The organism is Ruegeria sp. CF4 (genome assembly GCF_056537345.1).
Map to the genome: position 1 here is coordinate 1,239,045 of NZ_JBQFRJ010000001.1, position 54,364 is coordinate 1,293,408.

The following is a 54,364-nucleotide window of genomic DNA, read 5'->3' on the forward strand; positions in this document are numbered from 1 at the left end:
CGTTGGTGCCCAGGCGAACGTCGATACCATTCTGCCGCATCTCTTCGCAGATCAGGCCGCGCGCCTCCTCATCAAAGCCGCGCAAAATCTGCGCGCCGCGATAGAACTGAGTCGTCTTGACCCCAAGCCCATTCATGATCCCGGCAAATTCACTGGCGATATAGCCTCCGCCAACGATGAGAATGCTCTCGGGCAATTTCTCCAGGTGGAAAATCTCGTTCGACGTGATGGCCAGTTCCGATCCGGGAAACTCGGGCACAACTGGGCGACCACCTGTAGCGATCAGAATATGTTTGGCCGTCTTGCGGGTTCCATCGGCCAGTTCGACCGTATGGGGATCAACCACGCGCGCGCGCTGGTCGAAGCTTTCGACGCCGTTGTTTTTCAGGATGTTACGATAGATGCCTTCCAGCCGGTCCAGTTCGGCAACCAGTTTGCCGTGGAACGTGTCCCAGTTGAACGCGCCTGACTGAATATCCCAACCGTATTCCTGCGCATCGCCGACCATCCCGGAATACTCGCTGGCAAACACCATCAGCTTCTTGGGTACACAGCCCCGGATAACGCAGGTCCCGCCATACCGATCCTCTTCCGCCAGCGCCACCTTGGCCCCGTTTTCACCCGCCGCCACACGCGCCGCGCGAACCCCGCCCGAGCCGCCTCCGATGACGAACAGATCATAGTCAAAGCTCATGGGTGCGTTCCTTTTTTATTCCGCTTGGCCAAAATGCATTGGTTATCTGGGCCTGAATTCCGGGCTGCCAACCCCTTGGCAGCTGAAACTCTGGTTTTATTTCAGTGTCCACCAAATCGACATCCAGCACTCAATCCGCCAGATCCGAGAACAGATTATCCCCATTCTCACCCAGCATGTCAGTCTGAACAGTGCCTGCGTTGATATCACGCATCTCGACGCGGCCATCACCGTAACCGACTACGACCTTGTCGCAGATATCAATGAACAAGCCATTCTCAACCACGCCGGGGATCTGGTTCAGTACAAGCGCCAGTTGCCGCGCATTGCCGATGCGTTTCAAATGCAAGTCCAGAATGTGGTTGCCCTCATCCGTGATCTTCGGTGCTTCGCCATTCATGCGCAGGGTAACCGACGTGCCCAGCACATCCATCGTGTCCAGCGCCTCTTCGATCAGGGTGCGGGTGGTCTGCCAGCCAAACGGGATCACCTCGACCGGCAAGGGGAACGCACCCAGCGTTTCGACCTCTTTGCCCGCGTCGGCGATCACCACCATCTGATCGCTGGCCGTCGCCACGATCTTTTCCTGTAACAGCGCGGCACCGCCGCCCTTGATCAGGTTGAACTCATTATCGAACTCATCCGCGCCATCGATGGTCAGATCCAGCCACCCGGCCTGATCCAGCGAGACGACTTCGATCCCCACCTCAAGCGCCAACTGTGCCGTTGCGGTTGATGTGGGAACCCCCTTGATCTTAAGCCCTTCGTCTCGTACGCGTTCACCCAGGCGACGGACCAACCAGGCAGCTGTCGATCCGGTGCCGAGCCCCACGCGCATACCGTCTTCAACCAGATCTGCCGCACGATAGGCCGCAACATATTTAGCTTTGTCGATCGGCGACAAATCCTTGCTCATAACTTCATCCCCTAAGCCTTCTGTTCGCCTTATACGGAATGCCCCTATCGACTGCGAGAGGCAAATCGCCCTGCAACTGTGCTAACATGCCGCTGAAATACGCCTTTCTAATAGGAAAGGTCGCAATCAGGTCTGTGTAGGATCGACTTGCGACATAGATAGATGCCATGGAAACGCCGTACCGTCTGCATTACGCCCCTGACAATGCTTCGCTGGTGATCCGGCTGACGCTGGAAGAGATGGGGTTGCCCTATCACACCGTTCTGGTCGACCGCACCCAGAACGAACAGGATAGCGCGGCCTATCGCGCGCTGAACCCAAACGGGCTGATACCGGTACTGAACACGCCACAAGGACCGATCTTTGAGACCGCAGCAATTCTGCTGTGGCTGGCTGACACCCATGGCAAAATGGCACCAGGACCAAACAGCCCGGAGCGCGCGGCCTTTCTGAAATGGCTGTTCTTCGCCTCCAACACGGTGCATGCCGACCTGCGCATCCTGTTCTACGCCGAAAAGTACATTGCTGCCGCGCATGCCAACACACTGCGTGAGGGCATCCGCCCCAGGCTGCTTCAACACCTGAAGCTACTGGATACGCTCGCCCAGAACGCGCCCCAATGGTTTCGCGCCGACCACCCCTCGGTTCTCAGCTATTATGTGGCTTGCATGATGCGCTGGATGGCACTTTATCCCACACAGGCCGATCGCAGCTGGTATCAGCTGGCCGATACACCTTATCTGCAAAAAATCCTGATGCAGTTGGAGTTGCGACCAGCTACACGCGCAGCCAACACCGCCGAGGGGCTGGGAGCTACGCCCTTCACCTCACCTATCTATGCCAACCCGCCAGAAGGCTCAGCTATCTGATATGTTTCTTTCTGTCTTCGATATGTTCAAAGTGGGCATCGGCCCGTCCTCTTCACACACCATGGGACCGATGGTCGCCGCCGCACGGTTTCTGGACCTGATGCGCGCATCTCCGTTTGAATTCTCGGGCCTGCGCGGGTCGCTGCATGGATCACTGGCGTTTACCGGCGTCGGCCATGCGACTGATCGCGCCACGATTCTCGGCTTGGCAGGATTCGTGCTCGACACGTATGACAACGACAAGGCCGAGGCCGCACTGGCCCAGATCAATGAGACCCACACTGTCGCGCCCGAAGGGCTGCCGACACTCAAGTTCAACCCCAAGACCGATCTGGTCTTCGATTTCGAACACAATCTTCCCGGCCATGCCAACGGCATGATCCTGATGGCCACCGATGCGCAGGATGACGTTATCTTGCGGCAGGTTTATTACTCGGTGGGCGGCGGTTTCGTCCTGACCGAAGAAGAACTGGCTGAAGGCAAGGATACCGAAGAAGGCGCGCCCGTTCCCTTCCCGTTCAAAAGCGCCGCTGAAATGTTGCAGATGGCAAAGGACACCGGCAAATCGGTTGCTCAGATGAAACGCGAAAACGAAATCGCGCGTGGTTGCCCCGAAAGCTTTGCCAAGGGCTCTGCCCGGCTGTGGCAGGTGATGAATGACTGTATCGAGCGTGGACTGACCACGGATGGTGTCCTGCCCGGTGGTCTGAATGTGCGTCGGCGCGCCAAGGGCATCCACGATGCGCTGGTGGCTGAACGCGGCATGAACCTGAATGCTCCGCACACAATCAATGACTGGATGAGCGTTTACGCCATGGCCGTGAACGAGGAAAACGCCGCCGGCGGTCAGGTCGTCACTGCGCCCACCAACGGCGCGGCCGGTGTGTTGCCTTCGGTGTTGCGCTACTACCTTGATCACGTTCCGGGTGCCTCGGAAAGCCATATCGAAGATTTCCTTCTGACTGCCGCCGCCATTGGCGGGTTGGTAAAATACAATGCCTCGATCTCGGGTGCTGAAGCGGGCTGCCAGGCAGAGGTTGGAAGTGCATCGGCAATGGCGGCGGCAGGTCTTTGTGCTGTCATGGGTGGCACGCCTGAACAGGTGGAAAATGCCGCCGAGATTGCGCTGGAACATCATCTGGGCATGACCTGCGACCCTGTTGCCGGTCTGGTGCAGGTGCCATGTATCGAGCGCAACGGGCTGGGTGCGATCAAGGCGGTCTCAGCGGCCTCGCTTGCACTGCGCGGCGACGGCAAGCATTTCATGCCGCTGGATGCCGCGATCGAAACCATGCGCCAAACCGGACATGACATGCACGCCAAATACAAAGAGACCTCACTAGGAGGGCTCGCCGTCAACGTGCCGAACTGCTGAACCGATACAGGAGGCGATCAAGATGCGCGGACACTGCTTATGTGGCAGGATCGGTTTCGAAGTCGATCCTCCGGTTCTGTCCTGCGTCACCTGCCACTGCGACAGTTGCCGGCGTCAGTGTGCCGCCCCGATGACCACCTATTTCGGGGTGCGCGCCGGCCAGTGGCGCTGGACTGGTGAGGAGCCTAAGCGCTTCCATTCCTCCCCTGGGGTCGAGCGTAGCTTCTGCCCCCATTGCGGCACTCCGATCTCGTTTCGGTCAACAAAGATGTCGGATGTACTGCATCTCTATGTTGCGACGCTCGAGAATCCTGAAACCTTGGAACCCACCCTGCATGTTGCGCATGAGGAGAAGCTGCGGTGGCTGCACCTGGGCGACGGACTGCCCACCTGCATCGGCCCGGACTACACCAAAGCCCAGCCGCTGGCCAAGGCGTGATGACAGAGCTTCCCAGCGCGGAGCGAAACCGCTAGCGTCGCGCCATGACTCAGGATCGCCCCGTATTCGGCATCGTTTTGATGCTCGGTTTTTGCGTGCTCGCCCCGCTGGGCGATGCCATGGCGAAAGTGCTGGGAGAAATCACGCCAATCGGCCTGTTGGTTCTGGTGCGCTTCGCGGTTCAGGTCATGATTCTGGCCCCGCTGATTGCCGCAACCAACCGCTCATGGCGGATGCACGGGCGGGTTCTGCGGCTGACCGTAATCCGGACCCTGCTGCATATCGCCGGTATCTCGGCCATGTTCAGCGCATTGCTGTACCTGCCGCTGGCCGACGCGGTGGCCATCGCGTTTGTCATGCCCTTCATAATGCTGTTGCTCGGCAGGTTCGTTCTGGGCGAACAGGTTGGACCCCGACGTCTGATCGCCTGTGTCGTCGGGTTCATCGGCACGTTGCTGGTGATCCAGCCCAGCTTTGCCGAGGTCGGTGCCCCCGCCCTTCTCCCTCTGATCGTCGCGGTAGTATTCGCACTGTTCATGTTGGTGACACGACAGATCGCAAAAGAGACCGATCCGGTCTCGCTGCAAGCGGTGTCAGGCGCAATGGCGACAGTAATCCTGCTACCGACCCTGCTGCTCGGATCAAGCGCTGGCATCGATCAGCTATCATTCGTTATGCCAGACAGAGAAACACTCTGGCTGCTCTTCGCGATCGGAGCGCTTGGCACCGTTGCGCATCTGTTGATGACATGGTCGCTACGCTATGCGCCGTCGGCAACTCTGGCACCCATGCAATATCTCGAAATCCCGGTCGCAACTGTGATCGGCTGGATGATCTTCCATGATCTTCCCAACGGCATAGCCGCCATCGGCATCCTGATCACGATTGCCGCAGGGCTTTACGTCATTCTGCACGAGCGGGCCAACGCCCGGTCTGGCCCGACAGAAACGCCCGCATGACCTGATCCAGCGCCTCGCGCGGCACCATCATCAGCAACCCAGGCTGATCCAGTTCAAGCGTCAATTCTCCAACAGCGCGGTTTGACGTCCCGATCCGTCCGTCCGGTTCCAGCACAATATCGCCAATCGGCCATTCCAATCCTTGGCTCCGCCCGATTACACGCCGAAATGGAAACAATGACACAGTTGAGCCTGCGACAAGGTCTAGCGTGATCCGTGGAGGCACATGAAACACGATCTCATGCGCACCCAGCAGAAGACAGGCACGATCGGGCCAGCGCACAAGGCTGTTGAACACTGCTAACTGATGATCCACGCGCCCGCCAAGGAACCCTGCCGCCAACACCAGTGGTGCCTGAACACTGCGCAGTGCCTTGTCGAAATCCGTGCTGTCCTGTTCTCGAATCGGAAACAACCGATCCTCAGGAATCCGGGCGCGATAGGCGGCTTCAAGCGAGTCAAAATCACCGATCACCGCATCGGGTATGCGCCCCGAATCAATCAGCGCAGCGGCCCCGCCATCCGCCGCGACCGCAGAATCAACGCGATTCAGCACCAGATTCACATCACCGGGGCCGATTTCACCCCCTCCAAACAGCCCAATTGGCCCTTCAGACCGAACAATTGACTCATTTTTCGCAAGATTGACCATATTTCCCGGTTTTGGACATAATGAGACCACAAAATGATAGACTCATGGCTACAGTTTGAAGTCGATTGCCGAGATATGTGTTTGGCAATGTGACCTGGTAGTTTGTAGAGGACGTGCGTCTGATGGTACAGAACAACAAGGTGTTAACCGTTTCTTACGGAACCTTCTCGTGCACTTTGGAAGGCTTCGACGATTCATTCGAAACGATGAAAGCCATTGCCGAATATTTCCGGGATCTCGCAGCGGACGACCGTTATTTTGGATCGGAACCGCCTCAGCCCGACGCCGAGATGCTGACCCGCATCGCTCAGCGCGATGTCGCACGTAAAGTGGAAGCCAGTCAGAACGACACCGGTCTGCTCCTGCGGGCTACCGAGACATCAGCCCCTGCGGCACCGACCCCCGCTGCGATCGCACCTACACCTGCACCCGAGCCCGTTCAGCCTTTGTCCAGCGCCGCCCCCTCAACGCCTCAGGCACAATCCGATGAGCCTGCCGAGGACAGCATCGCGGCCAAATTGCAACGCATTCGGGCGGTGGTTTCGCATTCCGACCAAACCCCCACCACATATTCCGAGGATGAGGATACGAGCTATCTCCAACCGGCGAAGCCCAAGGTCGACGCGATCTCGGCAGCCTTCGCAGCAGGTGCGCTCAGCCCTTCAGACCTGGAAGACTCGATCGAAGAACCGGCACCCGCCCCCATGCCAGTGGAAGATCAGGCCGAAGATCTTCCCGAACCCGTCGCATCGACGGATGACGTTGAGGGCTTCGTTGACGAGTTGACTGACACCATGTCAAACGCCGACGAACAGGACGAGACCGACGCGACTGATCTGGTCCCCGCCGAGGACGAAGAAGAAGTTGCGCAGCAGGATGAGGTCACAGACAGTGACGTTCTGTTCTCGGACCTTGATGAAGCGTCTGAGACCGAGGATCAATCCAACATTCTGAACGAACCAGTTGCCGAAGACGATGATCGCGACGCGACCGAAGCACTGGCCGAAATTTCCAGCGATGTAATTTCGGCCGAGGATGAGGCGCTGCTGCTGGACGAGATCGCGCTTGTCGAATCCGAGCTGGAAACAAAGATCTCACCTGAACGGGCGGAAATGTCCGGGCTGGACGAAGACGTCTCACGCCTGATGGACAAGGCTGACGAACAGTTGGATGATCCATCCACCAATGATCAGCGTGAAACTTATTCGCACTTGCGTACCGCCGTCGCCGCAACCGAGGCCGAGCGCGCCGAAGGCAAAGACTCCGCTGGCGAACGCGAGGACGATTATCGCGGTGATCTGGCGTCTGTCGTCAGCCCCCGCCGCCCCGAGGTCGAAGTGACCAGCGAACGCCCCGCCGCGGAAATCGCAGCACCGCTGAAACTGGTCGCAGAACAGCGCATTGATACCGATGAGGCCGACACCGGCCCTGTCATGCCGCGCCGCGTGACCTCGTTGGATGACAGTGCCGCGGATGAGGAAGGCGGGTTCGCCACTTTTGCGCAAGAACAGGGCGCACAATCGCTTCCTGATCTGTTGGAGGCTGCCGCTGCTTACCTCTCGTTCATCGAAGGCCAGGAACAGTTCTCGCGCCCGCAACTGATGAACAAGGTGCGTTCGCTGAAGCAGGAAGCATTCAATCGTGAAGAAAGCCTGCGCTCCTTCGGGCAACTTCTGCGCGACGGCAAGATCGAAAAGGCCGGTGGCGGGCGTTTCGCTGCCTCGACCCAGATCGGGTTCCGCCCGGATGATGACGAACGCGCTGCGGGCTAAACCCGGCGCATCAAATTACCCCCTCGAAACTCGACAGGGCCGGAGGCAACTCTGGCCCTCTCCTTATGGGCGCGATCAAGCTCCTCAGCGGCAAATCCGCTCATTTTTGGCATACTAGGCGCTGCTGGTTATGCTGCGGCGCAGAAATTTGCTACGATCACCGCATCGACTGAACCCGACTCTGTGATCTTAAGTGCCCAAGTTTCCGACCTGAGGTATCTCGTATGTACGATCTTGCAATCCGACGTTTGCGCGTCTTCGACAAACCCCTTGTTACAGCCCATCTGCAGAACCTCGAACCCGAGGCTTTGCGATCACGTTTTGGCGCTGTTGTGCCTAACGTCTTTCTGGATCGTTATGCCTCGGCCCTGTTCGACGATGCATCCTTGGTCTTTGGGGCCTTCCCCGACAGCTGCCTACGTGGAATGGCCGAACTCCGCCCGGTGCGAGACAGCCTTCCCCGCACTGCCGAGGCAGCCTTCACCGTCGAAGCCCCATGGCAGGATCGTGGTATCGGTGACGCTCTTCTCTCGCGTCTTATCGCGAGCGCGCGCAACCGCGGGGTACGAGAGGTACATATGCTCTGCCTCGCGACTAACCAGAGGATGCGCCACCTGGCCAGCAAACACAGCGCTGATCTCAACTTGATGACCGGGGAAGTTGCAGCAACTCTCACACCGCCCTGGCCCACGCCATTTAGCATGGCAGAGGAAATTGCCGGGGAATATCATGCATTTGCCCGTGCAGTATTCAGCTGGCCGGATTAGTGTTTGTCCTGATCCGGGTCTTCCTTGCCCACCCCGCGAAAGACAAATTTGAACGGCAAGACCCAGACAATGCCCAGCGCGACATAGACCAGAAGCTCAAGCCAGATCGGCGGGCGATCCAGCCAGTTCACAATCGTCACGACTGCAACAATATAAGCAGGCAGCCCGACCAGCAGCAGCACCATCGACCAACGCCGCCGCGCCTTATAGCTGAGACCGGGCTTTTCGTTCCCGCTCATCAGTCCGCAAACGGGTCAGTTACCAGAATGGTATCCTCCCGCTCCGGGCTTGTGGACAACAAGGCGACCGGGCATTCGATCAATTCCTCGACCCGACGCACATATTTGATTGCGTTCGCAGGCAAATCTGCCCAACTGCGCGCGCCTTCAGTGGATTCACTCCAGCCCGGCATCTCTTCGTAGATGGGCGTGCAGCGCGCCTGCTGGTCGGCGGCGGTGGGCAGATAGTCGAGGCGTTCGCCATCCAGTTCATATCCGACACAGATCTTCAGCGTCTCGAACCCATCCAGAACATCCAATTTGGTCAGCGAAATACCGTTGACACCGCTGGTCGCACAGGTCTGACGCACCAAACAGGCATCGAACCAGCCACAACGCCGTTTGCGACCCGTTGTTGTACCGAATTCATGCCCCCGCTCACCCAGGCGCTGCCCATCGGCATCGTCCAACTCAGTCGGGAACGGCCCCTCGCCCACGCGCGTGGTATAGGCTTTGACAATCCCCAGAACGAAGTCGATCGATCCGGGGCCAATGCCTACACCGGTCGAAGCCTGCCCTGCGATTACATTCGATGATGTCACAAATGGATAGGTCCCGAAATCGATATCCAACAACGCGCCCTGCGCTCCTTCGAACAGGATGCGCTTGCCCGCTTTGCGCTTTTCGTTCAGCACCTTCCAAACAGGTGCCGCAAAGGGCAGAATCTGCGGCGCAATCTCTTTCAGCTGCGCAATCAACCCGTCCCGGTCAATTGGCTCAAGCCCCAAGCCGTTGCGCAAAGCGTTGTGGTGTACCAAAGCCCGGTCCACCCGCAGCGCCAGCGTTGCATCATCCGCCAGATCAGCCACCCGGATCACGCGCCGCCCTACCTTGTCCTCATAACATGGTCCGATTCCGCGACCGGTTGTGCCAATCTTGGCCACCGAGTTCTGATTCTCGCGTGCCCGATCCAGTTCGCCATGGAATGGCAGGATCAGCGGTGTGTTCTCAGCGATCATCAGCGTCTCGGGCGTAATATCAACACCCTGTTCCCGGATCGTGCCGATCTCTTTCATCAGGTGCCATGGGTCCAGTACAACCCCATTGCCGATCACGCTCAGCTTGCCGCCGCGCACCACGCCCGAGGGCAATGCATGCAGCTTGTAAACCTCACCATCGATAACCAGCGTATGCCCGGCATTATGCCCGCCCTGAAAACGCGCGATCACATCTGCCCGCTCGCTGAGCCAGTCGACGATCTTGCCTTTTCCTTCGTCACCCCACTGGGCGCCGACAACAACCACATTGGCCATATCCGGTCCTTTTGCGCTGAGATATCAAACCCGGCTGATATAGCGAGGCTCAGTCGGCAGGGAAACCGATATTTCGCCGCATCGGGAAATCGCATCTCGCGCGGTGCCTCCGGCGGAGATATTTATAGCCAGATGAAGACCGGATCCCCTGCTTCATCTGGCTATAAATATCTCGGGGGAGTCGCGGCTGGCCGCGGCGGGGGCAGAGCCCCCTCTACCCCTGCGACAAGCGTACAGGTTGGCCATGGGGTGTGGTCAAGTAGGCCTCTTCCCACGCATTGCGCAAGGCCGAGATATCGGCGAGCGATGTGTCACCCTGTTCCGTCAACAACACTTCCAGCGTCTCCAACCATGCATGGAAATAGTCGTCACCGCCATCCAACTCACGGTCCAGACCATGACGCTTCAGCGTTGCAGAGAACCGAGAGGCCCAATCCGGCCAATCAAAACGACCCGCCTCGTTCAGGGCCACCGTGACAGCAAATATCTGCGCGTGCCAAGGTTCGGCAAAGACCGGCTCGGGGGCGGTATGGGCGACGCAATCACTCATGCGGGTTCGAGGTAGGATTGCCACAGATCCAGCACGACCTCATCCTCTGAATGTTCGGGATTGGCCCAGAGTTCCGATGCTGGGAAGACTACAGCATAAAGTGGTTCGGGAGCTTCACCCAATCCATGCGCATTAGAATCAGGCAACACATGCGTTCCATGCAATCGCAGCACCCGCCCTCGGGCGCCAGCCGCGTAGATCGGCAGCCGCGTATGACCGCCATCGACCAACCGGTTTGCCGTTGGACGCGCGGTGCGCACCGATTGCCCAACCTCAAACTGAATCGCGACGTTCGATGGGCGGTCCGCCGGACCACCCTTGGCAAGGGCAGCGGCAACGGCATCAGCCTTTAGAACACGCGTGGCCAAAGGATGTTCGGCGTCTTCTTCGGCGCCGCGCAAATCATCCAACGTCAACACGCCGTTTTCGACCAGCAGATTTGCGAGTCCTGAAATCCATTTTTCATAATAGGTAAACTGCGCATAATCCTTAGGGGACAGGCGCTCGCGGGCGTGGCGCGATACATCGATATTCCACTGCCCCAGAAACCCCGACGCAAGAGTTACCGCCAAAGCACGCGCGTGCCAGTCTTCGGCAAAAACAGGAGCGTCTTCCGCTTCTGGATCAATAGCCCCGTCTCCGAACCGCCCTCCCATGTCGTGAACGCGGGTCATGCGTTCACCTTGGGCAAGCCCGTGCCAATCATGCTGTCGCGGGTGACCAAAGCGGCCAGATCGTCTTCGCTCAACCATTCAGAGCCTGCAGGGCGCATGGGCAAAACCAGATAGCGAATCTCCGCCGTTGAATCCCACACCCGAACGGACGTGGTGTCAGGCAAGCTTACACCGAACTCGGCCAACACCTTGCGCGGTTCGCGCACGGCGCGGGCGCGATAGGCATCGGATTTATACCAACCTGGTGGGATCCCCAGCAGAGGCCATGGATAACAGCTGCACAATGTACAAACGACCATGTTGTGTTGCGCAGGGGAGTTCTCGACCACCACCATATGCTCTCCCTGACGACCATAATATCCGAGATCGGCGACGACCGGCGTCGCATCTGCAAGCAGAGCTGCCTTGAAGTCAGGATCGCTCCATGCCTTGGCAACGACGCGGGCCCCGTTCTGCGGGCCGATCTTGTTCTGATAGGTATCGATGATCTCATCCAGCGCCGCCGGGTCGATCAGCCCCTTACGGGTCAGAATCGTCTCCAGCGCTTTGACACGGAGCGCGGGTTCGGGCGGCAACAGGGCGTGCGGGTGGTCGTGGTCATCATGTGGCATGAGCCGCAGCCTGCGCCACGCCTTGCCCGCCTGTCCAGTCCCTTTGGCGTGATCCATCACATCACCAACCGTGATGGCAACTCCTCCCTTGCCCCCAGAACCAAACTTGCATAAGTACCACGCGATACACGCCACGCTGTACAGGACCACCATGGAAAACGTCGTTCTCATCATCCATCTTCTTCTGGCTCTGGGCCTGATCGCCGTTGTGCTGATGCAGCGGTCCGAAGGTGGCGGCCTTGGCATGGGTGGCGGCGGTGGCGGAGCCATGACCGGGCGCGCAGCTGCGACTGCGTTGGGCAAAGTGACCTGGATCCTGGCGGCGTGCTTTATCGTCACCTCGATCACGCTGACCATTCTGGCCGCACAGAAATCCTCGGGCAGCTCGGTTATCGACCGTTTGGGCGTTCCGGCCCCGGCCCCGACCGAGGAAAGCACCCCGGCTGTACCGTCGGCTGATGATCTTCTGCCTCCGACACAGGGCGACAATGCGCCGCTGATCCCGCAGGCCGACTGATACACAAAACCTAGAAACCGGAAAGAGGACTGCAACAGCATCTTGCGGTTCTCTTGCGCTATGGGCGCGAATCCTTTATATGTGAAGTCCCGTGATGCAGCGGTTTTTCGTAAACCGTCGGGCAGCTGATTTTGACGTCTCACGGGAGCAAGCCGAACAACATGGCGCGATTTATTTTCATCACTGGTGGTGTGGTTTCGTCCTTGGGTAAAGGACTGGCTTCGGCGGCTTTGGGCGCGCTGCTGCAGGCCCGAGGATACTCAGTACGCCTGCGCAAGCTCGACCCCTATTTGAACGTCGATCCGGGTACGATGTCGCCGTTTGAACATGGCGAAGTGTTCGTCACCGATGACGGGGCCGAGACCGATCTGGACCTTGGCCATTACGAACGTTTCACCGGCGTGGCCGCGCGTAAGACCGACTCGGTCAGCTCGGGCCGGATTTATTCCAACGTGCTTGAGAAAGAGCGCCGCGGCGACTACCTGGGCAAAACCATTCAGGTGATCCCGCACGTCACCAATGAGATCAAGGATTTCATCGCCATTGGCGAGGATGAGGTTGATTTCATGCTCTGCGAAATCGGCGGCACCGTGGGCGATATCGAAGGCCTGCCCTTCTTTGAGGCTATCCGTCAATTCAGTCAGGACAAACCCCGTGGTCAGTGCCTGTTCATGCACCTGACGCTGCTGCCTTATATCAAGGCGTCCGGTGAGCTGAAAACCAAGCCGACCCAGCACTCGGTAAAAGAGCTGCGCTCGATCGGTCTGGCCCCCGACATTCTGGTGTGCCGCTCCGAAGGCCCGATCCCGACCAAAGAACGCGAGAAGCTGGCCCTATTCTGTAATGTCCGCCCCGACAGCGTGATCGCAGCACAAGACCTCAGCACCATTTATGACGCCCCGCTGGCATATCATCGCGAAGGTCTGGATCAGGCGGTTCTGGATGCCTTCCAGATCAGCCCTGCCCCCAAGCCCGATCTGGCGAAATGGGAAGATGTCAGCGACCGCATCCACAACGCCGAAGGCGAGGTGAAGGTCGCTATTGTGGGCAAGTACACTCAGTTGGAAGACGCCTATAAGTCGATTGCCGAGGCGCTGACCCATGGCGGCATGGCCAACCGCGTGAAGGTCAAGGTCGAGTGGGTTGATGCCGAGGTATTCGACAATGAAGATGTGGCACCGCATCTGGAAGGCTTCCACGCGATCCTTGTCCCCGGAGGGTTTGGCGAACGTGGAACCGAAGGCAAGATCAAAGCGGCTCAATACGCGCGGGAGCACAAAGTACCATATCTGGGCATCTGTCTCGGCATGCAGATGGCAGTGATCGAGGCAGCGCGGAATGCGGCGGGCATCGCCGAGGCGGGTTCGGAAGAATTCGACCACGAAGCCGGGAAAAAGCGTTTCGAACCGGTTGTTTACCACCTGAAAGAATGGGTGCAGGGCAATCACAAAGTCGAACGTAAAGTCGGAGACGACAAGGGCGGAACCATGCGTCTTGGCGCCTATAATGCAGTTCTGGCCGAGGGATCAAAAGTCGCTGATGTCTATGGCGGCACTCAGATCGAGGAACGCCACCGCCACCGCTATGAGGTCGACATCAAGTATCGCGACAAGCTGGAAAAGGCTGGTTTGAACTTCTCGGGCATGTCGCCCGATGGCCGCTTGCCCGAGATTGTTGAATGGTCGGATCACCCATGGTTCATCGGAGTTCAGTATCACCCGGAGCTAAAGTCCAAACCCTTCGACCCGCATCCCCTGTTCCGCGACTTCGTGCGTGCGGCCAAGGACACATCGCGCCTCGTCTAGGTCACTGCAAAGTGAGGGCTGCTGCGAAAAAAACTGTACGCAGCGGCCGTTGTCGCAGTTAACTGTCGGAAGAAACCGACAGGAGACCGGCCATGACAGATCAGATAACCCAAGCAGAAACCTTTGCCGCCCTGCACAAAAAGGGCGATCCGGTCATCCTCTATAACATCTGGGACGCGGGCAGCGCCGCAGCTGTACGCGATGCCGGGGCCAAGGCTCTGGCGACTGGCAGTGCACCGGTCGCAATGGCGCAAGGCTTTACAGATGGGCAGAACATCCCCTTCGACGCGGCGCTGGAGAACGCGCGGCGCATTGTGGAGGCCGTTGACATCCCGGTCACCATGGATCTGGAAGGCGCCTATGCCGAAGATACGTTCGGCATCTCGGCCAATGTTAAACGGGCCCTCGAAACCGGCGTGATCGGCTTCAACTTTGAAGACCAGATCGTTGGAACGAAAGAGCTTTATGACATCGAAACACAGGCTGCGCGCGTCGCAGCCATGCGTGAGAGCTGTGATGTTGCCGGAATTCCCGCGTTCATCAATGCCCGTACCGATATCTTCCTCAAGGCGGCGCCGGACAGCCATGATCAGGCGATGCTGGACGATGCCATGGCCCGCGCCAAAGCCTATGCTGAGGCCGGGGCCAGCGGCTTCTTTGCACCGGGCCTGAAAGATGAAACGATGATCGGTCGCCTGTGTGAAGCAACCGACTTACCCGTCAATATCATCGCCCTTCCCGGCACACCTGACACGCCGACACTGGCGAAGCTTGGCGTAGCCCGGATCAGCTATGGCCCGGTGCCCTACCGGCAGATGATTGCCTGGCTGCAGGACAAAGCTCGCGAGGCGCTGCAATCGGGCGGGTGATCCACTTTTAGGGGATTGCATTCCCAGACATTCCTCCGCACCTTGCGCGTGAAAGCACAGGAGGAAGCCCCATGGCCAAAGGATACTGGGTTGCCCATGTCGATGTCGATGATTTCGACACTTACAAGAACTATATAGCCGCAAACGCCGCGCCTTTTGCCGAATATGGTGCCAAATTCCTCGTGCGAGGCGGTGATCGGACCGAGGTCGAAGGCCAGGCCCGCGCCCGCACCGTAGTGATCGAATTCCCCAGCTACGAACAGGCGCTGGCCTGTTATGAAAGCGAAGGCTATCAAACGGCTAAGGCCCTGCGCGATCCGGTGTCCACCGGCGATCTTGTGATCATTCAGGGCTATGAAGGCTAGCACCGCTTGGCGCGTCCGAAATTTAGGAATATCCTAACCCTATGTTGAAGAAGTTCTTTCAGGCGTTCCGTCCGCCGCAACACGACAACCTTCCAGACCCGGATGCCGAACTGGCCCTCGGTGCATTGATGGTGCGCGTGGCGCAGGCAGATCGTGATTACAAACTGGAAGAGATCAGCCTGATCGACCGCATCCTCGCCCGCCTCTACCAGCACAACGCCATTGAGGCCGCAAAAGTGCGCGCTACCTGTGAAAAGCTGCATGCTGCCGCGCCGGAAACCGATACTTTTGGCAAGCTGATCCGTGAAACTACTGATTTGCAGGAGCGCCTGGCCGCTTTGGACGCCTTGTGGGAGGTCGTGCTGGCCGATGGCAACTCGGACGAAGGTGAGATCAAAATCGTTGAAGAGGCCCGTATTGCCATGGGCCTCAGCTTCAACGACAGCAAAGCTGCCCGCGAACGGGTGCAAAGCCGCTTGGAGGCGACCTAGGCCGGGGCTTTCTTTGACGCACAATTTGCCCCTAATACCGGTTTCCACCTTTCGGATTGCGCACTATATATCTGACTATGTTCAGTGATTTCCTGTCTCGGCTCACACAGCCACAGCCCGACCCGCTTGTCGAAGACGATGCTCGCCTGGCTCTGACCGCCCTACTGGTGCGCATCGCACGTTCCGACAATGACTATGCCGATACCGAAATGGCCCGGATCGACCGTATCTCGGCCGAGCGTTATGGCCTTTCGCCGTTCGAGGCCGCAGCCCTGCGTGCCCGCGCCGAAGATCTTGAGGCCGAGGCACCCGACACTGTCCGCTTCACCCGAGCCATCAAAGTGGCCGTCGCCTATGACGACCGTCTGGCGGTGGTACAGGCGATGTGGTCCGTCGCACTGGCCGACGGGCAACGCACTGGCGAGGAGGATTCGCTACTGCGCCTCGTTGTCAGCTTGCTGGGTGTCAGCGACGTAGATTCAGCCATGGCCCGTCAACGGGCTGCGAAAGTCTGATAGGCGGCTGATTCGATCACCTTCGATGCCTCCCCCAAAGCCCATCCCGCCATCACAGCCAGCACCTCGTCGCGTCGGCGCGGCTGGAAACACCGTGAGTCTCATTAACCCTGGCCCGCCTGCTTGGCGGGCAGAGCGGACGTTAAACTGACGATTTTGATTAAAGCGACTGGTCATTTTGGCGATTTCGCCACGTGAACTTGTCATTTGCGCATTGCATTGGTTCAATTTTTCAGCCCTAGTACCGCACCAACACCATTCACAATAACTGGACTGCCCGTGACAGAAAACGCGCCCGTCATCGAGATCAAGAACCTGCACAAAAGCTTCGGAAATCTCGAGGTGCTCAAGGGAGTGGACATTACCGCCCATCGTGGCGACGTTGTCTCGCTGATTGGTTCTTCCGGGTCAGGCAAATCTACTCTTCTACGCTGCTGCAATCTGCTGGAAGACAGCCAGCAGGGCGAGATTCTGTTCAAAGGTGAACCGGTGAGCTGGTCCGGTGAAGGGCATAACCGCCGCCCGGCCGACGCCAAACAGGTGCTGCGTATCCGCACCAACCTATCGATGGTGTTCCAGCAATTCAACCTCTGGGCCCACATGACCATCCTTCAAAACGTGATGGAGGCCCCGGTCACCGTTCTGGGCCGTGATAAGGCCGAGGTCGAGGACAGCGCCCGCAAATATCTGGAAAAGGTGGGCATTGGCGACAAATGCGACGTCTATCCGGCACAGCTGTCTGGCGGCCAGCAACAGCGTGCCGCCATCGCGCGTGGGCTTTGCATGGAGCCTGAGGCGCTCCTGTTTGACGAACCCACTTCGGCGCTCGACCCTGAGTTGGAACAGGAAGTGATAAAGGTGATCAAGGATCTGGCCGCCGAAGGCCGCACCATGATCATCGTGACCCATGACATGAAGATGGCAGCGGACATCTCCAGCCATGTTGTGTTCCTGCATCAAGGCCTGATCGAAGAAGAGGGCACACCCGAAGATATTTTCACTACCCCTGAATCCCAACGGCTTCAGGGCTTTCTCTCCGCCACTCAGGCGGCATAATCAACGGACAGAACCAATAAGGGGAGTAACAATGAAAAACCTGATTCTGACCACCGCAGCACTGGCTCTGACCGCCGGTGTGGCCATGGCCGAAACCGTGCGCATGGGCACCGAGGGCGCCTACCCTCCGTATAACTTCATCAACGACGCTGGTGAGATCGACGGCTTTGAGCGTGACGTAGGTGATGAACTGTGCAAGCGCGCCAATCTGGAGTGCGAGTGGGTCAAGAACGACTGGGATTCGATCATTCCGAATCTGGTCTCGGGCAACTACGACACCATCATCGCGGGCATGTCGATCACCGACGAACGTGATGAGGTCATCGACTTCACTCAAGACTACTATCCGCCGACTGCTTCAGCATACGTTGCGACCTCTGACGCGGCAGATGTGACTGGCGGTATTGTTGCAGCACAAACCGCCACCATCCAGGCTGGCCACGTTGCCGAATCCGGCGCGACCCTTGTCGAATTCGCAACCCCGGAAGAAACCATCGCAGCCGTTCGTAACGGCGAAGCCGATGCCGTTCTGGCAGACCGCGATTATCTGGTTCCTTTGGTAGAAGAATCGGGCGGTGAACTGGTCTTTGTTGGAGATCCGGTTCCGCTGGGCGGTGGTGTCGGCATGGGCTTGCGTGAAAGCGACGGTGAGCTGCGTGGTAAGTTTGACGAGGCCATCACTTCTATGAAGGCCGACGGCACACTGAACGAAATGCTGATCAAGTGGTTCGGTGAAGGAATCGCCACATACGGTGCTGACGGTTCAGTCGTCACCAACTAATACCTATCGTATCCCGGTCCGGCGCCTCAGCGCCGGGCCGCGGCATCGGCTTTGCCGGTAAAGACGTTCGAAAGACGCCATATGTTCTCCTACTGCGCTGATCCTGACACGCTCGGCACGTTCCACTGGTTCTCGTGCTATCTAACCAATGGCGTCCACTGGTCATTCTACCTATCCTTTCTCAAAGTGTTGGGCTTGTTAGCCGTCACTGCCCCAGTCGCGCTCAGCTTCGGCTTTGCCGGTGCCATGGCGGCGCGGTCGCATTTCCCACCGCTAAGCTGGCTGGGCAAAGCTTACATTGCCATTGTGCGCGGCGTGCCAGACATCGCCTTTTTCCTGTTTTTCGTGATCGCATTGGATCAGGGTTTCGAGTGGATCCGGCACAAAGTTATCTGCCCCGACTGGACCGAACCAGTTCGGCAAGGCAATGACTTCCTCGTCTGCCAAGCCGCCAAGCTGCCGCTGGGCACCGCGCCTGAATGGGTGCACGAAACTTATGGGTTTTTCCTCGCAGTCATCACCTTTTCCATCGTTTTCGGCGCCTTCGCCGCCAACGTCCTGTTCGGCGGCATGCGTGCCGTGCCCCACGCCCAACTGGAAACCGCCGAGGCCTATGGCATGACCCGCCGCCAGACTTTCTGGCGTATCCTTGTGCCGCAAATGTGGGTCTACGCCCTACCCGGCCTGTCGAACCTCTGGATGGTGCTGATCAAGGCCACGCCACTGCTGTTTCTGCTGGGCATCGAAGATATCGTTTATTGGGCGCGTGAGTTGGGCGGCACAAAAACTTCGAAATTCACCCAATACCCCCATGGCGACTGGCGCATGTGGTATTTCCTCGCCTTGCTGATCTTCTACCTCGGCATGACCCGCGTCTCGGAAATCGGGCTTGAGAAACTGATGCGCCGCCTTTCCCACGGTCAGGCCACATCGGGCGGAGAGCTTCTGCGCAAGGAGACCACCGCATGAGCTGCATCCAGACCATTCAGGATTACGGACTCCGTTCACTGGGCTTCGGCGAGCGCCTGCTGCCCAAAACCGATTTCACCCTGTGCGAGCACTTCACGCTGATCGGCTCGGGCATGATCTGGAATATCTATTTCGGGATCATGGCGATGATCACAGGGTTCTTCCTCGCCACCGCGCTGGCTGTCGGCAAAGCCTCATCGAACAAATGGCTGCGCAAACCGTCCGAGTGGTTCATCTTCCTGTTCCGCGGCTCGCCGCTGTTTATCCAGTTCTTCTTCGCCTATTTCTTCTTCCTTTCGCTGAAGAAGCCCTATCCGATGTTCGACGCCTTCACCTCGGCCTGGCTGGGGGCGCTGATCGTGCTGTTCCTGAACACATCCGCCTATTCGGGTGAGATCTTCTATGGTGCGCTGCGCTCGATTCCCAAAGGGGATACCGAAGCCGCAGACGCATATGGCATGTCTGGCTGGTCCCGGTTCCGCCGTATCATCTGGCCCACCATGCTGCGGCTGGCTTGGCCCGCTTATACGAACGAAGCCATCTTTGTGTTCCAATCCACCACGCTGGTTTTCTTCTCGGCGTTCCCGGCCTGGCAGCAACGCGGAGACGCGCTGTATTACGCGAGCTACTTCGCCGACAAGACGTTCAACCCGTTCATTCCTTACCCGATTCTGGCGTTCTACTTCATCTTACTGACACTGGTCATCGTCTGGTGTTTCGGCATGGTCAACAAACGTCTGAACCGGCACCTGCCCGCCGAGCGAAAGGCCAAGATGCGGTTCCGTCTGAATCTGGCACGCTAATCCCACTCGACCGGGTTCAAACGGAACAGTTTCGAGAGTTGCTCGTACACCTCAGGCACCTCGCGCTGTAACGCGCGGGGGCGTTCAAAAAATACTTCGACCGAGACGGCAAAAAACTCCTCGTGCCCAGTCGCACCATAGGGGTCAATCACCGTGCGCCGACCGCTTTCGACAGCGCGCACATGCGCGTCATAGGCGGTCAGAAATACCTTTTCCCATTCGGCAAAGCTCTGACCTGCGCTTAGAATTGGCACGCCGTTCGTACCGCCGGAAAGGTCGTCAATCTGATGCGCAAATTCATGCAGCACCACGTTCTGGCCATCCCGATCATCCAGCGCCCCTTGCTGGCTATGCGCCCAGGACAGAATGACCGGCCCGCGATCCCAGCTTTCACCGGTGCGCACGATTTCTTTCTCAGACACGACATAACCCGAGCGCCGCTGCTGCTTTGACTTGAAGGCGTTGGGATAAATCAGGATCGTTGTCAGATTATCGTACCAAAGGTCACTGTTGATCACGAGCAGACAAGCCTGTGCCGCAATCGAAAGTTCCATCTCTTCCGTCACATCCAGCCCATCGCAACCGTAGTAACTCACCTGATCCAGCAACAAGTTCACCTTGCCATCCAGATGCTGGCGCAGCGGCTGCGGAAGCCGCCGGATGATTGGCACCTGACGATCAATGATATCGCGCTGACGGGCGCTCAGCGGCGTGGCAAGCAACTCGGCGCGGGCCTGCCGTTTCGACCAGAAATAATAGCAAAGGCCAGCGACGACGAGGAACAGAATGGTAAGAAAGATCAACATGGAAAGACACTATATGCATCAGTTGCTCGGGCACAATTGGCCACCAGCTCTGGCACGGCGAACCTGCGACTGACACTGTGATCCCTGAGTTTACGACAGATTGGTGAAATTTCGCCAATAGGGCGAAACAAGCCTTGGCTTGAGCGCTATATGACTTTATCTTTCCCAAAGATAAAATTCGGGAAATCCAAATATGACGCTTGTACCCAACGTTCATGACGCCGAACCCATCCCCGCAGCCGCAAGAGACGCAATTGACGCCCTGATGCAATCTGGCGACCTGTTCCGCTATACCGCGCCACAGGATGCACCGGTTTCGCTGCTTGAGGCCGAGTTTGCCGCGCTGCTGGGCAGCAAATACGCTCTGGCCGTGTCGTCCTGCTCTGCTGCGCTGTTCCTGTCGCTCAAGGCATTGGATCTGCCGCGGGATGCGCGGGTTTTGATCCCAGGATTTACCTTTGCCGCCGTACCGTCCTCGGTCGTTCACGCGGATTGCATTCCGGTTCTTTGCGAAGTTGGCAGCAATTATCGCATCGACATGGAGGATTTCGCGGCCAAGCTGGATAGCGTTCAGGCAGTGATCATCAGCCATATGCGCGGCCATACCTCGGACATGGATGCCATAATGGAGCTGTGTGACGCGCGCGATATACCTGTGATTGAGGACGCCGCACATTCGCTTGGCACCACCTGGAATGGGTGCAATATCGGTACGATCGGCAAGATCGGCTGTTTCTCGTTCCAGTCCTACAAGATGATCAACGCGGGCGAAGGCGGGATCCTGATTACAGATGACGCTGATCTGGTAGCCCGCACCGTCATCATGTCAGGCGCATATGAACATAACTGGAAAAAACACTCAGGCGCGCCCGAGCTTGAGCTGGCCTTTGCCCGCTGGCAGAACCAGTTACCGCTTTATAACCTGCGGATGAGCAACCTCAGCGCCGCTGTGATCCGTCCACAGATTCCGGAACTGGCGCGTCGGGTACGTGACGGACTGGAAAATCATGACTATGTCGCGGATCGCCTGAACACGTCGCCCCATATCGACGTTCCCGCGCCGCTAACACCTGAACGCCGAGCGCCGGATTCGATCCAGTTCAATCTGGTGGACCTTGGTGACGATGAAATCAAAGCTTTCGCGGCAGCTGCCGAGGCACGGGGTGTTAAGGTGCAGGTCTTCGGCCTGAGCCAGGACAACGCGCGTGCCTTCTGGAACTGGCAATTCCTGCCTGAACAGGTCGATCTGCCACAAACCCGCGCCATGCTGATGGGCGCCTGTGACGTGCGCCTGCCCGTCCGCCTGACGCGCGAAGAACTTGACGTGATCGCGGATATCCTGCTGGCCTCAATCGGTGAAGTGGTCGGCCCGATGCCGGTCTACGGTACCTGATCAGTTCTCACCAAGATCAAACGCCTGAACGGACAAAAACAACGCGTCGATCCCATCCGGGGTCGGCGCGATGCGCGACAATATCCCAGCGACTGCCGGACCTTCCTCCGTCTGAACCAGTAGTGGCGCGCCGGAATCTCCCATCATGACAGGACATATTGCGTGCAGGAGGTGCTGACCCGCAGGCTGAGGCACGCAAGCTCCGGTACGGCTCAAGACATGGGGGCGCAAGCCGGGATACCCCGACACAAACCCTTCGCTTGTGTCGTCGGCGAGCGCCAAGAACCCAAGCTCTGCTCCGATCGGATCGGTCAGTTCCAGCACGGCCCAATCCAAGTCGGCGCGATTGTTGAAAGCTCCATCCACACCTTGCGATGCGGACAGCCGGTAGGCATTGACGGCAGAGACCGCGACAGCCTCACCGCGCTGATATCCTGCGGCAAACCGGATGCTTGAAGGCGGTATCCATCGCTGGCGGGCAGAATTGTAAAGGCAATGCGCCGCCGTAAGCACCAACTGCTCCGACACCAGAACACCTGAACAGTGAGACCGCTGGCTGCGGCTGGCAAAATTGACGCGCCCAATAGCCCGCCAAGGCTCCTCGAAGGCGTTCAGGATTTCGCGATCCCGGATATCCGCGCAGCCAGCCGAAGTGTCCTGCCCCATTGTGCAGATCGGCTCCCACACGTTCGAGAATTTACCTTGCGCCAGCGCCGTCTGCGCCCAGAGCAGTACCGCAATCGCAAGCAGTCGACGCATCAGCCCGATCAGCTAAGTTTGGACAATTTCTGCTGCAGTTCCGCGAGTTGCTTTTTGATGTCGTCCAAATCTTCTTTGGGCTCCGACGACGCCTCTTGCTCGCCATCCGAACCGGACCATTTGCCCGACAGGCCCCCGGTCATAGCTTTCAGAAATGCTTGTTGCTGCGCTTGCATCGCCTCGAAACCCGGCATCTGAGACATCGGGTTCATGGCGTTCATGTTTTCCATCATCTTGGACTGGCTTTCGCGCAGCATCTCGAACGAGCTTTGCAGGAACTGCGGCATCATGCCCCCACCCGGCACCATGTAGCTGCGGACCAGATCGTTCAGAACGTTGACCGGCAGAACATTTTCGCCGCGGCTTTCATGTTCGGCAATAATTTGAAGCAGATACTGACGGGTCAGATCATCCCCGGTTTTCAGATCGATAATCTGAACTTCACGTCCGTCGCGGATGAAGCCCGCGATATCTTCAAGCGTCACGTAATCACTGGTCTCAGTGTTATATAGCCGACGGCTGGCATAGCGCTTGATCAACAACGGTTTTTCTTGTTCCGACACCGTTTACCCTCCCCAAGGATGATGCGTTGCAGCAGAGGTTATGCGACTGCAGAACAAAAAGAAAGGGCAGGTCAAACGACCTGCCCTCTTGCGATGCACCGCTTGGGAGGAATGGGTGCTAGTTCGCAGACTTGCCTTACTTGGTGGTTGCTGCTTTCTTAGCGGCAGCGGTCACCTCGTTGGTGGCTTTTTTGACGGCTGCGGTTGCGTCTTCTGCAGCGTCTTTGCCAGCCGCCATCAGCAGCTCAACGGTTTCGGTCTGAACTTTTTTCGCGATTTCAGCGAAAGCAGCCATGTTTTCTGCGGCAACTTCAGCCGACGCGCTTGCGAAGTCGGTTGCGGCTTTTGCGTAGTCAGCAGGCTCTGCCTTTGCTTTCGACATCTCGGTCAGCTTGGCCAGGGTTTCCTTGGTCCATTTGTTCGAGATTTCAGCCGACTTCTCAGCTGCGTCCAGGGCAACGCCCGACAGCTTTTCGTTCAGCGATGCGGTCGATTTGAACGCGTCTTCCAGAGCGCTTGTGTCAACCGGGAATGCACCCATCATGTCTTTCAGGGTCGCGGTAAAGTCTTGGGTCTTTGCCATTGTCCTAATCCTTTTAGCCTGTCCGGGCCCACCCCGGGTTTCATCAGCTTGAGGACAATATGATTGCTGCATCGCAGCATTGCAAGTTTTTTATTGCTGCAATGCAGAAAAAGTTGAGTTTCAAAATGATATCAGCGGTTTGCCTTGACCAAAACATAGGTTCCAGGGGCCGGGCACAGCCGCGGATGATCCGAATCGCCGGTGTCGCGGGCTGGAACCTGCTTGCCAGAGCGCTTTTTCAACCATGCTTCCCACATCGGCCACCAGGAGCCCTCGTGAAAGTCAGCGTCTTTCAGCCAGGTTTCGGCACCCGCCTTCATATCCGGGTTGGTGTAGTGGCCGTATTTCTTCTTGCTGGGCGGGTTTACGATACCCGCGATGTGACCCGATTCCGAGACCACAAAGGTTTTGGACTTCGACCCCATCTGCTGCACGCCGCGATAGCAATCCTTCCACGCAGCGATATGATCCGTCTCGCAGGTGATCGCCATCAGAGGCACGTCGACATCCTTAATGTGCAGCTTGTGACCCAAAAGCTCGAACCCGTCTGTGACGAAATCATTGCTCTGGCATAACCCGCGCAGATACTGGATTGCCATTTTCCCGGGCAGGTTGGCCCCGTCTCCGTTCCAGAACAGCAAATCGAAGGCGGGCGGTGTTTCACCCATCATGTAGTTCCGGATCGCCGGGGTATAGATCAGATCCCTCGACCGCAGGAAGGACATGGTTCGCCCGATAATCCAAGCCTTGAGAATCCCGTCCTTCGTGACCTGATCCTCGATACCGTCGACGAAATCGTTCTGCAGGAAAGGCGTGAACTCGCCCTGCTCACCGAAATCCGTAAGGGTCGTAAAGAAGGTCGCTGACTTCACCGATTTGTCACCCTGCTGTTTCATCAGCGAGAGCGTAAGGTTCAGCGTCGTACCCGCGATACAGTACCCCACCGCGTTGACCTGCTTGACCTTGCAGATCTTCTTGACCTCGTCGATGGCAGTCAGGAAACCGTCTTGAACATAATCCTCCAGCCCAATATCGGCATGAGAGTTGTCGGCATTGACCCAGCTGACAACAAACAGCGTATAGCCCTGTTCGGTCACCCATTTGATCAGGCTGTTCTGCGCCTTGAGGTCGAGGATATAGAATTTGTTGATCCAGGGCGGGAACAGCACGATCGGCGTTTCATGCACTGTCTCGGTGACTGGTTTGTACTGGATCAACTCCATCAAACGATTGCGATAGACGACATCGCCGGGTGTGGTCGCGATATTGCCACCAATCTCGAAGGCGCTTTCGTCGGCCAGCCTGACGACCATCTCGCCATCATTGGCCTCAAGGTCCGAGACAAGATTTTCCAACCCCTGGATCAACGACTGACCCTCGGTCTCGACCGCCTTTTCCAGCGCATCTGGATTAGTGGCCAGAAAATTCGTTGGTGCCATCATGTCGATGATCTGTTGCGAAAAGTACTGAAGCCGCTGCTTGTCCTTGGCCTCAAGATCCTCAACCGACGCAACAGCCTGCGAGATGGCCTCCGCGTTGGTCTGGTACTGCTGGCGAATAAGACGGAAATACGGGTTGGTTTCCCACATCGGATTCGAGAATCGCTTGTCCTTGGACAAAGATTCAGGCGCTTCGTTTTCGCCGCTTGCAAAGGCCTGTTGAGCCTCGGCAAAGTTCAGGACAGACTTTCCCCAATATTCGATCTGATGTTCAAGCAGCTTGGTCGGGTTCTGAAAAGCTTCGGTCCAATAGGCCGTTGCTGCTTTTGCAAAAAGCTCTTGATTCGGGCCATCCAGGGCGGGGGTATGCGGCGTTTTGCCGGCCATGACCTCGACAAGTCGCTTGGACAATTCTTCGACTTTGCCCATATTTTCTTTAAGTCGATCAATGGTTTCTTCGGTCAACTTCGGCGTTTGGCCGTCAGCAGTTGTCATTTTAACAATTCCCCCCTAACCTCGCTGCTATGCAGAATAACGTCGTAGCCATCGGGGAGCAAAGCGGCGAATGGTCCAAACTTTCAGGCTGATACCCAGGAGGCACATTCGATGCGCTACATGATGACCTACGACCTGATGGAAACAATGCGTAACACCAACCAGTGGCTTGGTGCAACTGCCAGTGCGATGGCGTCCTACCCGTTGTTTTCGATGACACCCAACCCGGCGTTCAACTGGATGGCAGCCTGGGGTGAAGTGACGGAGCGTACTTTTCAGCGCATGGTGGTCAAGCCCGACTGGGGCATCCGCACCTTTACCTGCGAAGACGGCAAAGATCATCTGGTTGACATAACTACGGTTCTGGAGCGCCCATTCGGTGACCTGATCCACTTCCGCGTCAATGGGCGTGAAGAACAGCCGCGCAAGGTTCTGCTGGTTGCGCCGATGTCCGGTCACTATGCAACGCTGTTGCGGTCGACCGTCAAAAGCCTGCTGGTCAATTGTGAGGTTTACATCACCGACTGGCATAACGCGCGCGATATCCCTGTGTCCGAAGGCAAGTTCGATGTCGAGGATTACACGCTCTACCTTGTCGATTTTATGAAAGAGCTGGGCCCCGACACGCATGTTGTTGCTGTTTGCCAGCCCGCGCCTCTGACTCTGGCTGCAACCGCCTATCTGGCCGAGGTCGAGCCCAAGGCACAGCCCAGCACCCTGACCCTGATCGGCGGACCGGTCGACCCTGACGCGACCCCAACCGAGGTCACGGATTTCGGTCGCCGCGTCACTATGGGTCAGTTGGAAGAAACCATGATCCAACGCGTTGGTTTTAAATACAAAGGTGTGGGTCGGATGGTTTATCCCGGCCTGCTGCAGCTGGCCTCGTTCATGTCGATGAATGCCGAGCGTCACAGCAAGGCCTTCTCGGACCAAATTCAGCGCGTTATCCGCGATGAAGCCTCGGACCACGATGCCCACAATCGCTTCTACGATGAGTATCTGGCCGTGATGGATATGACGGCCGAATTCTATCTGTCGACGGTTGAGCGTGTGTTCAAGAACCGCGAGATCGCGCGCAATGAATTCGTAGTCGCCGGACATAAGGTCGATATCGGCAAGATCACCGATGTCGCGGTGAAATCGGTTGAGGGCGCGAATGACGATATTTCGGCCCCCGGTCAGTGTATTGCGGCGCTGGACCTGTGCACCGGTCTGCCCGACAGCAAGAAGGCAAGCCATGTTGAGCCCGGCGCGGGCCACTATGGTATCTTCGCCGGGCGCAGCTGGCGCGATAATATCCGCCCGCTTGTGATTGATTTCATGAACGAAAACAGCCGCAAGAAGCCCAATCGCCGGGCGGCCAATAGCAACAAGGTTGCATGAGTGAACCAACCGCAGATGCGCTTCCCTTTTCATGCACCTGCGGTGCATTGTGCGGGCATCTGACACCCAGAGGTGTCAGGTGCGGCACCCATGTTGACTGCTATTGTCACGATTGCCGCGCCGCGCAGCTGTATTTTAAACAACCCGACCCCGCCCCCGGCCCGGTCGAAATCCTGCAGACCACGCCAGAAGATATCCGCATCGATAAGGGTCTAGAGCATCTTGCAGCCATGCAGCTTAGCCCGAAGGGAATGTTGCGGTGGTACGCGAGCTGCTGTGATGCGCCTCTGGCGACCACACCGCAAACTGGTAAATTTCCATTCGCGGGCTTTGTCGTGAAACGTATTCCCGATCCATCCAGGCTCGGCCCGATTACCACACGCGGGTTCGTGCCTGCGCCAAATGGCAAGCAGAAGCACGAAAAGGTGCAATATGCAGCGTTTGGATTGATCAGACGCGTAATCGGATCGCGCCTGTCAGGTCGTTGGAAGACATCGCAATTCTTTGCCGCAGAAACCGCCGCACCCGTCGTCACCCCGACCATCCTGACCAAAGAACAGCGTTATGCGTTCTACGACTAAAGCAATCGCAGCGGCACCTGCAGCCACTCCACCAAAGCGCTGTTGACGGCCCCCGGAGCCTCCAGCGTTGGCAAATGACCCGCATCATCCAATACCAGCAACTCGGTTTCAGGGATCATATCTGCCATGAACTGGTGTTTTCGAACCGGGGTCACAGTGTCGTAAGCACCGCACAGAACCAACGTTGGCACTCCGATCAAGCGCAGCGTGGCCTGCTGATCCGGTCGGCGCTGCAAAGCCCGCATTTGCCGCGCGAACAGATCAGACCCCAGCTCAAGCGCCATCTGGATCATATCCTGCAGAATGGGTATTCGCCGCGGCCCCGGTGCCAGAGTGTCCGAACCGATGACTTTGTGCATCACCTCGTCCAGACGTCCGGCCTGCGCCCCAATCATCAACTCTTCGCGCCCTGCCGCGATATGCGGGGTATCAGCTTGCGCATCCGTCGATATCAGGCAAAGCCTCCTCACCCGATCCGGAGCGCGGCGGACCAGCTCCAACGCGATCATTCCGCCCATGCCGTGCCCGGCAAGCGCGAACCTTTGTGGCAGTTGGTCAATTAATCCCGAGGCGATCTCCTCGATTCGCTCCCCGCCCGAGATCGGCGCAACCGTTACGGCCCTGTCTCGCGACAGAAGTTCGATCTGCGGTCGAAACAGCCTTGCGTCACTCATCAGTCCGGGCAGCAAAACCAGCGGCTCGATCACGCGGGTCCTCCCTCTTTTGACGGTTCAGTCGTTCTTGCTTTGCTTCAGGATGAGAGTTTTGAGCGTGTGCGGCAAGCGCAAAATTCAGGGATACTGAATGCCGCGAAAAGTTGGGAAATCAGCATACCGGGCCTGCCGCTGCTCCGGCGTTTCATCCGGCTCTTCGCCCGCGCTCAGCAGGCACCCACGCGGCGCTATATAGCTGTCGATCCGACGTTGCGGCTTGGGTCGCCAGACCAGATTGAACGCACAAAGCTTGGGAAAGAACCAGATTTCGGAGTAATCAAGATGGTCGTGCATCCACCAGGCCAGATCGCGCCAATCGCGGCCCTCGGCGTAGCGATCCGCAAACCATGGGATCACCACCGAAGCCCCTGCAACCCGCGCATCACCCTGCCCCCAATCCCAGATATGGCACTCCAGCGGATTGTCATTGCGGGCACAGTTCAGGCGGTTTTCATTCCCGAACCGGTTCAGGGACGGAGAGCGATAACCCGACCGCACAGCAACCCGCCCAAAGGTCTCTTCCAGTGGGTCCATCAACGCCTCGCAGAACGCCCGACCTGTCTCGATGGCGAGATCAGGGTTTTCGGGGATGTTCTGTTTTTGGTGAAAATTCCCGATCTCGGAATATAGGAAGTCACGCATAAAGAAATGCTTGGACAGACGCACCCGGCCCAAGGTCTCAAGACTCCACATGCTCCCGGGTTTACGCATCACTCAATACCCTGATCTGCAAGCCATCCAAGCATCCCCGAAACCGCAGCATCTGTCTGCCCCGGAGACATCAGCCGCCCGGCAATCACATGTGAGGACGGATCATCCCCCGGCCCCATTTCCACCAGATGAACCATCGATGGCCCGCCCCACGCCTCAGCCACCTTGTGCGTCAGATCTGGTCGAACCACCTGATCGTCATCCGAGAACCAGAATAAGGCGGGGACCTGAGCCGACGAGAAATCCAGTGCATAAACCGCCTTCGTTAAAACTGACATCGGCACCACTGCTTCCCACGGATAAACAACTGTCCAGTATCGGTTCTTTTCAGGGTCAGGTCCCGACACATCCCGTTCGGCGCCCATCAGCAAGGGCAGCCAATTACGCGCCCAAGGCAATGTCGGGATCCAGGCACCTACCATGTTCACACCAAAATTTGGTGAAACAAATATCATTGCTGCAACGTCTTCGCTCAACACCGGGTCCAGAGCCGCAGCGGCAGCCAAAGTGCCGCCGGTCGAAGTCGACATCACGATGACCTGATCTCCCACCGCCCGAGCCGCAGCCAACCCTTCGGCTGTGTCTTGCATCCAATCCGTAGCAGTTGCCTTGCCCAACGCCGCTCCATCGCGTCCGTGGCCCCGCAATCGGGTATAGACCAGATTGGCACCCAGAGCGTCCGCGACGAGGTCAGGTACGGGCCGAATCTCTTCAGAAGAGGCCGAAAACCCGTGCAGATACAGGACAGCATAGGGCGTGCGGCGTTCATAGAATCCGTCCCGCCAGACAACCCGCTTTTCGGTACCGGGAACAATGTCATCATAGGTGGCCTCGGTGCTTTCGAAATACACCTGCACCCCTTCGCCGAACTTGCGCGGATCAAAACGCGGATGCAGGTCGATCTGCTCGCGTGGCCCGAAGGCGTAAACCAGCCCACCGACGAGCACGAGCCACAGCAACACACGCCCCAAGACCCATCCAAAGCGCCGCATTAGGCCTCATCCATCACATCCAGAACGGCACGCTCAATCAACTCCAGACACACACCATCCGAAAACCGGTGATCGGCATCCTTTACCAAAAGCAACCGCATATCGGTGCCTGTCGCATGTTCAAGCAATCGTACTGCTGTCTGCGTCGAAACAGATGTATCCGCCGTTCCTTGCAAAAATCGCACCGGAAACGGTAGTTCCAGCGGCGACCGGAGCACCAAACGCTGACGCCCATCCTCGATCATCCGCTTAGTGATAATGTACGGCTCCATGTAATCCGAAGGCAGCTCAACCTGGCCTTCGTTTTCCAAAGCCGCTTTCTGGTCGTCTGAGAAGGATTCCCAATATCCGTCTTCGGTAAAATCCGGCGCTGCGGCTATGGTCACCATCCCGGCCACACGCTCTGGCATCACACGGGCCAACAACAACGCCTGCCAACCGCCCATCGACGATCCGACAACAATCAGAGGGCCCTCGGTCAGGCGCGAGACGGCCGCCAGTGTATCCTCGTGCCAATCCCCGATGCAGCCCTCGGTGAACGCACCGGAACTCTCACCATGCCCCGAATAGTCAAACCGCAGGAAGGATTGCCCCCGCGCCTGTGCCCAGGCCTCAAGATGCACCGCCTTGGTGCCTTCCATATCCGACTTCAACCCGCCTAAGAAAACGATGGTCGGCCCTGCCCCCGCGCTCTTATGGTACGCCAACCGCCGCCCCTGCGCCGTCTCCAGGAATTCTGTCTCTGCCATGAAACCCTCGCTACTATTCCCACGCATCATGCACGTCCCTGCACTCTCCGCAATTCCCCGACCCCTCTTCATCTGACCCAAAATACCTCGGAGAGCGCGCGGGGCTGGTCCCTCGCACCCACCCTTGACACAAGCGCAACCACCTGCCAAAGCAGCCGAACACACATAACCCGCAACCGGGCGTTCAGTGGGCGCCAAACCGACGAGGAGAGCCAGACCATGGCCCTGGATTCAAAATCCGTCTCACTCACCTTCCCTGATGGCAACGCACGATCCTATGACGCAGGCGTCACGCCCGCCGAGGTCGCAGCCGACATCTCGACCTCTTTGGCCAAAAAGGCCATATCGGCCAACGTCAACGGCAAACACTGGGACCTGCAATGGCCCATCGAAGCCGATGCCGACATCGCCATCCATACCATGAAGGATGAAGATCAGGCCAACGAGCTGATCCGCCACGATCTGGCCCATGTCATGGCCCGTGCCGTGCAGGAAATCTGGCCCGCCACCAAAGTCACCATCGGCCCCGTCATTGAAAACGGCTGGTATTATGACTTCGACCGCGAGGAACCGTTTACGCCCGAAGATCTCGGCCTCATCGAGAAAAAGATGAAAGAGATCATCAACAAACGCGATCCCGTCACAACCGAGGTTTGGGACCGTGACCGTGCGATCGAGTTCTACAAGGCCAATAACGAGCCCTACAAGGTCGAGCTGATCGAGGCCATTCCGGGGGATGAACCCCTGCGTATGTACTGGCACGGTCATTGGCAGGATCTGTGCCGCGGCCCGCATTTGCAGCACACCGGTCAACTGCCCGGCGACGCTTTCAAACTGATGTCCATCGCGGGGGCCTACTGGCGCGGCGACAGCGATCGCGCCATGCTGCAACGCATCTACGGCGTGGCCTTCACCGGCAAGGAAAAGCTGAAAGCGCATCTGCATATGCTGGAAGAGGCCGCCAAGCGCGACCACCGCAAACTCGGCCGCGAAATGGACCTGTTCCACATGCAGGAAGAGGCCCCGGGTCAAATCTTCTGGCACCCGAACGGCTGGACCATCTACACGCAGTTGCAGGACTACATGCGCCGCAAGCAACGCGACGGTGGTTATGTCGAGGTCAACACCCCTCAGGTCGTCGACCGCAAGCTGTGGGAACGCTCCGGTCATTGGGAGAAGTACCAGGAGAATATGTTCATCGTCGAAGTCGACGAGGAACACGCCCGCGAAAAGGCCGTCAACGCTCTAAAGCCAATGAACTGCCCCTGTCATGTCGAAATCTTCAAGCAGGGCCTGAAATCCTATCGCGATCTGCCGCTGCGCATGGCCGAGTTCGGCTCGTGTGCCCGTTATGAGCCGTCAGGCGCATTGCACGGGATCATGCGTGTGCGTGGCTTTGCGCAGGACGATGCGCATATCTTCTCGACCGAAGACCAGATCGGAGAGGAATGCGCGCGTTTCATCGGTTTCCTGACTGATGTCTACAAAGACCTCGGCTTCGAAAGCTTCAAGGTCAAATTCTCGGACCGCCCCGATACCCGCGCCGGTTCCGATGAGGTCTGGGACAAAGCCGAAGAGGCGCTGCTGACCGCCACCCGCGCCGCGGGTGTCGAGCCCGAGCTGAATCCCGGTGAAGGGGCTTTCTATGGTCCCAAGCTGGAGTTCGTCCTGACCGATGCCATCGGTCGTGACTGGCAGTGCGGCACTTTCCAGGTGGATTTCGTGCTGCCGGAACGTCTCGACGCCACCTATGTCGGAGCCGACGGAGGCAAGCACCGCCCCGTCATGCTACATCGCGCCTGTCTTGGTTCGTTCGAACGTTTCATCGGCATCCTGATCGAGGAACACGCCGGCAAACTGCCGTTCTGGCTGGCCCCGCGTCAGGTCGTCGTCGCCTCGATCACTTCCGAGGCCGATGACTATGTGGCCGAAGTGGTTGAGACGCTCAAAGCCGCCGGTGTGCGTGCAGAAGCGGATATTCGCAACGAGAAGATCAACTATAAGGTTCGCGAGCATTCAGTCGGCAAAGTGCCGGTAATTCTGGCCGTCGGGCACCGCGAGGTCGAGGATCGTACCGTCAGCGTTCGCCGTCTGGGCGAAAAACAGACGCAGGTTCAACCGCTTGAGTCTGTAACAAACGAGCTTTCCCAAGCGGCAACTCCGCCTGATCTGCTGTAACATTCGGCATCATATTGCCGGGATTCCGGCCCCGCCCCCGGGGCCGGATTGAAATATTTCAACTTTTCCCCTTCAAAAACAGTTTGTTAACACGCAAGATGCCATGACTATCTTTGACGCGCTTGTGAGACACGGGCTCGTGAATTCAAACACGGCCATCAAGCCACTAACTTGAATGGTGTCACAAGCAGACAAACACAGTCAGCAAGAGGATTACTCGAGATGTCGAACACCGCAAAAACCCTGGTTATCGCAAGCGCCGTTGCAGCCGCCGTATCGGGCGTAGCCACAACCGCAACCGCACAAGCGAAAGAGAAATGCTATGGCGTATCGCTGGCCGGTCAGAACGACTGCGCCGCAGGCCCCGGCACCACCTGCGCGGGCACCTCGACCGTCGATTATCAGGGCAACGCATGGACCCTGGTTGACGCAGGCACCTGCGCCGACATCGAACTGCCGGCCGAAGCCAACGGCACCGCGCGCAAAGGCTCGCTCGAGCCGCTGGAACGCGACCTGCCGGCATAAGACTGTCCGTATGAATTACGAGGGGCGGGCAGGTTCGCCCGCCCCTTCGTTACGAACAGAGGATTTGCAGATGTTGGATGACGCTTTGAGATCGAACCGGTTGCCTGCGGCGCCCGGCGTTGGCTACAAACCGCAGCATTTTTCGCAGATCCTTGAGCAGGCCAAGCCTGTGGCTTGGCTGGAAATCCATGCCGAAAACTATATGGGAGACGGCGGACGCCCTCTGGCGCAACTGCGCCACCTGTCAGAACAATTTCCTATTTCCGTCCATGGTGTCGGCCTTTCCATCGGTGGCGAAGGCCCGTTGGACCCCGATCATCTGGCTCGTCTGAAACATCTTGTCGGTTGGCTGAACCCTGCCAGCTTTTCGGAACACCTGGCCTGGTCGACCCACGACAGCCATTTCCTGAACGATCTGCTGCCCCTGCCTTATACCGACGCTACTCTGACGCGTGTCTGTGATCATATCGATCAGGTGCAAGAGGTGGTGGGACGGCAAATGCTACTGGAAAATCCCTCCAGCTATCTCGCTTTTGAGGAAAGCACCTGGTCCGAGCCCGACTTCCTGCGCGAGATCGCGCGCCGTACTGGCTGCGGACTGCTTTTGGATGTGAATAACGTCTTTGTCTCGGCCACCAATCTGGATTTCTCGCCGCAAGGCTATATCGATGCCTACCCGCTGGATCGGGTCGGCGAAATCCATCTGGGCGGTCATGACGAGGACGAGGACGACCATGGTCGCCCCCTGCTTATCGACAGCCACGGGCGCGAGGTGGTCGATCCGGTCTGGGCCCTGCTGGACTATGTTCTGGATCAGTCTGGCCCTAAACCTCTGCTTATCGAATGGGACACTGATGTTCCCGACTGGCCTATCCTGCGGGCAGAAGCCGAGCGCGCGCAAAAGGCCCTGGATCGTGTGCCCGCATGAGTGTGTCCCAGACAACATTCCACAGCGCCCTACTGGACGCCAACCAGCCGATCCCTGAGGGATTGCTCGACGCCGAAGCGCAACCAGCCGGACGCCGATTCAGCGTTTACCGCAACAATGTCGCTGTTTCGTTGACCGAAGCGATGCACCAGGCTTTCCCGGTGATCACCAAATTGCTGGGTACACAGAACATGGATGGGCTTGCCGGGATTTTCCTGCGACAACACCCACCTGCCTCGCCATTGATGATGTTTTACGGCGAAGAGTTTCCCGCGTTTCTGGAAAGTATGCCGCAGCTGTCGCATCTGGGGTATCTACCCGATGTTGCCCGGCTGGAGCTGGCCTTGCGCCGATCCTATCACGCTGCTGACGGCGAGGCGATTGCACCGGAAGCTCTGGCAATTCCACCTGAGGATCTGATGCTGGCCAAGCTGGTGCTGGCTCCCGCTGTACATGTCCTGCGCTCGGATTGGCCGGTTCATGCGATATGGCAGTTCAACACGCAGGACGGCGCGCCAAAACCGCAGGCCGAAGCACAGGATGTTCTGATCACGCGCCCTGAATATGACCCTGCGCCCCATCTGCTGCCCGCAGGTGGCGCTGCCTGGATCGTGCGCATTCAAACGGGTCAGACCATCGGCAACGCATTCGAAGCAACCGTGGCGGAGACGCCCGAGTTCGATCTAGGAACCACTCTGGCACTGCTTTTACAGGGCGGTGCAATAACTTCTGTGACTATCGAAAGGCTGGACACATGACTGCCCTGATATCAACCTACAACACCGCGATGGAAAAGGTGGACCACTCCTCGGGTTGGCTGACACCGACTCTGGCACGGGTGATCTTCGTCGCGGTTCTGTTTGTCTATTACTGGAATTCAGCGACACTTAAGATCGACGGCTCGATCTTTTCGCCTTCGGCTGGCGCTTTCGGTCAGATTTTCCCCAAAGCTGCCGAAGCCGTTCTGTATGACGTCACCCAAATGACATTCTTCCAGCGTATCGTGATCTTCTTCGGCACGGTAGCGGAGTTTGTTTTGCCCGTTCTGCTGCTGGTCGGCCTGCTGACCCGCGTTGCGGCCCTGGCGATGATCGGCTTCATCTGGGTGCAGACCTTCACCGACGTGGTTGGCCATGGGGTCAAACTGGGCGGGTTGTTCGACAACGCAATCACCTTGATGGATCAGCGGGTGATGTGGAGCTTCCTGATGCTGGTAATCGTGATCAACGGCGCAGGTCCCTTGTCGCTGGACCGGGTCCTACGCCTGAAATAACTCAGAAATGCACCTTGGGCTCGTCCGGCTTTCCCGCGGCGAGCCCAAGCACACCCGCGACGCCCGCAAATGCGATCGGGAACATCGTGAAGACGCCAAAACCAAAGGCGTAGTACATCCCCGCTGCCGAGAATATCAACAATATGCCCCCGACGAGGGCACGGGCGTGTGCCATCGCTCCGCCGACAATCGCCAGCAAAGGCGCTACAATCGACGCGGTTTGAATCAGGCCGGGGTTGTCCACCTGCTCGGCGATGCCCTCGATTTCACCGAACCAATCGACGAAAGCCACAAAGCCGTAGCCGAAAAATCCAACAATCATTCCGATCAGCCCGGCGATCACGCCCAGTATCATGGCTGCATTGCGCATAAACAGGTCTCCGTCTGTTGCCCCGTGTCACATAGGCAGTTGTTCAGGCAACACCAAGCCCTTTACGGGTTTCAGGTGTCCAACCCAAGTACATCTGGCCGTCATTCTCGATCAGCGGACGCTTCATCAGCGTCGGATGATCCGCCAGAAGTTCCAGCACCGGGCGATTGCGCGTGTCCTCATCCAGTCCACGCCAGGTTGTGGAGCGGGTATTGAGCAAAGCTTTGCCGAAAATCTCGAACGCCTGTGACATTACATTTTCCGGCACGCCCTGTTCCCGCACATCAACAAAATCCGCATCTTGAAGGCTTTTCAATGCCTTACGGCAAGTGTCACAGTTCTTTAACCCATATAGGCGCATATTTTGGCTGATCCTGTATTTGCTGCAAATTCGGGCAAACCACTTGGCCTGCCTCGGTTATTCTTGATTTTTTACTTCACCGTGCAATGTTGAAAAAGACGAAACACGCAATCCGGGCTGTATCGTTTGGGCGAACAGTGATGTGTTGTGGTATTGTCGGAGCACTGCCCCCACCAATTTGTGGGACAACGTGAAAGTAGAAGGAGACACGGGAAATGCCAACCGGCACCGTGAAATGGTTTAATACGACCAAAGGCTATGGTTTTATTGCGCCTGATGAGGGTGGCAAAGATGTGTTTGTTCATATCTCGGCCGTAGAACGATCCGGTCTGACCGGACTCGCTGACAATCAGAAAGTCTCGTACGAGTTGCAGGACGGACGTGACGGCCGCCAGATGGCTGCTGATTTGAAGCCGCTATAAGGCAAGGCCCGCCAAGGCGGGAAGGATAAGAAGGTTGGCGGCCAATTTCCGGCCGTTAACCGTTAAACCCCAAAAACACGCGCCCGCACTGGGACGCGAGTTTTTTGTTATTTCTCGGGAATCAGCCCTCGCGAATAACGGCTTCAAACTCGCGCCATTCGCGCGCAGTCATACCCGAGTTTTCCTGCGTAACCGCCTCACCCGCCAACATCCGGCGCAAGCAGGTGACCATCTGGGCCGACAGATTAACCGCGCCCAGGCGGTAATCCTCGAACGCTCGATAGGCGAACGGCACCCAGTCAGCCACGACCTTGCACATGGTTTCTGCATAGACCCGAATCTCGTATTGCGCGTGCGGATCGGCGCGCAGGCGCAGGAAGTGGAACAGATTGTGCAAATCCACCTTCCAGTACCACTGCGTATAGATATTCGCAGGCAGATTCATTCGCGCCAATTCACGCGCCAATCCCTGCTGACCGTCCTGACCAATCATTGCCTCGTAGTTGTCATAACAGCGGGCGCTGTCGGCCTTGAGGATTTCCAGCACGCGTGCGGCTTCTTCGCCCTGCAACGTATCACCCCGGCCCTGATTGTTGACTTCGGACTGGGCAGCCACGTGTTCGGGTGCCGGAATATAGAACTCCCGATCCAAGATCGAATAACGGGCTGAATATTCATTCACATTCGCCGTCCGATGGCGGATCCACTGGCGGGCAACAAAGACCGGCAGTTTGACGTGGAGCTTGATCTCGCACATTTCAAACGGCGTCGAATGCCAGTGGCGCATGAGGTACCGGATCAGGCCTTCGTCGTTCTGAACCGATTTGGTCCCCTTGCCGTAGGACACGCGCGCGGCCTGACAAATCGCGGCATCATCGCCCATGTAGTCGATGACGCGGACAAATCCGTGATCCAGAACCTGATGCGCCGTGTACAAGTGGTCTTCCATACCTTCGGCTACGACGCGGCGGGTCGGGCTCGACTGTGCGCGTTGAGCTTCGATCTCGGCCAGTTGGTCGGCAGACAGAGGCATGAAATTATCCTTTCCAGCAATGAGTCGCCTACCACTATATATCGGCCAACACTTCACCGGAACCGCGATATGTGCGGCACAGCGCGCAAATTCGGAAATGTGTCCAGGCTGCCCCTCGACATGAGGTGAAGGCGCGCTAAGGTGCTGAAGATCACTATCAATGTAAGGAAAGTCGCGATGGGGCTGACATACCTCCATACTATGGTCCGCGTGAAGGATCTTGAGAAATCCATAGCGTTTTATGAGCTTCTGGGGCTGAAAGAAACACGCCGCTATGAAAGCGAAGCGGCACGGTTCACCTTGGTCTTCCTCGCCCCGCCGGGACAGGAGGACGCCCCGATCGAGTTGACTTATAACTGGGACGGCGATGATGCATTGCCCAGTGACAGCCGTCATTTCGGGCACCTCGCCTATGGTGTCGACAATATTTACGAGACCTGCCAGCACCTGCAAGACAACGGTGTCGTGATCAATCGCCCTCCGCGCGATGGGCGCATGGCATTTGTGCGGTCGCCCGACAATATCTCGGTAGAGCTGCTGCAGAACGGCGAAGCGCTGGAACCGGCGGAACCCTGGGCCAGCATGGAAAGCACCGGCCACTGGTGATCCGTTGGCTGGGAACACTGGGGTTGGCTATCACGGGCAGCCCCCTTTGGGCCGAGCACTGCCGCCTCGCGCTCGCGCTGGCAATGGACATTTCAACCTCGGTCGATGCGTCTGAAGACGCGCTGCAGCGCAAGGGGCTGGCCAATGCTTTGATCGCACCCGAGGTGCAAGAGGCCTTCTTCCTTTCTCCACAACCCGTTGCATTGGCAGCGTATGAATGGTCAGGCCGGTTCAATCAGACTTTGCTGCTTGATTGGACATTGATTCAGACACCCTCGGATCTGCTTGCCGCTGCAGAGCGGATTGGTCGTTCAGATCGATCCGAAAACGAATTCCCAACCGCGATGGGGCATGCTTTGGCCTATGGGGCAACCTTAATGCAACGCGCGCCGCGGTGCCTGTTTCAGACCATCGACATCTCGGGCGACGGCAAAAACAACGACGGCTACGGGCCGCTGACTGCCTATAAGCACTTTCCGTTTAGGAACATGACCGTCAATGGTCTTGTTATCAACGCAGCGGATTTCGAAGGTGAGATCGACCTGATCCCCTTTTTCCAAGACAATGTCCTGCACGGGCCCGGTGCCTTTCTTGAAATCGCTGCTGGCTTCGAGGATTTCGAGCGCGCGATGCGTCGTAAATTGGAGAGAGAGCTCAAGGGGTTGGAACTCAGCGATCTTGGACGGCACCAATCAGAATGATCCGACCGCCTGGCGTGTATTCATCAACCTATAGCGCCGAATTTCGGACAAAGGGTGAGCTGAAACGGATCAATCCAAGCTCCACCCAATCTACCTGCTGCAGAATTCGCCGAGCCGGTCAGTAGATATAACGGATCTGATCCGTCCAGTACCGTTCAACCCGGCGCAATGAATCCGTGATATCTTCGATGCCTTCGGCCGCGATCACACCTCTTGTCTGCAGCCCCGTGGCGTGGCGGGAGAACAGCTCAGCCACGATATCCCGAATTTCGCGACCGCGCGGTGTCAATCGCACGCGGACGGACCTGCGATCAATCTCGCAGCGCTGGTGGTGCATATAGCCCATCTCAACCAGTTTCTTGAGGTTATAGCTGACATTGCTGCCCTGATAATATCCACGGCTTTTCAATTCGCCTGCGGTTACCTCATGATCGCCGATATTGAACAAAAGCAGCGCCTGAACCGCGTTGATCTCTAACACGCCCACCCGTTCAAATTCATCCTTGATGACATCCAGAAGCAGCCGGTGCAGACGCTCGACCAGCGCAAGCGCCTCAAGATAACTGGTCATGAACCCCTTGGTTCCGGGCGCGGAGACCTGCATTTCCAAACTCATCCGATCCTCCGATTCAATCGCGCTGTTTCTTGCAAGATGACGCGAATTCCCAAAAAATCGGTTAAGTTGGAATAATCCTTATTTTTGAAAGGTCTGAGAGATATCGGCGATCAAATCAGCTAAGTGCGCGGGCGCAGATGCCTGGCCGGTCACCCATTGATAGAGGTCCTGATCGTTTTCATGCAGCATCGCATCATAGAGATCCAGTTGCGCCTCATCCATCGCAGCCAGATTGCGATCTGCATAAGCAGTCAGGATCAGGTCCATCTCTTTGATGCCCCGGCGCATCGAGCGCATCTTCATGCGCTTGATCCGATTTTCGCGTGTCTCGCTCATTGATCACGTTCCAGTTTCAGCCGCAGCGCTTTTTCGACGCGGGCCAGACGTTCAGAGCTGGCACGCATTTCGCCACGGATAGAGCGCAACTCGGCCACCAGATCGCTCAGCTCCGAATCCGCATTCCCATCCAGGCTGGTCGCGTCCATGCCGTCGCCTTCGCCTGTCAGCAGCCACATGATCGAGACGTTCAACAGCCCGGCCATCATCGACAACTTGTTGGCGCGGGGTTCGGACAAGTCATCCTCCCACGCGGCGATAGTGGCTTTTTTCACACCAAGCCTGCGGGCCAGCTGCACCTGAGTCATTCCAGCGATCTCACGTGCACCTGCGACCCGGTCCCCGAAGGTTGCCGTATCTGGGCCGAACCAGTCCGTTTCGTCGGTCATCACTGTCTCCAATCCTCGACTGCCATATGGCTTGATCGTTATTCGGGCGCACCCTATGACAGTCAAAGCCAACATACAAACCGAGGCCTGCAATGAGTTTCTTGTCTGCGACATTGTCGCGCGTCAAACCCTCGCCCACCATCGCGATGACGGCCAAAGCGGCTGAACTGAAAGCCGCCGGGCGCGATGTCATCGGGTTGAGTGCCGGAGAGCCGGATTTCGATACGCCGCAGAACATCAAGGACGCCGCCGTTGCAGCCATCGCTGCAGGCAAGACAAAATACACCGCGCCAGACGGCATCCCTGAGCTCAAACAGGCCGTCTGCGCCAAGATGAAGCGGGATCATGGACTGGACTATGCACCGGCCCAGATTTCGGTTGGAACCGGGGGTAAACAGACGCTGTATAACGCGCTGATGGCCACGCTGAACGAAGGGGATGAGGTGGTCATCCCTGCGCCCTACTGGGTCAGCTACCCGGATATGGTGTTGCTGGCAGGCGGGACTCCGGTAGTGGTGGAAACCAGCCTTGAGAACAGTTTCAAGCTGACGCCCGATCAGCTTGAAGCCGCTATTACTCCGAACACCAAATGGTTCATCTTCAACTCACCCTCGAACCCCACCGGTGCGGGCTATAGCTGGGATGAGTTGAAGGCGCTCACCGAAGTGTTGATGCGGCATCCACAAGTCTGGGTGATGACCGATGATATGTATGAGCATCTGGCCTATGATGGGTTCAAATTCTGCACACCGGCGCAAGTCGAGCCGGGGCTTTACGAACGCACCCTGACCTGCAACGGCGTGTCCAAGGCCTATGCCATGACCGGTTGGCGCATTGGTTATGCTGCGGGTCCGGTCGAACTGATTGCAGCCATGCGCAAGGTGCAGTCTCAATCGACATCGAACCCGTGCTCAGTCAGCCAATGGGCCGCGGTAGAGGCGCTGAACGGTACTCAGGCGTTCCTTGCGCCCAACAACGAGATATTCAAACGCCGCCGTGATCTGGTGGTCGATATGCTCAGCCAGATCGACGGCATCACCTGCCCGACGCCTGAAGGCGCTTTCTATGTCTATCCATCAATCGCGGGCCTGATCGGCAAGACGACGCCTGCAGGTACGATGATTGATACGGATGAGGCTTTCGCAACCGCGCTGCTGGAAGAGGCCGATGTCGCTGTCGTCTTTGGAGCGGCCTTTGGCTTGTCGCCGAACTTCCGCATCAGCTATGCAACCTCTGACGAGGCGCTGACCGAGGCCTGCACCCGCATCCAGCGCTTCTGCGCATCGCTCAGCTGAGGTTCCGATGTCCACCGCCCTGCCCGAATATTACTTTCGCGTTCGAGAAAACGGTGCAGCGGTGTTCCGGATCGACACGGAAAACCGTCAGCGCCGGATCGAGATGGATCAGATCGCCGTCATCAATATTCGCAATGGCGAGGTCAAACCACACGGGCAACGCGCGCTGAGCGAAGCCGACAAGGCTGCGATCACCCGTTGGATGGAGGAGCGCAAGGCCCTCTTAGCCCGGCGCGATATCGATGATATCCATCGCGCGATTGATCACCTGAATCTGACCACGCAATGGGCTCAGTCCAAAGCCAGTGATGAGCAACTGGAAGCGATTACGGATGCGCTCCTGATGGCAATGCACGATCTGCGCTCGGTATTGGTGCGCAAAAAATCGGATCGTATTGCGAAGGGCTGAATTCTAAGCGACCACCGGCCCTACTTCGCGCACCGAGCGCAACCAAAACCGCGCCATCAGCAGCACTCCGGCACAGGCCAGACCCAGCACCAGACCCAGCCAGACGCCGATCCCGTCCAGCCCCTGAACAAAGCCAAAGAAATACGACGCCGGGATACCCACAACCCAATAGCTGAGCGCGGCCATCACCATCGGAATCTTGGCGTCCTGCAACCCGCGCAACAGACCCAGCGCAATCACCTGCGCACCGTCGACCAGCTGGAACAGGGCCGCCATCGCCAGCAATCCGACGCCGATTGCCAAAATTTGCGGACGTTGCGGATCATCCGCCTCCATGAACAGCGAAATCAACGGCTCGGCGCAGGTCAGGAACAATATGACCGTCAGGACCGACATCACCAGCGACATACCGGTCACTGCAATCGCACCCTTCTCAAGATGGGCGCGATCCCGACGACCCAAGGCATTGCCCGCCCGGATTGTCGCCACGTTCGAAAGGCCCAGATGCACCATGAATGTTGCCGAGGCGAGGTTGAGTGCAATCCCGTGCGCCGCCAGCGGGACCTGCCCCAACCAGCCCATCATAATGGCGGAAGTGGCAAACAAGGACACTTCTGCCAGCGTGGTCAGACCAATCGGCACACCCAGACGCAGCACGCTATAGAACATCTCCCAATCCGGACGCCAGAAACGTTGAAACAGGCTGTGTTCCGGAAGCGCCCGCACCGCATAGATCACCACCGCGACCAGCGATACGATCTGCGTCACGACCGAGGCGATGGCGGCACCGATCACTCCCAATTCCGGCGCGCCCCAATTACCAAAGATCAGTGCATAGTTCGTAACGCCATTGACCAAAGCGGCAACGACAGTAATCCAGAGCACGATCTGCGTCCGTTCAAGCGCGGCCAGATAGGATTTCAGGACCATAACAAGCAACGCCGGGAACAAACCCCAGCCGGCAACACGCAGGTATTCCGAAGCCGTTTCAGCAACTTGCGGCTCTTGCTTCAACGCAATCAGCATCGGATAGGACCACCACAATAGAGGCATCATTACCGCCGCATAGATCAACGACAGCCACAGTCCCATTCGGGTCGAACGACGAATGCTGGTCTCATTCTCCTCTGCCGCAGCGGTCGCAACCATGGGCATAACCGCCCAACCGAACCCCGCGCCAAACAGAAACAGAACAAAGTAATAGCTGCTGGCCAGCGTCACCGCAGCCAGGGCTTCAACCCCGTACCACCCCAGCATGATGGTATCGGTCAGGCCGATAGCGAACTGCGCCAGATGCCCGCCGATCAGTGGCAGACCCAAAACCGCAATAGCGCGGTAATGTTCAGGATATGTCATTACCTTCTTCATGCTGCCAGCCTTAGGCTTGCCCTTTGGCATAGACAAGAGCGGATCATGTTTATTTCACAGTGAGACTTTACCGATCAGCAACAAAAAGCCACCGCCCTGCGGGCGATGGCTTTGATCGACTTAGTCTGGAAAGGTCAGCCGACCTTGGCATCCGGATGCAGCGCGGTGCCAAGGATATGATCCGAGCGATGTATTACATGATGCGCTTGACCGACGATCAACGGATCGGGCTCACCCACGATCTTGCGGTCCTTGTCCGGATAATCCAGCGTCGACAGGAAGTGCCGCATACAATTCAGACGCGCACGTTTCTTGTCGTTCGACTTGACGATGGTCCAAGGCGCATCTGCGGTGTCGGTATAGAAGAACATCGCCTCTTTCGCCTCGGTATAGTCGTCCCATTTGCTCAAGCTGGCCTTGTCGATCGGCGATAGTTTCCACTGTTTCAGGGGATCGGTTTCCCGGCTTCTAAAGCGGCGCTGTTGCTCTTCCTGCGTAACCGAGAACCAGTATTTATAGAGCTGTATGCCCGAACGCACGAGCATCCGTTCAAGCTCGGGCGTCTGGCGCATAAATTCCAGATATTCGTTGGGCGAGCAGAACCCCATCACCCGCTCAACACCCGCGCGATTGTACCAGGAGCGGTCGTAGAACACCATTTCCCCCACGGTCGGCAGTTGCTGCACATAGCGCTGATAATACCATTGGCCCTTCTCTTCCCAAGTCGGCTTGTTCAGGGCAACTACACGCGCCTGGCGCGGGTTCAGGTGTTCCATGAAACGCTTGATGGTGCCGCCCTTACCAGCCGCATCGCGACCCTCGAACAACAACACAAAGCGCTGACCGGTCTCCTGAGCCCACAGCTGAACTTTCAGCAGCTCAGCCTGAAGCTCGGCCTTCTGTGCCTCATAGGTTCTGCGTGCCAGCTTACGGACATAGGGGTATTTCCCACTTTCAAAAGCCTGGCGGATCTTCTCGGGGCTCGGCGCATTCGCTTCTGGCTGCTTAGAAGGAACAACCTTTATTTGAGACGCGTTCTGGGGGGTCTGGGGCGCTGAATCCATGCATGTTCTCCTTGGCTTCACTGTCTGGCCAAGTGCTATCAGAAACTGCTGGTTTTCGCTTTGATTGGTGTCAAATTGAGTTACCTTTTAGGCGCATTCAGGGGGCACTCCATGCGAACCGAACACGTGATGCTCAACGGTCAGCCATTCTTTCTCCGCCACTGGGGCGAAGCCAACCTACCGCCGCTGTTGATGCTGCACGGTTTCCCGGAATACGGCGGTGCATGGGCGGACCTAGCCCCGCATCTGGCTCATGATTTCCACTGCATCGCCCCGGATCAACGCGGCTATGGTCAAAGCTGGACGCCTGAAGGGGTTGAGAACTACAAGCTCTCGCAGCTGACTTCCGACATGGCGGCGTTGATTGAACGCATTGGCCACCCCGTCCATGTCCTTGGTCACGATTGGGGGGCGTCAGTCGCTTATGGACTGGCGATGTTTCACCCGGATCTGGTCAGTCACCTGATCATCGCAAACGGCGTTCATCCGGCTCCTTTCCAGCGTGCAATGGCGGCTGGCGGCGCACAATCTAAGGCGTCGCAATATATCAACCAACTCCGCGCGCCCGCATCCGCAGAGCATTTCTCAGCCAACAATTTCGCCAGACTCGAGCGCTTTTTTAGGCACGGTACGGGGCTCGATTGGTTGTCAGATACACGTATGGAGGATTACCGCCGCGAATGGGCCCGCCCCGGTCGCTTGAATGCGATGCTGAACTGGTACCGCGCCTCGCCGCTTATCGTGGCAGAGCCCGACAAACCACGCACAGACCTCCCCAACCTTCCCCTCGACCGTTTGCAGGTCACCTGCCCTCACCTGCTACTCTGGGGCCCCGAAGACCACGCCCTTCTGCCCGAATCCACCGACGGCCTCGAACGCTTCGCCCCCAATCTGACCCGCATCACGATCCCTTGCACCGATCACTGGCTGCATCACCAGCAACCTGAGCCACTTGCCCAGTCAATCCTACGCTGGGCACAAAAAGCCTGATCCGCCTCTTCATCTGGCCCGAAATATCCCGGGGAGCGCGAGGGGCTGGCCCCTCGCTCCGACCTCACCGATGTCCCCAGTCTTCGGGATTATCCGAATTGTTAGGCGACAGCCCCAGCACATCCCCTTTTGTTGAACACCCCAACCCCAGAACTGTGCGATTGGCATAAGAAAAGTAGGCACAGACCTGATTGATCTCCAGAATTTCCCCCTCACCCCAACCAGCGGAGCGCAAACGCTCAACATCGGCCTCGATCAAATCCGCCGGAGCTTCGGTCAGCATGCGTGCATAATCCATCGCAGCAACCTGCGCCGCGTCCAAAGGCGCCTGCCCCGGCTCGCCTGCCTCAATCGCCGCCCGGATCGCGTTCCCTCGCGCTTCATCCTGCAACAACCGCTGCAGACCCGCGAAATGATGCTCGACACAATACCCGCATCGGTTCAGAGAACTGACCCACACGCCCAGCACCTCAAGAAACCATTTCGGGATCGCGTTGCCTGAATGATGCAGCACCGCCTTATACATCGCCATATGGCCTTCCATCGAGTGCGGGCGCAGGCTGTGCGCCATCATGATGTTGTCCACATTGTTGTCTGGGCCGGTGACCCGGTCATAGAGTTTGCGCAGCCTGCCCGTCGCCTCGGCATAGGGTATGGTCTTGATCCAGCTCATTTGGGTTCCTGTTGTCGTGACTGATTGATGTCCGCAGACTAGGAGTGCTTTGAGCAGGTGGCGAGACGAATTCGACAAGTATCCGTTAGATATCGTATGCGCAGAATGAAGAACTACTTACTTTCTGACATTTTCAGCGTGCCTGGCTTAGGACGACGAAAAGTTGCGTTGAACGCAACAGTTACACGGCTATCCTCGCTTTGATTTGGGTGGACCCAATGGGTCAGATAGGATGGAAAAAGGATCATTTCACCCGGAGATGGGCGCAGCTTCTTTTTGTTCCGAAATGCACTCGCCTCAAGTATCCGCCAATGAGGCAACTCATTCCGAGGGTCGAGAAATTCGATCATTCCAGAGGAACCATCTTCGACCTCGGGTTGAGAGACATAGTAAACACCGGACCAATGCGCTCCGGGGTGCGTATGTGGTGCATTGTAACCGCCGGAGGGATTGGCGTTCATCCAGCCGAACAGTTTCAGGCGGAGTTCATCCGGCTCAACCTTATCTGAGACCTTTCGTGTTATCTGGAACACCGCATCTTTTGCCGCGTCGCGCAAAGTCTGAATGGCCGGCGCATCGCGTTCAAAGAGATTCCCTCGTGAGTGCCACCCCCCTCGATTGGACTTTGAGACGCCTTCATCTTCCTCACGCATCTTTTCTGCCTCAAACAACAACGCCGCATTTAATGCTGCGCTGTTGGGCACTTCAAATCGCATCATTGGAGTGGAGAAAAGCTTCTCGAACTTCTTGGCTTCGGGCATGTCCTTGGCGTTACCTTCAACTAAACTGTTGGTTAAAATATTCAGATCACCCCGAGCGCGCCTGCAAGAGTTTTCCTTGCCAGATCTCCTAGGGCTCTCCAAACCCGCACCTTAGTACTTTACGTGCGTTATCCCCTATCGTTGAGGAAATAGATCTTTGGTTCAAGTATGGCGAAACCATCCAAAGTTATATTCCCAGCTTCAGCGGCGAGTGGTCTAATTTAATCAGCAAAATCGTTGAGGATAGGAACATGAACAAGAAAACTATGGGTCTTACGACAACCTTTGTTTTGATGGCTACAACAGCACTCTCGCAAACCACCAAACAAGACGTCATCAACGAGCTTACGGAACAAGGTTTCCAGAGAATTGAAATAACGAACACGCTTTTTGGAAATCTCCGCTTTGAGGCAACTGGGCCTGGGATCGAGAGAGAAGTGGTATTGGGAAAAGATGGAACCATCGTCCGCGATCGATCTGAGCGTGACGATGAGTACGATGACGAAGAAGACGACGACAGAGATTTTGACGATGAAGATGATGATGAAGGATTTGATGACGAAGAAGATGACGACGAAGGTGATGACAGCGAACGCGACGACGAAGAAGGCGATGATGGCGAAAGCGATGATGGCGAGCGTGACGACGATGGTGAAAGCGACGGCGAAGGTGACGACGGCGGCGAAAGCGATGGCGAAGGCGACGACGGTGGCGAAAGTGACGGCGAAGGCGACGACGGTGGCGAAAGTGACGGCGAAGGCGACGACGGCGGCGAGAGCGACGGCGAAGGCGACGACGGCGGCGAGAGCGACGGCGAAGGCGACGACGGCGGCGAGAGCGACGGCGAAGGCGACGACGGCGGCGAGAGCGATGGCGAAGGTGACGATGGTGAAGGAGATGATGACTAAGGTATATTTCCACTTGCCCGCAAGTGAGTCCCGGGTTTGAACGAATGGTTTAACAAGGACGCCATGTTCAAAGTGGGGATCGCTATATATGCGATCTCCGCATTTGCGTTTGCGGTTGAATTGATTGGCGAAATCACCGGATATTATCTTTTCTCTGTCAGCTGGGTGGTGCACGAAATCACCGCGCTCATCACCCTGTTCGGCTTTGTTATTGGGGGGGTGTTGATCTGGCAGAGCCACAAACTTTTTTTGCTGCGACACCAGGAGATCAAGCACAATCTGCAGATGGCTCAGGGTGAGTTTTTCCGGATGCTGGAGCTACAATTCGATCGCTGGAATCTGAGCGGCGCGGAGCGAGATGTTGCGCTACTCACTGTGAAGGGTTTGTCTGTCGCAGAGATAGCTAAATTGCGTGAGACCAGTGAGGGCACAATTAAGTCGCAGAACAACTCCATCTACAGAAAGGCCAATGTTAAATCGAGAACGCAACTTTTGTGTGTTCTGATTGAAGAGCTATTGATTGAAGAGAAAGAGTGAACTCCTCAGTCCATCGAATCTAGTTTCTTAAGTGTTCTGAAAGCCCGTCCGGAAATCGCCTAAAAGCAAACGTTCAAGAGCGTTTAAAGCGGAGGCTAAGCGTGCTTACAAAGTCCCGTTCTCGCGTATCGCAACAAGCGGTTGATTCAGTGCCGCAAAAGCTGCTCAGACCAATCGCAGTCCAAAACACCCACAACACTTCGCGCCCCTCTTCCCCCGGACCACATCACCTGCCATAATAGGGGAAACTCAAAAACAAGAGCAGCACCCATGCCCGACGATCTGTTGACGCCAGAAGCGACCGCCACCTATGACGCCTCGTCCATCGAGGTGCTTGAAGGGCTGGAGCCGGTGCGCAAACGCCCTGGCATGTATATCGGCGGCACCGATGAACGCGCGCTGCACCACATGGTGGCCGAAATCCTCGACAACTCGATGGACGAAGCGGTCGCGGGCCACGCCAACCGGATTGAGGTGGAGCTGCATGCCGATTACGCCCTGACAGTGCGAGACAACGGGCGCGGCATTCCGATCGACCCGCACCCCAAGTTTCCCGACAAGTCAGCGCTGGAAGTGATCTTGTGTACCCTGCATGCGGGCGGCAAGTTCTCGGGCAAGGCCTATCAGACCTCGGGCGGTCTGCACGGTGTGGGCGCATCGGTGGTTAACGCGCTATCGGATTCGATGGTCGTGCAGGTGGCGCGCGACAAGCAGCTGTTCGAACAGCGCTTCTCGCGCGGTATCCCATTAGGTCCCGTTGAAAAAGTCGGCGCGGCCCCGAACCGGCGCGGTACCACTGTGACCTTCCACGCGGATGCGGATATCTTTGGCCACCACAAGTTCAAACCGGCGCGGCTGTTCAAATCGATCCGCTCCAAGGCTTACCTGTTCTCGGGCGTCGAAATCCGCTGGAAATCTGCCATCGATGACGGCGAAACGCCAACCGAGGCCACGTTCCACTTCCCCGGCGGGCTCTCTGACTATCTGAAAGAAACCATGAACGGCTCCTCCACCTATGCCGAGCAGCCCTTTGCTGGCACCGTGGATTTCCAGGAAAAGTTCGGCACCCCGGGCAAGGTCGAATGGGCAATCAACTGGACCCCCTCGCGCGACGGGTTCATCCAGTCCTACTGTAACACCGTTCCCACCCCCGAAGGCGGAACGCACGTGGCGGGGTTCTGGGCTGCAGTCCTCAAGGGGATCAAGGCTTACGGCGAGTTGATCAACAACAAAAAGGCAGGCCAGATCACCCGTGATGACCTGATCACCGGCGGCTGTGCGCTGGTGTCCTGCTTCATCAGTGAACCGGAATTCGTCGGCCAGACCAAGGATCGCCTTGCTACGGTCGAGGCGCAACGGCTGGTCGAAAACTCGGTCCGCGACCATTTCGACAACTGGCTGGCCGCCGATACGAAATCCGCCGGCGCTATCTTGGACTTCCTCATCCTGAGGGCTGAGGAACGTCTGCGCCGACGGGCCGAGAAGGAAACACAACGTAAGTCCGCCACTAAGAAACTTCGTCTCCCCGGCAAGTTGGTGGACTGTAGTAGTTCAACACGGGACGGCACGGAATTATTCATCGTCGAGGGCGACTCGGCGGGCGGGTCCGCCAAAATGGGCCGAGACCGCAAAACGCAGGCCCTGCTGCCCCTGCGCGGTAAAATCCTGAACGTGCTGGGTGCGGCCAGTTCCAAGTTGGGCACCAATGCCGAGATCAATGACCTGACACAGGCGCTCGGTGTCGGCCTTGGCACCAAGTTCAACGTCGACGACCTGCGTTACGACAAGATCATCATCATGACCGACGCGGACGTGGACGGGGCGCATATCGCCTCACTGCTGATGACGTTCTTCTTCACCCAGATGCGCCCGATGATCGACGCGGGTCACCTCTATCTCGCCTGCCCGCCCCTCTATCGTCTGACCCAAGGCGCCAAGCGCGTCTATTGTCTGGACGAGGCCGAGCGCGACGAATGGCTGGAAAAAGGCCTGGGCGGCAAGGGCAAGATCGACGTGTCCCGCTTCAAGGGTCTGGGCGAAATGGACGCCAAGGACCTAAAAGAAACCACGATGGACCCGGCCTCCCGCAAACTGATCCGCGTCACGATTGATGAGGACGAACCCGGCGAGACCGGCGACCTGGTCGAGCGCCTGATGGGTAAGAAACCCGAACTGCGATTCCAGTACATTCAGGAAAACGCGCGGTTTGTTGAGGAGTTGGATGTTTGAACTAGTTTGGATCAGCGTGCTGATATCTGAGTCCAAATATTGCGGACGGCACAAGATTGATCGCCCAGTAACACAGGAACCAAATGATCAACACCCGTAGGGCGAGGTTGAGGTGGGCTGCTATCTTCGTTGTTATTGCCCTTGTAATAATGGCGTTGACTGATCGAACCCATCCGTCCACCGACACAGAAGATATTGTTGCATCTTTTCTTGAAGCTCATAGAATTCCAGGTGCGGTTTTGGCATACGGCTCGTCATCGACACAGCCTAAAATTGTAGCGTTTGGCGTATCGGACCCACTGAACGATACGGCCATGTCACCGGAACAATCATTTTATCTGGCTTCGATCACTAAACCGATTGCAGCAACTGCACTGATCAAAAAAGCAAGCAACGATCAGATCGACTTGGACAGTCCAATCGTCGATCTGATCGATCTCCCACGACCCCGCGATCCGCGTGCCGCTCAGATCACTCCGCGAGACCTTCTGGCACACCGAGGAGGATTTGATAGAAATATCAGTTTCGACCCTATCTTTGCCCCTGAACGGGTTGGTCTCGACAATTCAGCAAGCTGCGCCGAAATCGCCCGCGCAACGTGGGAGACCATGCTGCTCGATCATGATCCAGGTAGTAAAACGGCGTATTCAAATGTTGGGTTTTGCCTCTTAAACGACTTGCTTGCGCCTGAGCAGCATGAAACCCTTGACGACATAATGTACGAGACAGCCGAGGTTCGCCTCTATGGCATGGTCGGTTCCAATTGGGAGTCGCACGGCAACAGTTGGAGGCGCGTGCAGAGCGCTGAAACAGAACATATTTGGATTTCGAACCTGGGTATTGCTGGTGGAGCTTTAGGCAACGCCCAGGCAATCTGGTCATTTGCTTCAGCTCCCAAACCTTTGTTTGAAAACCCAGCACCAGGCGAGCAGAGCGTCGATTATTACGCCTCTGGCTGGCATGTTTGGATAGGGGAGAACGGTCAGCATCTGACTCATTGGGGCAACCTTCGGGGGATTTTCACCACAGTTTTTCGGTTTTCTGATGGTGAGACCGTTGTCATTTTGTTCAACGGATCGCCCCAAAACCCGAACAGCGCATTTTCCGCACTGCATAACGCATTACTTACAATAAACAATTTAGTGCGCTAGTCGCCATCAACGTCCCGGTTCGTGTTGCAAGACACCTAGAGCACAATGAACCAGATCAAGCGATATCACCACAAACGACTTAAGCCTGCCACTTGCCTAACCCATTGATCCCGTTCACGCTTACTCTCAATCCGTCTTCTAAGAGCGACATTTGAGGTTCCAAGCGTCCAAGCTCTAGATTGACTAATCATCAGATTGCGACCGAGCAAGCGTGATAGATTTATTCACCCTCGGTCTCAGCCTGCAAACTAGGCGGGCAAACGTAGGGTGGGTGCTCTCACCCATCGCTTGACTACCGCTGGACGGTGCAACCACGCCTTCTTCCTTACCAATCCTCACGCTCCTCCGAATGGCTGCACTCAGCCCCTCCCACCTTGAAACATCTCTTGGCGCAATCGTGACTGTGACAACCCAGAGTCAAGCTTGAAGCTGCCCTCTTCCCGACCTACCAGCCGTATACGAGTAGCCGGCAAGCTCTGCTGCCGGGCGAACGACTTATAAGGACTTTAGAATATGAGTTTCACTTTTTCCCGCAAAACCCTGATCGCATCTGCGCTGGCCCTGACAACGGCGCTGGCCGCTTGTGGTGCCCCGCATCCCGCGTATGAAGATGCCGGATATCTCGCAGCGCTGGATAGAGGGGACCGGGCCATTCAGAGCAACCCGAATTAAGTGAGGCTGCCGATCGACACCGAGGCACAGACCGATCAGTTCCGTGATCTGAGCCATGCCCTGTACAAAGGTGACATCAGCAAGCAGTAGTTCATCTCGCAATTGCAGACCGAATACCCTGAGCCGAAATACAACGACACCATTCGCTGGATCGCAGGTAATTTCACACAATAAATGACGGATGGGTGACAACGCCCATCCCTCAACAAATGTAGGGCACCACATTGCGGCAGCCCCAGGCCGGGCTTCCGCCCGGCCTCAGAAACATCACCATCACCCTACCCGTTGACCCCCGTCGCACTGACCGTCAGGCTGGCCCTGCTGGTCTCACAAGCGTCCGCGCAGCCGATGCTCAGCACCGCATCTTCCATTCGAAACGGGACCGAGACGCAGTTTTACTACTACGTCATGACCTACTCACCGGGTGCATTCATCATGCTGACCGGCGACAACACCGTCTACACGCCAGAAGAACGGCTGCTGCCGTGTCATCGCGATGACGATGGCTCGCTCATCTGGAAACCGCAAAGCACGTTTCGGTTGGGCAAATAAACCGACGGGATATCCGCCGCGGGGATGAGGCGGAAAAGACCTCAGCCCTTTTCGGTGGCGCGGTCTTTTCTGATCATATGATCAAAAATGGATTGTCCCCCGCGTCCGCCAGCCGGAAGAAACTGAACGGGCGCATCTGGACGATCGGAGTGCCGTTGATGTCCGACAGCGAACCATTCCAGACCATTTCATACAGCGTCGTAAGGTCCTCCCGGTCATTGTCGGTGAGCATGCTCTCCGGCCCGTAATTCATGATCGAGAACTTCTCGTGCTCACCAAAAATCTCAACCGGCCACGCGGTTTCAGATACATCGGCGAAGAAATGGCGCAGGCCAAAGACGTGGCCCAACTCATGCGCCATGGTCTCGACCATCTCGGCGCGGGACTGGGTGAACATAGTGGGATACAGCAAAAGATCATGCCGCCCGGCATCGGGGAAAAACGCCCGTGCCAGCGTACATCCGTTGATCGAGCAATTTTCCTGCGGGCTGACTGCGATCTCGAAATCCCAGGCATCGTGGCGTTCAGTGAACTGCACCGGCACCGCGTCACCCCAGGCCAGCAGTGCTTCGGCGAACAATTGGCGGATCGCGGCCTTGGCCCCTTCGGGATCAACGAATATCGCCATCGACTGTTCCTGAAACCGCCAGCGCAGTGTGGTGCCCTCGGCCCAGAGCGGGATGAACCCTTCGGAGGCATCCACCACCAGTTCCTCGGGCGAGCGGTTGTCGGGTGTCTTGTGGCCCTTGCTGTCAGTCTCACAAACCGCGTGGTTGTGATAGATATGAATGTCGTCCTTGGTGATCCTGGCCGCATCGTCGCGGTCGCGGAATTTAAGATTCGGGTCGGAATAGTTCTCAGACTTGG

Annotated in this window: 64 protein-coding genes (2 of these 64 only partly in view); 36 read left to right on the forward strand and 28 right to left on the reverse strand. The window is 57.4% G+C overall.

All coding sequences use genetic code 11. The features are described from left to right. Positions 1-694, reverse strand: partial view of a glutathione-disulfide reductase gene (gor, locus tag ACR0NF_RS06135; protein WP_480470173.1) — the 5' portion only. The gene continues 665 nt to the left of window position 1, outside the view; the window shows 694 of its 1,359 coding nt (coding positions 1-694); the start codon lies at positions 692-694; the stop codon falls past the left edge of the window. Positions 695-824: 130 nt separating this feature from the next. Beyond that, positions 825-1,610, reverse strand: coding sequence for a ribose-5-phosphate isomerase RpiA (gene rpiA, locus ACR0NF_RS06140; RefSeq protein ID WP_480470174.1), 786 nt, complete (start codon positions 1,608-1,610; stop codon positions 825-827). A gap of 167 nt (positions 1,611-1,777) precedes the next feature. Here rpiA and ACR0NF_RS06145 point away from each other — a divergent pair, with 167 nt between their 5' ends. From ACR0NF_RS06145 to ACR0NF_RS06160, 4 genes are read left to right on the forward strand one after another with little or no spacing between them, the layout of a single operon-like run. Continuing rightward, positions 1,778-2,479, forward strand: coding sequence for a glutathione S-transferase family protein (locus tag ACR0NF_RS06145; protein ID WP_480470175.1), 702 nt, complete (start codon positions 1,778-1,780; stop codon positions 2,477-2,479). A gap of 1 nt (position 2,480) precedes the next feature. Then, positions 2,481-3,854, forward strand: coding sequence for an L-serine ammonia-lyase (locus ACR0NF_RS06150; RefSeq protein WP_480777925.1), 1,374 nt, complete (start codon positions 2,481-2,483; stop codon positions 3,852-3,854). 22 nt (positions 3,855-3,876) lie between these two features. Next, positions 3,877-4,293 carry a GFA family protein gene (locus ACR0NF_RS06155; RefSeq protein WP_480470177.1) on the forward strand — a complete coding sequence of 139 codons (417 nt, stop codon included), beginning with the start codon at positions 3,877-3,879 and terminating at the stop codon, positions 4,291-4,293. A gap of 44 nt (positions 4,294-4,337) precedes the next feature. Next, positions 4,338-5,252, forward strand: a complete 915-nt coding sequence (locus ACR0NF_RS06160) for a DMT family transporter (protein WP_480667110.1) — start codon at positions 4,338-4,340, stop codon at positions 5,250-5,252. Here ACR0NF_RS06160 and ACR0NF_RS06165 read toward each other — a convergent pair. Then, entirely contained in the window at positions 5,197-5,808 is a 612-nt protein-coding gene (locus ACR0NF_RS06165; protein WP_480470179.1) for a thiamine diphosphokinase, read from the reverse strand. The genes ACR0NF_RS06160 and ACR0NF_RS06165 overlap by 56 nt on opposite strands. A gap of 218 nt (positions 5,809-6,026) precedes the next feature. Between ACR0NF_RS06165 and ACR0NF_RS06170 the strand changes: the two genes are divergently transcribed. Further along, positions 6,027-7,676, forward strand: a complete 1,650-nt coding sequence (locus ACR0NF_RS06170) for a hypothetical protein (protein WP_480667112.1) — start codon at positions 6,027-6,029, stop codon at positions 7,674-7,676. A 224-nt stretch (positions 7,677-7,900) separates the two neighbouring features. Then, positions 7,901-8,443: a GNAT family N-acetyltransferase gene (locus ACR0NF_RS06175; RefSeq protein WP_480667113.1), complete on the forward strand. Its 543-nt coding sequence runs from the start codon at positions 7,901-7,903 to the stop codon at positions 8,441-8,443. On the opposite strand, the gene ACR0NF_RS06180 is transcribed toward ACR0NF_RS06175, so the two are convergent. From ACR0NF_RS06180 to nthA, 5 genes are all read right to left on the reverse strand, one after another. Then, the gene (locus ACR0NF_RS06180; protein WP_480667114.1) at positions 8,440-8,682 is read right to left on the reverse strand and encodes a DUF2842 domain-containing protein; all 243 of its coding nucleotides are present in this window, start codon (positions 8,680-8,682) and stop codon (positions 8,440-8,442) included. The two genes, ACR0NF_RS06175 and ACR0NF_RS06180, sit on opposite strands and share 4 nt — an antisense overlap. Next, the gene (locus ACR0NF_RS06185) at positions 8,682-9,974 is read right to left on the reverse strand and encodes an adenylosuccinate synthase (RefSeq protein WP_480470183.1); all 1,293 of its coding nucleotides are present in this window, start codon (positions 9,972-9,974) and stop codon (positions 8,682-8,684) included. The genes ACR0NF_RS06180 and ACR0NF_RS06185 overlap by 1 nt, the downstream gene beginning before the upstream one ends. Positions 9,975-10,188: 214 nt before the next feature. Next, a complete protein-coding gene (locus ACR0NF_RS06190; RefSeq protein ID WP_480470184.1) occupies positions 10,189-10,524 on the reverse strand; it encodes a nitrile hydratase accessory protein in 336 nt (111 codons plus the stop codon). Then, a complete protein-coding gene (gene nthB, locus ACR0NF_RS06195) occupies positions 10,521-11,198 on the reverse strand; it encodes a nitrile hydratase subunit beta (RefSeq protein ID WP_480777926.1) in 678 nt (225 codons plus the stop codon). The genes ACR0NF_RS06190 and nthB overlap by 4 nt, the downstream gene beginning before the upstream one ends. Then, positions 11,195-11,809 (reverse strand): nitrile hydratase subunit alpha, encoded by a 615-nt coding sequence (nthA, locus tag ACR0NF_RS06200; RefSeq protein WP_480777970.1) that lies wholly within the window; start codon positions 11,807-11,809, stop codon positions 11,195-11,197. The genes nthB and nthA overlap by 4 nt, the downstream gene beginning before the upstream one ends. A gap of 151 nt (positions 11,810-11,960) precedes the next feature. Here nthA and secG point away from each other — a divergent pair, with 151 nt between their 5' ends. The 10 genes from secG to ACR0NF_RS06250 all read left to right on the forward strand — a co-directional run bounded on the left by secG (position 11,961) and on the right by ACR0NF_RS06250 (position 19,980). Next, positions 11,961-12,326, forward strand: a complete 366-nt coding sequence (gene secG / locus ACR0NF_RS06205; protein ID WP_480658093.1) for a preprotein translocase subunit SecG — start codon at positions 11,961-11,963, stop codon at positions 12,324-12,326. 161 nt (positions 12,327-12,487) lie between these two features. Continuing rightward, a complete protein-coding gene (locus ACR0NF_RS06210; RefSeq protein WP_480470187.1) occupies positions 12,488-14,131 on the forward strand; it encodes a CTP synthase in 1,644 nt (547 codons plus the stop codon). A gap of 92 nt (positions 14,132-14,223) precedes the next feature. Next, positions 14,224-15,000, forward strand: coding sequence for an isocitrate lyase/PEP mutase family protein (locus tag ACR0NF_RS06215; RefSeq protein ID WP_480777927.1), 777 nt, complete (start codon positions 14,224-14,226; stop codon positions 14,998-15,000). A gap of 71 nt (positions 15,001-15,071) precedes the next feature. Next, on the forward strand, positions 15,072-15,365 hold the full coding sequence (locus ACR0NF_RS06220) for a DUF1330 domain-containing protein (protein ID WP_480777928.1): 294 nt from the start codon (positions 15,072-15,074) through the stop codon (positions 15,363-15,365). Between the two features lie 41 nt (positions 15,366-15,406). Then, positions 15,407-15,856 (forward strand): tellurite resistance TerB family protein, encoded by a 450-nt coding sequence (locus ACR0NF_RS06225; RefSeq protein ID WP_480470190.1) that lies wholly within the window; start codon positions 15,407-15,409, stop codon positions 15,854-15,856. A gap of 77 nt (positions 15,857-15,933) precedes the next feature. Next, complete coding sequence (locus ACR0NF_RS06230; RefSeq protein ID WP_480470191.1) at positions 15,934-16,371, forward strand: tellurite resistance TerB family protein; 438 nt, start codon at positions 15,934-15,936, stop codon at positions 16,369-16,371. A 279-nt stretch (positions 16,372-16,650) separates the two neighbouring features. After that, complete coding sequence (locus tag ACR0NF_RS06235; protein WP_480470192.1) at positions 16,651-17,427, forward strand: ABC transporter ATP-binding protein; 777 nt, start codon at positions 16,651-16,653, stop codon at positions 17,425-17,427. Positions 17,428-17,458: 31 nt separating this feature from the next. Beyond that, positions 17,459-18,208 (forward strand): transporter substrate-binding domain-containing protein, encoded by a 750-nt coding sequence (locus tag ACR0NF_RS06240; protein WP_480470193.1) that lies wholly within the window; start codon positions 17,459-17,461, stop codon positions 18,206-18,208. A gap of 81 nt (positions 18,209-18,289) precedes the next feature. Continuing rightward, entirely contained in the window at positions 18,290-19,177 is an 888-nt protein-coding gene (locus tag ACR0NF_RS06245) for an ABC transporter permease (RefSeq protein ID WP_480777929.1), read from the forward strand. Continuing rightward, positions 19,174-19,980 carry an ABC transporter permease gene (locus ACR0NF_RS06250; protein WP_480777930.1) on the forward strand — a complete coding sequence of 269 codons (807 nt, stop codon included), beginning with the start codon at positions 19,174-19,176 and terminating at the stop codon, positions 19,978-19,980. Before ACR0NF_RS06245 ends, ACR0NF_RS06250 begins: the two co-directional genes overlap by 4 nt. Here ACR0NF_RS06250 and ACR0NF_RS06255 read toward each other — a convergent pair. Then, a complete protein-coding gene (locus tag ACR0NF_RS06255; protein ID WP_480470196.1) occupies positions 19,977-20,786 on the reverse strand; it encodes a M90 family metallopeptidase in 810 nt (269 codons plus the stop codon). The genes ACR0NF_RS06250 and ACR0NF_RS06255 overlap by 4 nt on opposite strands. A 193-nt stretch (positions 20,787-20,979) precedes the next feature. On the opposite strand from ACR0NF_RS06255, the gene ACR0NF_RS06260 reads away from it, so the two are divergent. Next, positions 20,980-22,179, forward strand: coding sequence for a DegT/DnrJ/EryC1/StrS family aminotransferase (locus ACR0NF_RS06260; RefSeq protein ID WP_480777931.1), 1,200 nt, complete (start codon positions 20,980-20,982; stop codon positions 22,177-22,179). On the opposite strand, the gene ACR0NF_RS06265 is transcribed toward ACR0NF_RS06260, so the two are convergent. From ACR0NF_RS06265 to ACR0NF_RS06280, 4 genes are all read right to left on the reverse strand, one after another. Then, positions 22,180-22,938 carry a trypsin-like serine peptidase gene (locus ACR0NF_RS06265; protein ID WP_480777932.1) on the reverse strand — a complete coding sequence of 253 codons (759 nt, stop codon included), beginning with the start codon at positions 22,936-22,938 and terminating at the stop codon, positions 22,180-22,182. Positions 22,939-22,946: 8 nt separating this feature from the next. Beyond that, complete coding sequence (phaR, locus tag ACR0NF_RS06270; protein ID WP_480777933.1) at positions 22,947-23,501, reverse strand: polyhydroxyalkanoate synthesis repressor PhaR; 555 nt, start codon at positions 23,499-23,501, stop codon at positions 22,947-22,949. Positions 23,502-23,637: 136 nt separating this feature from the next. Beyond that, complete coding sequence (locus ACR0NF_RS06275; protein ID WP_480470200.1) at positions 23,638-24,084, reverse strand: phasin family protein; 447 nt, start codon at positions 24,082-24,084, stop codon at positions 23,638-23,640. A gap of 131 nt (positions 24,085-24,215) precedes the next feature. After that, positions 24,216-26,018, reverse strand: a complete 1,803-nt coding sequence (locus tag ACR0NF_RS06280) for a PHA/PHB synthase family protein (RefSeq protein WP_480777934.1) — start codon at positions 26,016-26,018, stop codon at positions 24,216-24,218. Positions 26,019-26,129: 111 nt separating this feature from the next. Between ACR0NF_RS06280 and phaZ the strand changes: the two genes are divergently transcribed. Both phaZ and ACR0NF_RS06290 read left to right on the forward strand, forming a co-directional pair. Beyond that, on the forward strand, positions 26,130-27,404 hold the full coding sequence (gene phaZ, locus ACR0NF_RS06285; protein ID WP_480470202.1) for a polyhydroxyalkanoate depolymerase: 1,275 nt from the start codon (positions 26,130-26,132) through the stop codon (positions 27,402-27,404). Beyond that, positions 27,401-27,985 (forward strand): DUF6151 family protein, encoded by a 585-nt coding sequence (locus ACR0NF_RS06290; RefSeq protein WP_480667120.1) that lies wholly within the window; start codon positions 27,401-27,403, stop codon positions 27,983-27,985. The genes phaZ and ACR0NF_RS06290 overlap by 4 nt, the downstream gene beginning before the upstream one ends. On the opposite strand, the gene ACR0NF_RS06295 is transcribed toward ACR0NF_RS06290, so the two are convergent. The 4 genes from ACR0NF_RS06295 to ACR0NF_RS06310 all read right to left on the reverse strand — a co-directional run bounded on the left by ACR0NF_RS06295 (position 27,982) and on the right by ACR0NF_RS06310 (position 31,150). After that, the gene (locus ACR0NF_RS06295) at positions 27,982-28,692 is read right to left on the reverse strand and encodes an alpha/beta fold hydrolase (RefSeq protein ID WP_480777935.1); all 711 of its coding nucleotides are present in this window, start codon (positions 28,690-28,692) and stop codon (positions 27,982-27,984) included. The genes ACR0NF_RS06290 and ACR0NF_RS06295 overlap by 4 nt on opposite strands. 84 nt (positions 28,693-28,776) lie before the next feature. After that, complete coding sequence (locus tag ACR0NF_RS06300) at positions 28,777-29,391, reverse strand: hypothetical protein (RefSeq protein ID WP_480777971.1); 615 nt, start codon at positions 29,389-29,391, stop codon at positions 28,777-28,779. Positions 29,392-29,408: 17 nt separating this feature from the next. Then, positions 29,409-30,401: an alpha/beta hydrolase gene (locus ACR0NF_RS06305; RefSeq protein WP_480777936.1), complete on the reverse strand. Its 993-nt coding sequence runs from the start codon at positions 30,399-30,401 to the stop codon at positions 29,409-29,411. Further along, complete coding sequence (locus ACR0NF_RS06310; RefSeq protein ID WP_480777937.1) at positions 30,401-31,150, reverse strand: alpha/beta fold hydrolase; 750 nt, start codon at positions 31,148-31,150, stop codon at positions 30,401-30,403. Before ACR0NF_RS06310 ends, ACR0NF_RS06305 begins: the two co-directional genes overlap by 1 nt. A 219-nt stretch (positions 31,151-31,369) precedes the next feature. On the opposite strand from ACR0NF_RS06310, the gene thrS reads away from it, so the two are divergent. The 5 genes from thrS to ACR0NF_RS06335 all read left to right on the forward strand — a co-directional run bounded on the left by thrS (position 31,370) and on the right by ACR0NF_RS06335 (position 36,054). After that, positions 31,370-33,328, forward strand: coding sequence for a threonine--tRNA ligase (gene thrS, locus ACR0NF_RS06315; RefSeq protein ID WP_480777938.1), 1,959 nt, complete (start codon positions 31,370-31,372; stop codon positions 33,326-33,328). Between the two features lie 222 nt (positions 33,329-33,550). Beyond that, the gene (locus tag ACR0NF_RS06320; protein WP_480470208.1) at positions 33,551-33,853 is read left to right on the forward strand and encodes a BufA1 family periplasmic bufferin-type metallophore; all 303 of its coding nucleotides are present in this window, start codon (positions 33,551-33,553) and stop codon (positions 33,851-33,853) included. 70 nt (positions 33,854-33,923) lie between these two features. Then, positions 33,924-34,781 carry an MNIO family bufferin maturase gene (bufB, locus tag ACR0NF_RS06325; protein ID WP_480470209.1) on the forward strand — a complete coding sequence of 286 codons (858 nt, stop codon included), beginning with the start codon at positions 33,924-33,926 and terminating at the stop codon, positions 34,779-34,781. Beyond that, the gene (locus tag ACR0NF_RS06330; protein ID WP_480667125.1) at positions 34,778-35,539 is read left to right on the forward strand and encodes an HvfC/BufC family peptide modification chaperone; all 762 of its coding nucleotides are present in this window, start codon (positions 34,778-34,780) and stop codon (positions 35,537-35,539) included. The genes bufB and ACR0NF_RS06330 overlap by 4 nt, the downstream gene beginning before the upstream one ends. Further along, positions 35,536-36,054 (forward strand): hypothetical protein, encoded by a 519-nt coding sequence (locus tag ACR0NF_RS06335; protein ID WP_480470211.1) that lies wholly within the window; start codon positions 35,536-35,538, stop codon positions 36,052-36,054. The genes ACR0NF_RS06330 and ACR0NF_RS06335 overlap by 4 nt, the downstream gene beginning before the upstream one ends. A gap of 1 nt (position 36,055) precedes the next feature. Here the strand turns inward: ACR0NF_RS06335 and ACR0NF_RS06340 are convergent, their stop codons facing one another. Both ACR0NF_RS06340 and ACR0NF_RS06345 read right to left on the reverse strand, forming a co-directional pair. After that, a complete protein-coding gene (locus ACR0NF_RS06340; RefSeq protein ID WP_480470212.1) occupies positions 36,056-36,424 on the reverse strand; it encodes a hypothetical protein in 369 nt (122 codons plus the stop codon). Between the two features lie 43 nt (positions 36,425-36,467). Next, the gene (locus tag ACR0NF_RS06345; RefSeq protein WP_480667126.1) at positions 36,468-36,785 is read right to left on the reverse strand and encodes an ArsC/Spx/MgsR family protein; all 318 of its coding nucleotides are present in this window, start codon (positions 36,783-36,785) and stop codon (positions 36,468-36,470) included. 215 nt (positions 36,786-37,000) lie between these two features. On the opposite strand from ACR0NF_RS06345, the gene ACR0NF_RS06350 reads away from it, so the two are divergent. After that, positions 37,001-37,207 carry a cold-shock protein gene (locus tag ACR0NF_RS06350; RefSeq protein WP_008758035.1) on the forward strand — a complete coding sequence of 69 codons (207 nt, stop codon included), beginning with the start codon at positions 37,001-37,003 and terminating at the stop codon, positions 37,205-37,207. Positions 37,208-37,328: 121 nt separating this feature from the next. On the opposite strand, the gene thyX is transcribed toward ACR0NF_RS06350, so the two are convergent. Continuing rightward, positions 37,329-38,240 carry an FAD-dependent thymidylate synthase gene (gene thyX / locus ACR0NF_RS06355; protein ID WP_480470214.1) on the reverse strand — a complete coding sequence of 304 codons (912 nt, stop codon included), beginning with the start codon at positions 38,238-38,240 and terminating at the stop codon, positions 37,329-37,331. A 177-nt stretch (positions 38,241-38,417) separates the two neighbouring features. On the opposite strand from thyX, the gene ACR0NF_RS06360 reads away from it, so the two are divergent. Next, positions 38,418-38,846, forward strand: coding sequence for a VOC family protein (locus ACR0NF_RS06360; RefSeq protein WP_480471907.1), 429 nt, complete (start codon positions 38,418-38,420; stop codon positions 38,844-38,846). Beyond that, complete coding sequence (locus ACR0NF_RS06365) at positions 38,843-39,547, forward strand: DUF1194 domain-containing protein (protein WP_480667128.1); 705 nt, start codon at positions 38,843-38,845, stop codon at positions 39,545-39,547. The genes ACR0NF_RS06360 and ACR0NF_RS06365 overlap by 4 nt, the downstream gene beginning before the upstream one ends. Positions 39,548-39,665: 118 nt before the next feature. Here ACR0NF_RS06365 and ACR0NF_RS06370 read toward each other — a convergent pair whose 3' ends face one another. The 3 genes from ACR0NF_RS06370 to ACR0NF_RS06380 form a co-directional block, all read right to left on the reverse strand. Beyond that, positions 39,666-40,163 carry a MarR family winged helix-turn-helix transcriptional regulator gene (locus ACR0NF_RS06370; RefSeq protein WP_480777939.1) on the reverse strand — a complete coding sequence of 166 codons (498 nt, stop codon included), beginning with the start codon at positions 40,161-40,163 and terminating at the stop codon, positions 39,666-39,668. Positions 40,164-40,241: 78 nt separating this feature from the next. Then, entirely contained in the window at positions 40,242-40,499 is a 258-nt protein-coding gene (locus tag ACR0NF_RS06375; RefSeq protein ID WP_480470217.1) for a succinate dehydrogenase assembly factor 2, read from the reverse strand. Beyond that, the gene (locus ACR0NF_RS06380) at positions 40,496-40,888 is read right to left on the reverse strand and encodes a helix-turn-helix domain-containing protein (protein WP_480470218.1); all 393 of its coding nucleotides are present in this window, start codon (positions 40,886-40,888) and stop codon (positions 40,496-40,498) included. The genes ACR0NF_RS06375 and ACR0NF_RS06380 overlap by 4 nt, the downstream gene beginning before the upstream one ends. Positions 40,889-40,980: 92 nt before the next feature. Between ACR0NF_RS06380 and ACR0NF_RS06385 the strand changes: the two genes are divergently transcribed. Beyond that, a complete protein-coding gene (locus ACR0NF_RS06385; protein ID WP_480470219.1) occupies positions 40,981-42,183 on the forward strand; it encodes a pyridoxal phosphate-dependent aminotransferase in 1,203 nt (400 codons plus the stop codon). Positions 42,184-42,190: 7 nt separating this feature from the next. After that, positions 42,191-42,592: a hypothetical protein gene (locus ACR0NF_RS06390; RefSeq protein ID WP_480470220.1), complete on the forward strand. Its 402-nt coding sequence runs from the start codon at positions 42,191-42,193 to the stop codon at positions 42,590-42,592. 3 nt (positions 42,593-42,595) lie between these two features. Here ACR0NF_RS06390 and ACR0NF_RS06395 read toward each other — a convergent pair whose 3' ends face one another. Beyond that, positions 42,596-43,948 (reverse strand): MATE family efflux transporter, encoded by a 1,353-nt coding sequence (locus ACR0NF_RS06395; RefSeq protein WP_480777940.1) that lies wholly within the window; start codon positions 43,946-43,948, stop codon positions 42,596-42,598. 146 nt (positions 43,949-44,094) lie between these two features. Beyond that, positions 44,095-45,024, reverse strand: a complete 930-nt coding sequence (gene ppk2 / locus ACR0NF_RS06400; RefSeq protein ID WP_480470222.1) for a polyphosphate kinase 2 — start codon at positions 45,022-45,024, stop codon at positions 44,095-44,097. Between the two features lie 111 nt (positions 45,025-45,135). Here ppk2 and ACR0NF_RS06405 point away from each other — a divergent pair, with 111 nt between their 5' ends. Continuing rightward, positions 45,136-46,014 (forward strand): alpha/beta fold hydrolase, encoded by an 879-nt coding sequence (locus ACR0NF_RS06405; RefSeq protein WP_480777941.1) that lies wholly within the window; start codon positions 45,136-45,138, stop codon positions 46,012-46,014. A gap of 64 nt (positions 46,015-46,078) precedes the next feature. On the opposite strand, the gene ACR0NF_RS06410 is transcribed toward ACR0NF_RS06405, so the two are convergent. Both ACR0NF_RS06410 and ACR0NF_RS06415 read right to left on the reverse strand, forming a co-directional pair. Further along, positions 46,079-46,687 carry a carboxymuconolactone decarboxylase family protein gene (locus ACR0NF_RS06410; RefSeq protein ID WP_480658128.1) on the reverse strand — a complete coding sequence of 203 codons (609 nt, stop codon included), beginning with the start codon at positions 46,685-46,687 and terminating at the stop codon, positions 46,079-46,081. Between the two features lie 113 nt (positions 46,688-46,800). After that, positions 46,801-47,448, reverse strand: a complete 648-nt coding sequence (locus ACR0NF_RS06415; protein ID WP_480658129.1) for a TIGR02466 family protein — start codon at positions 47,446-47,448, stop codon at positions 46,801-46,803. Between the two features lie 251 nt (positions 47,449-47,699). On the opposite strand from ACR0NF_RS06415, the gene ACR0NF_RS06420 reads away from it, so the two are divergent. From ACR0NF_RS06420 to ACR0NF_RS06445, 6 genes are all read left to right on the forward strand, one after another. Continuing rightward, on the forward strand, positions 47,700-48,356 hold the full coding sequence (locus tag ACR0NF_RS06420) for a hypothetical protein (protein WP_480777942.1): 657 nt from the start codon (positions 47,700-47,702) through the stop codon (positions 48,354-48,356). A 36-nt stretch (positions 48,357-48,392) separates the two neighbouring features. Then, positions 48,393-48,893 carry a helix-turn-helix transcriptional regulator gene (locus tag ACR0NF_RS06425; protein ID WP_480777943.1) on the forward strand — a complete coding sequence of 167 codons (501 nt, stop codon included), beginning with the start codon at positions 48,393-48,395 and terminating at the stop codon, positions 48,891-48,893. A 270-nt stretch (positions 48,894-49,163) separates the two neighbouring features. Continuing rightward, positions 49,164-51,122, forward strand: coding sequence for a DNA topoisomerase IV subunit B (parE, locus tag ACR0NF_RS06430; protein WP_480668171.1), 1,959 nt, complete (start codon positions 49,164-49,166; stop codon positions 51,120-51,122). Between the two features lie 83 nt (positions 51,123-51,205). Then, entirely contained in the window at positions 51,206-52,273 is a 1,068-nt protein-coding gene (locus tag ACR0NF_RS06435; protein WP_480777944.1) for a serine hydrolase domain-containing protein, read from the forward strand. Between the two features lie 513 nt (positions 52,274-52,786). Further along, a complete protein-coding gene (locus ACR0NF_RS06440; RefSeq protein ID WP_480470230.1) occupies positions 52,787-52,945 on the forward strand; it encodes a hypothetical protein in 159 nt (52 codons plus the stop codon). A 285-nt stretch (positions 52,946-53,230) separates the two neighbouring features. Then, positions 53,231-53,497: a hypothetical protein gene (locus ACR0NF_RS06445; protein WP_480470231.1), complete on the forward strand. Its 267-nt coding sequence runs from the start codon at positions 53,231-53,233 to the stop codon at positions 53,495-53,497. A 73-nt stretch (positions 53,498-53,570) separates the two neighbouring features. On the opposite strand, the gene ACR0NF_RS06450 is transcribed toward ACR0NF_RS06445, so the two are convergent. Beyond that, positions 53,571-54,364: the 3' portion of a matrixin family metalloprotease gene (locus ACR0NF_RS06450; RefSeq protein ID WP_480470232.1), read on the reverse strand. The gene runs 4 nt beyond the window's last position; the window shows 794 of its 798 coding nt (coding positions 5-798); its start codon lies beyond the right edge, outside the window — the gene reads right to left on this strand; it ends in the stop codon at positions 53,571-53,573.

Excerpts from the sequence above, each read along its gene's own strand:
- ACR0NF_RS06305 (WP_480777936.1), bottom strand. The coding sequence starts at position 30,401 with ATGCGGCGCTTTGGATGGGTCTTGGGGCGTGTGTTGCTGTGGCTCGTG.
- ACR0NF_RS06260 (WP_480777931.1), top strand. The coding sequence starts at position 20,980 with ATGACGCTTGTACCCAACGTTCATGACGCCGAACCCATCCCCGCAGCC.
- ACR0NF_RS06290 (WP_480667120.1), top strand. The coding sequence starts at position 27,401 with ATGAGTGAACCAACCGCAGATGCGCTTCCCTTTTCATGCACCTGCGGT.
- ACR0NF_RS06395 (WP_480777940.1), bottom strand. The coding sequence starts at position 43,948 with ATGACATATCCTGAACATTACCGCGCTATTGCGGTTTTGGGTCTGCCA.
- ACR0NF_RS06275 (WP_480470200.1), bottom strand. The coding sequence starts at position 24,084 with ATGGCAAAGACCCAAGACTTTACCGCGACCCTGAAAGACATGATGGGT.
- ACR0NF_RS06175 (WP_480667113.1), top strand. The coding sequence starts at position 7,901 with ATGTACGATCTTGCAATCCGACGTTTGCGCGTCTTCGACAAACCCCTT.
- ACR0NF_RS06190 (WP_480470184.1), bottom strand. The coding sequence starts at position 10,524 with ATGAGTGATTGCGTCGCCCATACCGCCCCCGAGCCGGTCTTTGCCGAA.
- ACR0NF_RS06225 (WP_480470190.1), top strand. The coding sequence starts at position 15,407 with ATGTTGAAGAAGTTCTTTCAGGCGTTCCGTCCGCCGCAACACGACAAC.
- thyX (WP_480470214.1), bottom strand. The coding sequence starts at position 38,240 with ATGCCTCTGTCTGCCGACCAACTGGCCGAGATCGAAGCTCAACGCGCA.
- ACR0NF_RS06170 (WP_480667112.1), top strand. The coding sequence starts at position 6,027 with ATGGTACAGAACAACAAGGTGTTAACCGTTTCTTACGGAACCTTCTCG.
- ACR0NF_RS06160 (WP_480667110.1), top strand. The coding sequence starts at position 4,338 with ATGACTCAGGATCGCCCCGTATTCGGCATCGTTTTGATGCTCGGTTTT.
- ACR0NF_RS06245 (WP_480777929.1), top strand. The coding sequence starts at position 18,290 with ATGTTCTCCTACTGCGCTGATCCTGACACGCTCGGCACGTTCCACTGG.
- ACR0NF_RS06370 (WP_480777939.1), bottom strand. The coding sequence starts at position 40,163 with ATGAGTTTGGAAATGCAGGTCTCCGCGCCCGGAACCAAGGGGTTCATG.
- ACR0NF_RS06210 (WP_480470187.1), top strand. The coding sequence starts at position 12,488 with ATGGCGCGATTTATTTTCATCACTGGTGGTGTGGTTTCGTCCTTGGGT.
- ACR0NF_RS06220 (WP_480777928.1), top strand. The coding sequence starts at position 15,072 with ATGGCCAAAGGATACTGGGTTGCCCATGTCGATGTCGATGATTTCGAC.
- ACR0NF_RS06410 (WP_480658128.1), bottom strand. The coding sequence starts at position 46,687 with ATGAGCTGGATCAAGACCATACCCTATGCCGAGGCGACGGGCAGGCTG.
- ACR0NF_RS06155 (WP_480470177.1), top strand. The coding sequence starts at position 3,877 with ATGCGCGGACACTGCTTATGTGGCAGGATCGGTTTCGAAGTCGATCCT.
- ACR0NF_RS06350 (WP_008758035.1), top strand. The coding sequence starts at position 37,001 with ATGCCAACCGGCACCGTGAAATGGTTTAATACGACCAAAGGCTATGGT.
- ACR0NF_RS06360 (WP_480471907.1), top strand. The coding sequence starts at position 38,418 with ATGGGGCTGACATACCTCCATACTATGGTCCGCGTGAAGGATCTTGAG.
- ACR0NF_RS06150 (WP_480777925.1), top strand. The coding sequence starts at position 2,481 with ATGTTTCTTTCTGTCTTCGATATGTTCAAAGTGGGCATCGGCCCGTCC.
- ACR0NF_RS06405 (WP_480777941.1), top strand. The coding sequence starts at position 45,136 with ATGCGAACCGAACACGTGATGCTCAACGGTCAGCCATTCTTTCTCCGC.
- ACR0NF_RS06240 (WP_480470193.1), top strand. The coding sequence starts at position 17,459 with ATGAAAAACCTGATTCTGACCACCGCAGCACTGGCTCTGACCGCCGGT.
- nthB (WP_480777926.1), bottom strand. The coding sequence starts at position 11,198 with ATGACCCGCGTTCACGACATGGGAGGGCGGTTCGGAGACGGGGCTATT.
- ACR0NF_RS06215 (WP_480777927.1), top strand. The coding sequence starts at position 14,224 with ATGACAGATCAGATAACCCAAGCAGAAACCTTTGCCGCCCTGCACAAA.
- ppk2 (WP_480470222.1), bottom strand. The coding sequence starts at position 45,024 with ATGGATTCAGCGCCCCAGACCCCCCAGAACGCGTCTCAAATAAAGGTT.
- parE (WP_480668171.1), top strand. The coding sequence starts at position 49,164 with ATGCCCGACGATCTGTTGACGCCAGAAGCGACCGCCACCTATGACGCC.
- nthA (WP_480777970.1), bottom strand. The coding sequence starts at position 11,809 with ATGCCACATGATGACCACGACCACCCGCACGCCCTGTTGCCGCCCGAA.
- ACR0NF_RS06145 (WP_480470175.1), top strand. The coding sequence starts at position 1,778 with ATGGAAACGCCGTACCGTCTGCATTACGCCCCTGACAATGCTTCGCTG.
- bufB (WP_480470209.1), top strand. The coding sequence starts at position 33,924 with ATGTTGGATGACGCTTTGAGATCGAACCGGTTGCCTGCGGCGCCCGGC.
- ACR0NF_RS06300 (WP_480777971.1), bottom strand. The coding sequence starts at position 29,391 with ATGTGGAGTCTTGAGACCTTGGGCCGGGTGCGTCTGTCCAAGCATTTC.
- thrS (WP_480777938.1), top strand. The coding sequence starts at position 31,370 with ATGGCCCTGGATTCAAAATCCGTCTCACTCACCTTCCCTGATGGCAAC.
- ACR0NF_RS06320 (WP_480470208.1), top strand. The coding sequence starts at position 33,551 with ATGTCGAACACCGCAAAAACCCTGGTTATCGCAAGCGCCGTTGCAGCC.
- ACR0NF_RS06390 (WP_480470220.1), top strand. The coding sequence starts at position 42,191 with ATGTCCACCGCCCTGCCCGAATATTACTTTCGCGTTCGAGAAAACGGT.
- ACR0NF_RS06435 (WP_480777944.1), top strand. The coding sequence starts at position 51,206 with ATGATCAACACCCGTAGGGCGAGGTTGAGGTGGGCTGCTATCTTCGTT.
- phaZ (WP_480470202.1), top strand. The coding sequence starts at position 26,130 with ATGCGCTACATGATGACCTACGACCTGATGGAAACAATGCGTAACACC.
- ACR0NF_RS06340 (WP_480470212.1), bottom strand. The coding sequence starts at position 36,424 with ATGCGCAATGCAGCCATGATACTGGGCGTGATCGCCGGGCTGATCGGA.
- ACR0NF_RS06335 (WP_480470211.1), top strand. The coding sequence starts at position 35,536 with ATGACTGCCCTGATATCAACCTACAACACCGCGATGGAAAAGGTGGAC.
- ACR0NF_RS06385 (WP_480470219.1), top strand. The coding sequence starts at position 40,981 with ATGAGTTTCTTGTCTGCGACATTGTCGCGCGTCAAACCCTCGCCCACC.
- ACR0NF_RS06345 (WP_480667126.1), bottom strand. The coding sequence starts at position 36,785 with ATGCGCCTATATGGGTTAAAGAACTGTGACACTTGCCGTAAGGCATTG.
- ACR0NF_RS06180 (WP_480667114.1), bottom strand. The coding sequence starts at position 8,682 with ATGAGCGGGAACGAAAAGCCCGGTCTCAGCTATAAGGCGCGGCGGCGT.
- ACR0NF_RS06250 (WP_480777930.1), top strand. The coding sequence starts at position 19,174 with ATGAGCTGCATCCAGACCATTCAGGATTACGGACTCCGTTCACTGGGC.
- ACR0NF_RS06185 (WP_480470183.1), bottom strand. The coding sequence starts at position 9,974 with ATGGCCAATGTGGTTGTTGTCGGCGCCCAGTGGGGTGACGAAGGAAAA.
- ACR0NF_RS06265 (WP_480777932.1), bottom strand. The coding sequence starts at position 22,938 with ATGCGTCGACTGCTTGCGATTGCGGTACTGCTCTGGGCGCAGACGGCG.
- secG (WP_480658093.1), top strand. The coding sequence starts at position 11,961 with ATGGAAAACGTCGTTCTCATCATCCATCTTCTTCTGGCTCTGGGCCTG.
- ACR0NF_RS06415 (WP_480658129.1), bottom strand. The coding sequence starts at position 47,448 with ATGCCCGAAGCCAAGAAGTTCGAGAAGCTTTTCTCCACTCCAATGATG.
- ACR0NF_RS06255 (WP_480470196.1), bottom strand. The coding sequence starts at position 20,786 with ATGTTGATCTTTCTTACCATTCTGTTCCTCGTCGTCGCTGGCCTTTGC.
- ACR0NF_RS06310 (WP_480777937.1), bottom strand. The coding sequence starts at position 31,150 with ATGGCAGAGACAGAATTCCTGGAGACGGCGCAGGGGCGGCGGTTGGCG.
- ACR0NF_RS06280 (WP_480777934.1), bottom strand. The coding sequence starts at position 26,018 with ATGACAACTGCTGACGGCCAAACGCCGAAGTTGACCGAAGAAACCATT.
- ACR0NF_RS06420 (WP_480777942.1), top strand. The coding sequence starts at position 47,700 with ATGAACAAGAAAACTATGGGTCTTACGACAACCTTTGTTTTGATGGCT.
- ACR0NF_RS06230 (WP_480470191.1), top strand. The coding sequence starts at position 15,934 with ATGTTCAGTGATTTCCTGTCTCGGCTCACACAGCCACAGCCCGACCCG.
- ACR0NF_RS06330 (WP_480667125.1), top strand. The coding sequence starts at position 34,778 with ATGAGTGTGTCCCAGACAACATTCCACAGCGCCCTACTGGACGCCAAC.
- ACR0NF_RS06380 (WP_480470218.1), bottom strand. The coding sequence starts at position 40,888 with ATGACCGACGAAACGGACTGGTTCGGCCCAGATACGGCAACCTTCGGG.
- ACR0NF_RS06440 (WP_480470230.1), top strand. The coding sequence starts at position 52,787 with ATGAGTTTCACTTTTTCCCGCAAAACCCTGATCGCATCTGCGCTGGCC.
- rpiA (WP_480470174.1), bottom strand. The coding sequence starts at position 1,610 with ATGAGCAAGGATTTGTCGCCGATCGACAAAGCTAAATATGTTGCGGCC.
- ACR0NF_RS06375 (WP_480470217.1), bottom strand. The coding sequence starts at position 40,499 with ATGAGCGAGACACGCGAAAATCGGATCAAGCGCATGAAGATGCGCTCG.